This is a genomic window from Streptomyces sp. NPDC050528 (genome assembly GCF_044457795.1).
Taxonomy (GTDB): Bacteria; Actinomycetota; Actinomycetes; order Streptomycetales; family Streptomycetaceae; genus Streptomyces.
The window spans coordinates 286311-342658 of record NZ_JBITHH010000007.1 but is presented as its reverse complement, the minus strand read 5'-3'; the positions used below and the strand labels follow the sequence as shown (position 1 = coordinate 342658).

The 56348-nt window shown below is 69.9% G+C and carries 51 protein-coding genes and 3 pseudogenes (1 of these 54 only partly in view); 30 read left to right on the top strand and 24 right to left on the bottom strand.

Features of this window, described 5'->3' with window-relative positions; genetic code table 11:
* From ACIBK4_RS25545 to ACIBK4_RS25530, 4 genes are all read right to left on the bottom strand, one after another.
* Nucleotides 1-643: the start of an NADP-dependent succinic semialdehyde dehydrogenase gene (locus ACIBK4_RS25545; RefSeq protein ID WP_398997854.1), read on the bottom strand. Its footprint begins 743 nt before the window's first position; only the first 643 of its 1386 coding nucleotides appear in the window; it begins with the start codon at nucleotides 641-643; its stop codon lies beyond the left edge, outside the window.
* 74 nt (nucleotides 644-717) lie between these two features.
* Nucleotides 718-1194, bottom strand: coding sequence for an NUDIX domain-containing protein (locus ACIBK4_RS25540; protein ID WP_398997852.1), 477 nt, complete (start codon nucleotides 1192-1194; stop codon nucleotides 718-720).
* On the bottom strand, nucleotides 1191-2729 hold the full coding sequence (locus ACIBK4_RS25535; RefSeq protein ID WP_398997850.1) for an ATP-dependent DNA ligase: 1539 nt from the start codon (nucleotides 2727-2729) through the stop codon (nucleotides 1191-1193). The genes ACIBK4_RS25540 and ACIBK4_RS25535 overlap by 4 nt, the downstream gene beginning before the upstream one ends.
* A gap of 29 nt (nucleotides 2730-2758) precedes the next feature.
* Nucleotides 2759-3715, bottom strand: coding sequence for an NAD(P)/FAD-dependent oxidoreductase (locus ACIBK4_RS25530; protein WP_398998279.1), 957 nt, complete (start codon nucleotides 3713-3715; stop codon nucleotides 2759-2761).
* A gap of 69 nt (nucleotides 3716-3784) precedes the next feature.
* Between ACIBK4_RS25530 and ACIBK4_RS25525 the strand changes: the two genes are divergently transcribed.
* From ACIBK4_RS25525 to ACIBK4_RS25500, 6 genes are all read left to right on the top strand, one after another.
* Nucleotides 3785-4366, top strand: a complete 582-nt coding sequence (locus ACIBK4_RS25525) for a helix-turn-helix domain-containing protein (protein WP_398997848.1) — start codon at nucleotides 3785-3787, stop codon at nucleotides 4364-4366.
* Nucleotides 4367-4558: 192 nt separating this feature from the next.
* Complete coding sequence (locus tag ACIBK4_RS25520) at nucleotides 4559-5536, top strand: NADPH:quinone oxidoreductase family protein (RefSeq protein WP_398997846.1); 978 nt, start codon at nucleotides 4559-4561, stop codon at nucleotides 5534-5536.
* Nucleotides 5533-6738 carry an acyl-CoA dehydrogenase family protein gene (locus ACIBK4_RS25515; protein ID WP_398997844.1) on the top strand — a complete coding sequence of 402 codons (1206 nt, stop codon included), beginning with the start codon at nucleotides 5533-5535 and terminating at the stop codon, nucleotides 6736-6738. The genes ACIBK4_RS25520 and ACIBK4_RS25515 overlap by 4 nt, the downstream gene beginning before the upstream one ends.
* On the top strand, nucleotides 6735-7808 hold the full coding sequence (locus ACIBK4_RS25510; RefSeq protein WP_398997842.1) for an acyl-CoA dehydrogenase family protein: 1074 nt from the start codon (nucleotides 6735-6737) through the stop codon (nucleotides 7806-7808). Before ACIBK4_RS25515 ends, ACIBK4_RS25510 begins: the two co-directional genes overlap by 4 nt.
* 182 nt (nucleotides 7809-7990) lie before the next feature.
* The gene (locus ACIBK4_RS25505; RefSeq protein WP_398997839.1) at nucleotides 7991-8854 is read left to right on the top strand and encodes a phosphatidylinositol-specific phospholipase C/glycerophosphodiester phosphodiesterase family protein; all 864 of its coding nucleotides are present in this window, start codon (nucleotides 7991-7993) and stop codon (nucleotides 8852-8854) included.
* Nucleotides 8855-8979: 125 nt separating this feature from the next.
* The gene (locus ACIBK4_RS25500; RefSeq protein ID WP_026150825.1) at nucleotides 8980-9174 is read left to right on the top strand and encodes a hypothetical protein; all 195 of its coding nucleotides are present in this window, start codon (nucleotides 8980-8982) and stop codon (nucleotides 9172-9174) included.
* Nucleotides 9175-9216: 42 nt separating this feature from the next.
* Here the strand turns inward: ACIBK4_RS25500 and ACIBK4_RS25495 are convergent, their stop codons facing one another.
* Both ACIBK4_RS25495 and ACIBK4_RS25490 read right to left on the bottom strand, forming a co-directional pair.
* Nucleotides 9217-10455, bottom strand: a complete 1239-nt coding sequence (locus ACIBK4_RS25495; RefSeq protein WP_398997837.1) for a phosphodiester glycosidase family protein — start codon at nucleotides 10453-10455, stop codon at nucleotides 9217-9219.
* Nucleotides 10456-10530: 75 nt separating this feature from the next.
* Nucleotides 10531-10890 carry a DUF779 domain-containing protein gene (locus ACIBK4_RS25490; RefSeq protein ID WP_366428857.1) on the bottom strand — a complete coding sequence of 120 codons (360 nt, stop codon included), beginning with the start codon at nucleotides 10888-10890 and terminating at the stop codon, nucleotides 10531-10533.
* A gap of 935 nt (nucleotides 10891-11825) precedes the next feature.
* On the opposite strand from ACIBK4_RS25490, the gene ACIBK4_RS25485 reads away from it, so the two are divergent.
* From ACIBK4_RS25485 to ACIBK4_RS25455, 7 genes are all read left to right on the top strand, one after another.
* Nucleotides 11826-13115: a sensor histidine kinase gene (locus ACIBK4_RS25485; protein WP_398997835.1), complete on the top strand. Its 1290-nt coding sequence runs from the start codon at nucleotides 11826-11828 to the stop codon at nucleotides 13113-13115.
* A complete protein-coding gene (locus tag ACIBK4_RS25480; protein WP_398997833.1) occupies nucleotides 13112-13801 on the top strand; it encodes a response regulator in 690 nt (229 codons plus the stop codon). The genes ACIBK4_RS25485 and ACIBK4_RS25480 overlap by 4 nt, the downstream gene beginning before the upstream one ends.
* Nucleotides 13802-13906: 105 nt before the next feature.
* Complete coding sequence (locus ACIBK4_RS25475) at nucleotides 13907-14515, top strand: TetR/AcrR family transcriptional regulator (protein WP_398997831.1); 609 nt, start codon at nucleotides 13907-13909, stop codon at nucleotides 14513-14515.
* An 89-nt stretch (nucleotides 14516-14604) separates the two neighbouring features.
* Nucleotides 14605-15711 carry a hypothetical protein gene (locus ACIBK4_RS25470; protein ID WP_398997829.1) on the top strand — a complete coding sequence of 369 codons (1107 nt, stop codon included), beginning with the start codon at nucleotides 14605-14607 and terminating at the stop codon, nucleotides 15709-15711.
* Nucleotides 15712-15752: 41 nt separating this feature from the next.
* Nucleotides 15753-16931 carry a DUF5624 domain-containing protein gene (locus ACIBK4_RS25465; protein ID WP_398997827.1) on the top strand — a complete coding sequence of 393 codons (1179 nt, stop codon included), beginning with the start codon at nucleotides 15753-15755 and terminating at the stop codon, nucleotides 16929-16931.
* Nucleotides 16932-17030: 99 nt separating this feature from the next.
* Nucleotides 17031-17888, top strand: a complete 858-nt coding sequence (locus tag ACIBK4_RS25460; RefSeq protein ID WP_398997825.1) for an alpha/beta fold hydrolase — start codon at nucleotides 17031-17033, stop codon at nucleotides 17886-17888.
* Nucleotides 17889-17946: 58 nt separating this feature from the next.
* Nucleotides 17947-19011 carry an alpha/beta fold hydrolase gene (locus ACIBK4_RS25455; RefSeq protein WP_398997823.1) on the top strand — a complete coding sequence of 355 codons (1065 nt, stop codon included), beginning with the start codon at nucleotides 17947-17949 and terminating at the stop codon, nucleotides 19009-19011.
* A gap of 89 nt (nucleotides 19012-19100) precedes the next feature.
* Here the strand turns inward: ACIBK4_RS25455 and ACIBK4_RS25450 are convergent, their stop codons facing one another.
* Nucleotides 19101-19595: a peptidylprolyl isomerase gene (locus tag ACIBK4_RS25450; RefSeq protein ID WP_398997821.1), complete on the bottom strand. Its 495-nt coding sequence runs from the start codon at nucleotides 19593-19595 to the stop codon at nucleotides 19101-19103.
* A gap of 247 nt (nucleotides 19596-19842) precedes the next feature.
* On the opposite strand from ACIBK4_RS25450, the gene ACIBK4_RS25445 reads away from it, so the two are divergent.
* A complete protein-coding gene (locus ACIBK4_RS25445; RefSeq protein ID WP_398998277.1) occupies nucleotides 19843-20469 on the top strand; it encodes a GntR family transcriptional regulator in 627 nt (208 codons plus the stop codon).
* A gap of 56 nt (nucleotides 20470-20525) precedes the next feature.
* Here ACIBK4_RS25445 and ACIBK4_RS25440 read toward each other — a convergent pair whose 3' ends face one another.
* From ACIBK4_RS25440 to ACIBK4_RS25430, 3 genes are all read right to left on the bottom strand, one after another.
* Nucleotides 20526-20864, bottom strand: a complete 339-nt coding sequence (locus ACIBK4_RS25440; protein ID WP_398997818.1) for a cupin domain-containing protein — start codon at nucleotides 20862-20864, stop codon at nucleotides 20526-20528.
* Entirely contained in the window at nucleotides 20861-21652 is a 792-nt protein-coding gene (locus tag ACIBK4_RS25435) for a carbon-nitrogen hydrolase family protein (RefSeq protein ID WP_398997817.1), read from the bottom strand. The genes ACIBK4_RS25440 and ACIBK4_RS25435 overlap by 4 nt, the downstream gene beginning before the upstream one ends.
* A 72-nt stretch (nucleotides 21653-21724) precedes the next feature.
* Nucleotides 21725-23203 (bottom strand): MFS transporter, encoded by a 1479-nt coding sequence (locus ACIBK4_RS25430; protein ID WP_398997815.1) that lies wholly within the window; start codon nucleotides 23201-23203, stop codon nucleotides 21725-21727.
* A 198-nt stretch (nucleotides 23204-23401) separates the two neighbouring features.
* Here ACIBK4_RS25430 and ACIBK4_RS25425 point away from each other — a divergent pair, with 198 nt between their 5' ends.
* Complete coding sequence (locus ACIBK4_RS25425) at nucleotides 23402-24088, top strand: DUF2848 domain-containing protein (RefSeq protein WP_398997813.1); 687 nt, start codon at nucleotides 23402-23404, stop codon at nucleotides 24086-24088.
* Nucleotides 24089-24176: 88 nt separating this feature from the next.
* Here the strand turns inward: ACIBK4_RS25425 and ACIBK4_RS25420 are convergent, their stop codons facing one another.
* The 7 genes from ACIBK4_RS25420 to ACIBK4_RS25390 form a co-directional block, all read right to left on the bottom strand.
* Complete coding sequence (locus tag ACIBK4_RS25420) at nucleotides 24177-24704, bottom strand: hypothetical protein (protein WP_398997811.1); 528 nt, start codon at nucleotides 24702-24704, stop codon at nucleotides 24177-24179.
* A gap of 88 nt (nucleotides 24705-24792) precedes the next feature.
* The gene (locus tag ACIBK4_RS25415) at nucleotides 24793-26445 is read right to left on the bottom strand and encodes an HEXXH motif domain-containing protein (RefSeq protein ID WP_398997809.1); all 1653 of its coding nucleotides are present in this window, start codon (nucleotides 26443-26445) and stop codon (nucleotides 24793-24795) included.
* 353 nt (nucleotides 26446-26798) lie between these two features.
* Complete coding sequence (locus ACIBK4_RS25410) at nucleotides 26799-27845, bottom strand: caspase family protein (protein ID WP_398997807.1); 1047 nt, start codon at nucleotides 27843-27845, stop codon at nucleotides 26799-26801.
* Nucleotides 27846-27875: 30 nt separating this feature from the next.
* Complete coding sequence (locus tag ACIBK4_RS25405) at nucleotides 27876-29057, bottom strand: hypothetical protein (protein WP_398997805.1); 1182 nt, start codon at nucleotides 29055-29057, stop codon at nucleotides 27876-27878.
* 39 nt (nucleotides 29058-29096) lie between these two features.
* The gene (gene fxsT, locus ACIBK4_RS25400) at nucleotides 29097-33404 is read right to left on the bottom strand and encodes an FxSxx-COOH system tetratricopeptide repeat protein (protein WP_398997804.1); all 4308 of its coding nucleotides are present in this window, start codon (nucleotides 33402-33404) and stop codon (nucleotides 29097-29099) included.
* On the bottom strand, nucleotides 33404-34468 hold the full coding sequence (locus ACIBK4_RS25395; RefSeq protein ID WP_398997802.1) for an AAA family ATPase: 1065 nt from the start codon (nucleotides 34466-34468) through the stop codon (nucleotides 33404-33406). Before ACIBK4_RS25395 ends, fxsT begins: the two co-directional genes overlap by 1 nt.
* Entirely contained in the window at nucleotides 34440-36290 is a 1851-nt protein-coding gene (locus ACIBK4_RS25390; RefSeq protein ID WP_398997800.1) for a hypothetical protein, read from the bottom strand. Before ACIBK4_RS25390 ends, ACIBK4_RS25395 begins: the two co-directional genes overlap by 29 nt.
* Nucleotides 36291-36751: 461 nt before the next feature.
* Here ACIBK4_RS25390 and ACIBK4_RS25385 point away from each other — a divergent pair, with 461 nt between their 5' ends.
* The 3 genes from ACIBK4_RS25385 to ACIBK4_RS25375 all read left to right on the top strand — a co-directional run bounded on the left by ACIBK4_RS25385 (nucleotide 36752) and on the right by ACIBK4_RS25375 (nucleotide 38117).
* Nucleotides 36752-37078 (top strand): hypothetical protein, encoded by a 327-nt coding sequence (locus tag ACIBK4_RS25385; protein WP_398997798.1) that lies wholly within the window; start codon nucleotides 36752-36754, stop codon nucleotides 37076-37078.
* A 426-nt stretch (nucleotides 37079-37504) separates the two neighbouring features.
* Nucleotides 37505-37777 (top strand): hypothetical protein, encoded by a 273-nt coding sequence (locus ACIBK4_RS25380; protein WP_398997796.1) that lies wholly within the window; start codon nucleotides 37505-37507, stop codon nucleotides 37775-37777.
* Nucleotides 37778-37889: 112 nt separating this feature from the next.
* Entirely contained in the window at nucleotides 37890-38117 is a 228-nt protein-coding gene (locus tag ACIBK4_RS25375) for a LacI family transcriptional regulator (protein WP_398997794.1), read from the top strand.
* Nucleotides 38118-38312: 195 nt separating this feature from the next.
* Here the strand turns inward: ACIBK4_RS25375 and ACIBK4_RS25370 are convergent, their stop codons facing one another.
* A complete protein-coding gene (locus ACIBK4_RS25370) occupies nucleotides 38313-40331 on the bottom strand; it encodes a serine/threonine-protein kinase (RefSeq protein WP_398998275.1) in 2019 nt (672 codons plus the stop codon).
* A 455-nt stretch (nucleotides 40332-40786) separates the two neighbouring features.
* Between ACIBK4_RS25370 and ACIBK4_RS25365 the strand changes: the two are divergent.
* The 3 genes and pseudogenes from ACIBK4_RS25365 to ACIBK4_RS25355 form a co-directional block, all read left to right on the top strand.
* Nucleotides 40787-40849: pseudogene (locus ACIBK4_RS25365) on the top strand (hypothetical protein); the annotation flags it as partial.
* Nucleotides 40821-41747: pseudogene (locus ACIBK4_RS25360) on the top strand (transposase); the annotation flags it as partial. The pseudogenes ACIBK4_RS25365 and ACIBK4_RS25360, both read left to right, overlap by 29 nt.
* Nucleotides 41748-41774: 27 nt before the next feature.
* Nucleotides 41775-41948 carry a transposase gene (locus tag ACIBK4_RS25355; RefSeq protein ID WP_398997792.1) on the top strand — a complete coding sequence of 58 codons (174 nt, stop codon included), beginning with the start codon at nucleotides 41775-41777 and terminating at the stop codon, nucleotides 41946-41948.
* Between the two features lie 142 nt (nucleotides 41949-42090).
* On the opposite strand, the gene ACIBK4_RS25350 is transcribed toward ACIBK4_RS25355, so the two are convergent.
* Nucleotides 42091-42405 carry a hypothetical protein gene (locus ACIBK4_RS25350; RefSeq protein WP_398997790.1) on the bottom strand — a complete coding sequence of 105 codons (315 nt, stop codon included), beginning with the start codon at nucleotides 42403-42405 and terminating at the stop codon, nucleotides 42091-42093.
* 152 nt (nucleotides 42406-42557) lie between these two features.
* Nucleotides 42558-42761 (bottom strand): hypothetical protein, encoded by a 204-nt coding sequence (locus ACIBK4_RS25345; RefSeq protein ID WP_398997788.1) that lies wholly within the window; start codon nucleotides 42759-42761, stop codon nucleotides 42558-42560.
* Between the two features lie 641 nt (nucleotides 42762-43402).
* On the opposite strand from ACIBK4_RS25345, the gene ACIBK4_RS25340 reads away from it, so the two are divergent.
* From ACIBK4_RS25340 to ACIBK4_RS25325, 4 genes are all read left to right on the top strand, one after another.
* Complete coding sequence (locus tag ACIBK4_RS25340; protein ID WP_398997786.1) at nucleotides 43403-44050, top strand: (2Fe-2S)-binding protein; 648 nt, start codon at nucleotides 43403-43405, stop codon at nucleotides 44048-44050.
* A 5-nt stretch (nucleotides 44051-44055) separates the two neighbouring features.
* Nucleotides 44056-45036, top strand: a complete 981-nt coding sequence (locus tag ACIBK4_RS25335; RefSeq protein ID WP_398997784.1) for an FAD binding domain-containing protein — start codon at nucleotides 44056-44058, stop codon at nucleotides 45034-45036.
* Nucleotides 45033-47219: a xanthine dehydrogenase family protein molybdopterin-binding subunit gene (locus ACIBK4_RS25330; RefSeq protein ID WP_398997782.1), complete on the top strand. Its 2187-nt coding sequence runs from the start codon at nucleotides 45033-45035 to the stop codon at nucleotides 47217-47219. Before ACIBK4_RS25335 ends, ACIBK4_RS25330 begins: the two co-directional genes overlap by 4 nt.
* Nucleotides 47220-47341: 122 nt before the next feature.
* Nucleotides 47342-48610, top strand: a complete 1269-nt coding sequence (locus ACIBK4_RS25325) for an XdhC family protein (RefSeq protein ID WP_398997780.1) — start codon at nucleotides 47342-47344, stop codon at nucleotides 48608-48610.
* A gap of 138 nt (nucleotides 48611-48748) precedes the next feature.
* On the opposite strand, the gene ACIBK4_RS25320 is transcribed toward ACIBK4_RS25325, so the two are convergent.
* The gene (locus tag ACIBK4_RS25320) at nucleotides 48749-49204 is read right to left on the bottom strand and encodes a MarR family winged helix-turn-helix transcriptional regulator (RefSeq protein WP_398997778.1); all 456 of its coding nucleotides are present in this window, start codon (nucleotides 49202-49204) and stop codon (nucleotides 48749-48751) included.
* Between the two features lie 447 nt (nucleotides 49205-49651).
* On the opposite strand from ACIBK4_RS25320, the gene ACIBK4_RS25315 reads away from it, so the two are divergent.
* The 5 genes from ACIBK4_RS25315 to ACIBK4_RS25295 all read left to right on the top strand — a co-directional run bounded on the left by ACIBK4_RS25315 (nucleotide 49652) and on the right by ACIBK4_RS25295 (nucleotide 54663).
* The gene (locus ACIBK4_RS25315; RefSeq protein WP_398997776.1) at nucleotides 49652-50599 is read left to right on the top strand and encodes an ATP-binding cassette domain-containing protein; all 948 of its coding nucleotides are present in this window, start codon (nucleotides 49652-49654) and stop codon (nucleotides 50597-50599) included.
* On the top strand, nucleotides 50596-51435 hold the full coding sequence (locus tag ACIBK4_RS25310; protein WP_398997774.1) for an ABC transporter permease: 840 nt from the start codon (nucleotides 50596-50598) through the stop codon (nucleotides 51433-51435). The genes ACIBK4_RS25315 and ACIBK4_RS25310 overlap by 4 nt, the downstream gene beginning before the upstream one ends.
* A gap of 27 nt (nucleotides 51436-51462) precedes the next feature.
* A complete protein-coding gene (locus tag ACIBK4_RS25305; RefSeq protein WP_398997772.1) occupies nucleotides 51463-52743 on the top strand; it encodes a sensor histidine kinase in 1281 nt (426 codons plus the stop codon).
* Nucleotides 52740-53408, top strand: coding sequence for a response regulator (locus ACIBK4_RS25300; protein ID WP_398997770.1), 669 nt, complete (start codon nucleotides 52740-52742; stop codon nucleotides 53406-53408). The genes ACIBK4_RS25305 and ACIBK4_RS25300 overlap by 4 nt, the downstream gene beginning before the upstream one ends.
* Nucleotides 53409-54078: 670 nt before the next feature.
* On the top strand, nucleotides 54079-54663 hold the full coding sequence (locus tag ACIBK4_RS25295; RefSeq protein ID WP_398997768.1) for a TetR/AcrR family transcriptional regulator: 585 nt from the start codon (nucleotides 54079-54081) through the stop codon (nucleotides 54661-54663).
* Between the two features lie 10 nt (nucleotides 54664-54673).
* Here the strand turns inward: ACIBK4_RS25295 and ACIBK4_RS25290 are convergent, their stop codons facing one another.
* From ACIBK4_RS25290 to ACIBK4_RS25280, 3 genes and pseudogenes are all read right to left on the bottom strand, one after another.
* Complete coding sequence (locus ACIBK4_RS25290; RefSeq protein ID WP_398997766.1) at nucleotides 54674-55777, bottom strand: FAD-dependent monooxygenase; 1104 nt, start codon at nucleotides 55775-55777, stop codon at nucleotides 54674-54676.
* Nucleotides 55778-55821: 44 nt separating this feature from the next.
* A pseudogene (locus tag ACIBK4_RS25285) lies at nucleotides 55822-56043 on the bottom strand (FAD-dependent monooxygenase); the annotation flags it as partial.
* Nucleotides 56028-56225 (bottom strand): hypothetical protein, encoded by a 198-nt coding sequence (locus tag ACIBK4_RS25280; protein WP_398998273.1) that lies wholly within the window; start codon nucleotides 56223-56225, stop codon nucleotides 56028-56030. The pseudogene ACIBK4_RS25285 and the gene ACIBK4_RS25280, both read right to left, overlap by 16 nt.
* Nucleotides 56226-56348: the final 123 nt, after the last annotated feature.

Below are 56348 nucleotides of genomic sequence, written 5' to 3'. Positions count from 1 at the left end.
GCTCGCTGCCGGTGAGGGTGGCCGCCTTCACCCGCTCGTCGCGCAGGATCTCCTCGATCGCGCCGGAACCGACGAGGAGGGTCTGGAAGGCGCCCTCGGGAAAGCCCGCGCGGTGGAACAGGTCCTCCAGGTAGAGCGCGGTCTGCGGGACGTTCGACGCGTGCTTGAGCAGGCCGACGTTGCCCGCCATCAGCGCGGGCGCGGCGAAACGGATCACCTGCCAGAGCGGGAAGTTCCACGGCATCACCGCGAGGACGGGACCCAGTGGCCGGTAGCGGACCAATGCGCGTGCACCGCCCGAGTCCTTGACGTCCGCCGCGGCGGGCTGCTCGTCGGCGAGGAGTTCCTCGGCGTGGTCGGCGTACCAGCGCATCGACTTCGCGCACTTGGCGGCCTCCGCGCGGGCCTGCTTGACCGGCTTGCCCATCTCCGTGGTCATGATCCGGCCGATGTCCTGCTGGTCCTCGTCGAGCAGATCGGCGGCCCGGTGCATGAGCCGGGCGCGCTCGGCGAAGGAAGACGTCCGGTACGTACGGAACGTCGCCTCCGCGAGCTGGAGCCGCCGCTCGATCTCCTCGGCACCCATGGCCTCGTACGTCTTGAGCGTCTCGCCGTTCGCCGGGTTGACCGTCGCGATGGGCATGGCTGACCTCCTGGAGCGGGCTGTGCTTCGACCTTCCCGCGCGGCGCGGGGGACCGCAACGCGTACACGGCCCTTCAGCCCGAGTGCTCCACCAGCCGGTCGAGAAACGTGGCCTGCGCGGTGACGACGACCTCCCGCGCCCGTTCGAGCCCCAGCCACTCCACGCGATCCAGCTCCGGGAACTCCTGGACCTGCCCGGACTTCGGCGGCCACTCCATCCGGAAGGTGCCGGGAACCATGTCCGCCGGGTCCAGATCCGCCTCGATCGCCCACGCGGTGACGACCTTCCCGTTGCTCTGCCGCACCTCGCCCAGCTCGATCGCCTCCCCGTCCGGCGGCGCGATCCCCAGCTCCTCCTGGAACTCCCGCCGGGCCGCGTCCCAGGCGGGCTCGTCCGGCTCGTACTCGCCCTTGGGCACGCTCCACGCCCCCGCGTCCCGCCGCGCGAAGAACGGCCCGCCCATATGGCCGAGCAACACCTCCAGCCCACGCTCGGTACGCCGGAACAACAACAACCCGGCGCTCCGCTTCCCCCGCGCGTCCCCACTCACGGCTTCACCTCCGGATGCGCCGCCAACAACGTCTCCACCGAGTCCGCCTCCTCCGCCCGCTTGTCCTCCCGATACCGCACGACCCGCGCGAAGCGCAGCGTGACACCGGCCGGGTACCGCGTGGACTTCTGCAGTCCGTCATACGCGATTTCCACGACGAGTTCGGGCCGTACGGTCACCACGTGGCCGTCGCTCTCCACGGCCAGCGCCTGGAGGCGCTCGGTCTGCCAGGTCAGCAGGGCGTCGGTCATGCCCTTGAAGGTCTTGCCGAGCATGGCGAAGGAACCGTCCGAACTCCGGGCGCCCAGATGGAGGTTGGAGAGTTTGCCGGTACGCCGGCCGTGTCCCCACTCGGCGGCCAGGACGACCAGGTCGAGCGTGTGGACGGGCTTCACCTTCAGCCAAGAGGCGCCCCGGCGGCCCGCGTTGTACGGAGCGTCGAGCCCCTTGACTACGACCCCCTCGTGCCCGCGCTTCAAGGTTTCGGCGAGGAAGGCCTCCGCCGCCGGGACATCCTCCGGGCCGGACACGAGAGTTCGGCGGACACGCATCGGTTCCGGCACCAACTGGGCAAGTTCCGCGTGCCGTTCGGCGAACGACAGGTCCAGCAGATCGCGGCCGTCGACGGACAGCGCGTCGAAGAACACAGGGGAGACGGGGACGGTCTCGGCGGCCGTGGCCACGTCCACCCGCGAGCCGACCCGGCCCGCCGTCTCCTGGAAAGAACGCGGCCGCCCATCCGCGTCGAACGAGATGACCTCACCGTCCAGGATGAACCGCTCGCCTCTCAACTCCAGCGCGGCGGCGGTCAGTTCGGGCAGCCGGTCGGTGATGTCGTCGAGGGTGCGCGTGTAGAGCCGTACGACCTCGCCGTCGCGGTGGACCTGGACGCGGATGCCGTCGAGCTTCTCCTCGACCGCGCACTCGCCCAGCTTCTCGACCGCCTCCGCGACGGACGAGGCGCTGTGCGCGAGCATCGGCAGGACCGGGCGCCCCACGGTCAGCCGGAAGCGGTCGAGGGAGGCAGGCTCGTCCGCGAGCAGCGCCTCGGCCACCGTCTGGAGCGAACCGGCCAGCATCACGGCCCGCCGAACGTCCGTTGCGGGTACGTCAGTTGCCTGGGCCAGCCCCTCCACGGCGACCGCGTCCAGCGCACCCTGCCGGACCTCACCCGTGATCAGCCCGAACAGGAAGCGCTGCTCGTCGGCGGTGGCCGCACCCATCAACTCGCCCACCAGACGCGCCCGTTCGGCCTGCGAACCGGCGCCCGAGACTTTGCCGAGGGCGGTGAGCCGGGCGTCCACGTCGTGCACGGTGAGGGTGGGGTCGGCGGCCGGTTCGACGGACCGACTCAGCACCTTCCAGCCGATACCGAGCCGCCCCTGCGGCAGCCGCCCCGCCAGATACGGGATGACGATCGGGACGTCATCCGGCGCCGCGTCCCGGAAGAGCTCCGCGAGCAGAGCGATCTTCCGGGACCGCGCCGAGGTGGCGGCGACCTCCTGGGACACATGCGCGAGCCGGGTCAGCAGCATGCAGCCATCGTGCAACGGAGGCGGCCGGTCTACACCCGGACGGCCGCGTCGAGATCGCTCATGAGCAGCTCGCCGTTGATCGTGGCACCGGCCCGGTACCCGGCGGAGGCCGCGTTCACGACCTGCTCCGCGAAGCCCATCGCATTGCCCACGGCCCACACCCCGGGCACGGTCGTCAGGCCCGTCGCGTCGACCACGGGGTACGCGCCGAACGGGGTCTCCTGCAGCTCGGCACCCAGCTTCTCCAGCAGGCCGGTCTGTGGGATCGCCCGAGGCGCTACGAACAGGGCCTCGCGGGGATGCGTGCTGCCGTCCGTGAGCCGGACGCCGGTGAGCCGGTCGTCCTCGACGGCCAGTTCCGCGACCTCGCCGGGGACCACGGAGACCCCGGCGGCGGCCAGCCTGCGCAGGTCGTCGTCCGTCAGCTCGGACTCGGCGACCGTGTGCAGGAACAGGGTCACGTCCTTGGACCACTGCGAGACGATCAGCGCCTGGTGCACGCTCATCGGCGTCGTCGCGAGCACCCCGAAGGCCTGGTCACGGACCTCCCAGCCGTGGCAGTACGGGCAGTGGATCACGTCCCGCCCGAAGCGCTCGGCGACCCCGGGGACGCTGGGCAGCTCGTCCTTCAGCCCGGTGGCGACGACGATCCGCCGCGCGTGCACGGTCTCCCCACCGGCGAGCTCTACGGCGAAGCCGTCGCCCTCGCCCTTCGTGACGTCCACCGCGCGGTCGCGGACGAGATCGACGCCGTAGCGCGCGATCTCCTCGCGGCCCAGGGCGAGGAACTCGGCCGGAGACATCCCGTCCCGGGTCAGATAGCCCTGCATGTGCGCGGCGTGCGCGTTGCGCGGCTCGCCGGCGTCGACGACCAGCGTGCGACGCCGGGACCGGCCCAGGACCAGCGCGGCGGAGAGCCCCGCCGCTCCTCCGCCGATGACGACCACTTCGTAGGGCCCGGTGCGTGTCTCGGTCACGGTGACCACCTCCACCCCGAAGGTCGCCCCATCGCTGCCGTATTGACAAACACGTTTGCCGAAACTGCAATATCGCTCATGAACGACGACACGGACGACGTACTCGCGGAGGTCGGCCCAAGGCTGCGCCGCATCCGCAAGGAGAAGGGCGCAACCCTCGCCGGCCTCTCGGAGTCGACCGGCATCTCGGTCAGCACCCTGTCCCGCCTGGAGTCCGGGCTGCGCAAGCCCAGCCTGGAGTTGCTGCTGCCGATCGCTCGGGCCCACCAGGTGCCGTTGGACGAACTGGTCGGCGCACCGGCGGTCCGCGACCCGCGAGTACGGTCCGAGCCAATCGTCCGAGGCGGCCGCACCCACTGGCCCCTGACCCGCCAGCCAGGCGGCCTCCAGGCGTACAAGGTCCTGGAACCGCAGCGAAAGATCGAGCCGGACCTGCGCACACATGAGGGCTACGAGTGGCTGTACGTCATGTCCGGCCGCCTACGGCTGTTGCTGGGCGAGCACGACGTGGTGCTGGGCCCGGGCGAGGCCGCCGAATTCGACACCCGGGTACCGCACTGGTTCGGCTCGACGGGAGAGGGCCCGGTGGAATTCCTGAGCCTGTTCGGCCCACAGGGGGAGCGGATGCATGTGAGGGCCAGGCCGAAGCGCGGCCAGTGAAAAATGCCGCCCTGCTGGAGCGCCCCTTTTAGGGGCGCGGGGAACTGCGCGACCAGCCCCCACGGGCCCGCAGTCAAAGAACGACCGGCACCCACCCCCACCGTGACGAACCCGACTGTTCCCTGATCGGCAAGCGACCGCTTAGTATGCAACCGACCCCGGTCAGACAGAGCAGTCCCGTGGAGGCCCCGCATGCAGGCATGGCAAGTGCACGAGAACGGCGAGCCAAGTGAGGCAATGCGCCTGACGGAGGTGGAACAACCCACGCCGGGCGAAGGCCAGGTCCTGCTGAAGGTACGCGCCGCGAACATCAACTTCCCGGACGTCCTGATGTGCCGAGGCCACTACCAGGTAAGGCCCCCACTCCCGTTCACCCCCGGCGTGGAGATCTGCGGCGAGACCGAGGACGGCCGCCGAGTCATCGCCAACCCCGCACTGCCGTACGGCGGTTTCGCCGAGTACGCGATCGCGGACGCCGCCGCCCTGCTGCCCGCCCCCGACTCGCTGGACGACGCGGAGACCGCCGCACTCCACATCGGCTACCAGACAAGCTGGTTCGCCCTCCACCGCCGCGCCCACCTGGAGGCCGGCGAGACCCTCCTCGTGCACGCAGCCGCCGGCGGAGTCGGCAGCGCGGCCGTACAGCTCGGCAAGGCGGCCGGTGCCACCGTCATCGGTGTCGTCGGCGGAGCCGAAAAGGCCGCCGTGGCACGGGAGTTGGGCTGCGACGTCGTGATCGACCGCCGTACCGAGGACGTCGTCGCGGCCGTCAAGGAGGCCACCGGCGGGCGCGGTGCCGACGTGATCTACGACCCGGTCGGCGGCGACGCCTACACGCAGTCCACCAAGGTCGTCGCCTTCGAGGGCCGGATCGTCGTCGTGGGCTTCGCGAGCGGGACGATCCCCAGCCCCGGCCTCAACCACGCGCTGGTGAAGAACTACTCGATCCAGGGCCTGCACTGGGGCCTGTACGCCACCAAGAACCCCAAGCTGATCGCGCACTGCCACGAGCAGTTGACCGACCTGGCCGCTCGCGGCGTCATCAAGCCGCTGGTGAGCGAGCGCGTCCCGCTGGCCGGTGCGGCCGCCGCCGTGCAGCGGCTCGGTGACGGTGTCACCACCGGCCGGGTCGTCGTCGTACCGTCGTTGGAGAACGGAGCCGCCGTATGAGCGAGGAGACCACCGGAGCGGATGCGGCCGCGGCCGAACTGCGCCGCCGCGCCCAGGAGTTGCTGGCCGCGCACCCGCCGCTGGAGACCGACCAGCTCGACTTCCTCAAGGCCCGTTTCGACGCGGGGCTCGCCTGGGTGCACTACCCCGAGGGCCTCGGCGGGCTGGGCGCTCCGCGCGCTCTCCAGGCCGTCGTGGACGCCGAGTTGGAGGCGGCCGGGGCTCCCGACAACGACCCGCGCCGGATCGGTATCGGCCTCGGCATGGCCGCGCCGACCGTCCTCCGTTTCGGCACCGAGGAGCAGAAGAGCCGCTTCCTCAGGCCGCTTTGGGTCGGCGAGGAGGTCTGGTGCCAGCTCTTCAGCGAGCCGGGTGCCGGGTCCGACCTGGCCGCGCTCGGCACGCGCGCCGTCCGTGAGGGCGACGACTGGATCGTCAACGGGCAGAAGGTGTGGACCTCCAGCGCCCACCTCGCCCGCTGGGCCATCCTCATCGCGCGCACCGACCCGGACGTGCCCAAGCACGCGGGCATCACCTACTTCATCTGCGACATGACCGACCCCGGCGTCGAGGTCAGGCCGCTGCGCCAGATCACCGGCGAGGCCGAGTTCAACGAGGTCTTCCTCACCAACGTCCGTATCCCGGACGCCCATCGCCTCGGCGAGATCGGCGACGGCTGGCGGGTCGCGCAGACCACGCTGATGAACGAGCGCGTCTCCATCGGCGGCATGCGCATCCCGCGCGAGGGCGGCATGATCGGCCCGATCAGCCAAACCTGGCGCGAACGACCGGAGTTGCGCACGCACGACCTCCACCAGCGTCTCCTCAAGCTCTGGGTGGAGGCCGAGGTCGCCCGGCTCTCCGGCGAGCGGCTGCGCCAGCAGCTCGTCGCGGGCCAGCCCGGCCACGAGGGCTCCGGCATGAAGCTCGCCTTCGCCCGCCTCAACCAGGAGATCAGCGGCCTGGAGGTCGAACTCCGGGGCGAGGAAGGCCTGTTGTACGACGACTGGACCATGCGGCGCCCGGAACTGGTGGACTTCACCGGCCGCGACGCCGGTTACCGCTACCTCCGCTCCAAGGGCAACAGCATCGAGGGCGGGACCAGCGAGGTCCTGCTGAACATCGTCGCCGAGCGCGTCCTGGGCCTCCCGGCCGAGCCGCGCACCGACAAGGACGTCGCCTGGAAGGACCTCGCGCGATGACGGACCTGCTGTACTCGGAGGAGGAAGAGGCGCTCCGCGCCGCCGTCCGGGACCTGCTCACCGACCACTGCGACGCGGCGAGCGTGATCGCCCGCACCGAGTCGGACGCCCCGCACGACCTGTCCCTCTGGAAGTCCCTCGCCGACGGCATGGGCCTCGCCGGTCTCCTCGTCCCCGAGGAGCGGGGCGGCCAGGGCGCCACGCACCGTGAAGTCGCCGTCGTGCTGGAGGAGTTGGGCCGCGCGGTCGCCCCCGTCCCGTACCTCACGAGCGCGGTCGTCGCCACCGAGGCACTCCTCGCGAGCGATGCGGATGACCTGCTCGCGGACCTGGCCTCGGGCCGGAAGATCGGCGTCCTCGCCGTCTCCCTGAGCGTCGCCCCGGGCGGCGCGCACAAGGCCGTACGGCACGAAAACGGCTCCCTGTACGGGGAGTTGACCGGGATCGCGGACGCTGCCGCCGCCGATGTGCTGCTGGTGCCGGGGGAGGACGGCGGGCTGTACGCCGTCGACGCGGGCGCCGTGACCGTCGTACCGCAGGTGTCCCTGGACCTGACCCGGCCGCTTGCGCGCGTGGTGTTCGACGGGGCCGCCGGGCGGCGGATCGGGGACGCCGAACCCGCCGTACGGCGTGCTCTGCGGGCCGGGGCCGGGCTGCTCGCGTCCGAGCAACTCGGGCTCGCCGACTGGACGTTGACGGAGACGGTCCGGTATTTGAAGGAGCGCAAGCAGTTCAACCGGCCCGTCGGCGGGTTCCAGGCGCTCAAGCACCGGCTGGCGCAGTTGTGGCTGGAGGTCGTCAGTCTGCGGGCCGCCGCGCGCAACGCCGCCGATGCCCTCGCGACCGGTGAGGACACCGACGTGGCGGTGGCCGTCGCGCAGGCCTACGCGGCGTCCGTCGCCGTCCACGCGGCCGAGGAGGCCGTCCAGTTGCACGGCGGCATCGGGATGACGTGGGAGCACCCGGCCCACCTCTACCTGAAGCGGGCCAAGGCCGACTCGATCGCCTACGGCACGGCGGGTGCCCACCGTGAGGCGCTGGCCGAATTGGTCGACCTGCAAGCCCCCTGAGCGCCATGAGGTGAAGTCCGCGGAAAGCCCGTCCCACCTGGGGCGGGCTTTTCCGTGCGCCCCCGCCGAAGGAGTGAACACGCGAGGGCAGTCCGGCCAACTCCTGGCATGTACAGGTTCGTTGGAGTGCGCACAGCCTCATACTCCCTGTGGTTCTAACCCGCCCCACACGGAGGAACACCATGGCCCTCATCACCCGTCGCAGAGCGCTCACCGGGCTCGGCGCCACCGTCGCGGCCGTTCTCGCCCCGCCCGCGGGCAGCGCGTTCGCCGGCGAACAAGGGCACCGCAAGCGGCCGTTGTGGCGCGCCCACGCCCACAACGACTACGAGCACCCCCGCCCGCTCTTCGACGCCCTCGACCACCGTTTCGGCAGCGTCGAGGCCGACATCTTCCTCGTCGGCGACCAACTCCTCATCGGGCACGACGCGTCCGAACTCGACCCGAGCCGCACGCTCGAATCCCTGTACCTGGAACCGCTCTCGGCCCTCGTGAAGGCCAACCACGGTTCGGTGTACCGGGGTTGGCGTCACCCGCTGCAACTCCTGATCGACATCAAGACCGAGGGCTCCTCGACGTACCTCGAACTCGACCGCCATCTCCAGCGCTACAAGCACCTGTTCACGACCTACGCCCACGGACGCGTCCACCAGGGCGCCGTCACCAACGTCATCTCCGGCGACCGCGCGGCCCGTACCCCGATGGAGGCACAGACCGTACGACGCGCCTTCTACGACGGCCGGCTCGCCGACCTCGGCAGCTCGGCGCCCGCCTCCTTCATCTCGCTCATCAGCGACGACTGGCAGGCCAACTTCACCTGGCTCGGCGCCGGTGTCTTCCCGGACGCCGAGCGGCAGAAGCTGCGCTCGATCGTCGCGCAGGCGCACGCGCACGGGCAGACCGTACGGTTCTGGAACACCCCGGACGTGGCGGGCCCCGCCCGTGACGCGCTGTGGGACGAACTGTTCGCCGCCGGTGTGGACTTCCTCAACACCGACGACCTCGCCGGGCTGGAAGCGTTCCTGGACGCGCGTCGCGCCGCGTGACCCCACACGGACCGTCACCACACGTTCGGGGGACACGTCAGTAGCCCGGACGAACCCTCCGCTACGCCACACTTGCGGCCGAACGCCGCGAACCAGACACGGCGGCGTGGCGGAGGAGGGTGACGATGGCCATTTCCATCTCTGTGGTGCTGCTGCTCCTGATCCTTGCGGTGATCTTCATGCGCAGCGGCGGGCTGAAGCTCTCCCATGCGCTGGTCTGCGCACTGCTCGGGTTCTTCATGGCGAGCACCAGCATGGCGCCCACCATCCACAGCGGTCTGACGGCCACCGCGGATCTGGTGAGCGGCCTGCATCCGTGAGACCGGTTGACTGATCAGCCGGTCGATCGCTTGGTTGGTCGATCAGTTGGACGAGAAGATTCCGACGCCGTTCGGTACGGGGCGCTCGGCGCCGCCGCTGGGGTGGTTCCGTACCGTGACGGCGCTCGCGCCGGACGCGCGGGCGACCAGGGTCGTCGAGCCGCCGCCGTCCAGGCTGAAGGCGTCGACCGAGCCCAACTTCCGCATCTGGGTGGCGACTTCGGCGATCGTGAGACCGCTGCGGTACGCGACCGCGCCGTCCGTCGCGAACAGGATCAGACGGTGGCCCCGGTCGGCGATCCCCACGGCGGTGCGTACGGCCGAGGTCGCGTTGTCGAGACCGGCCAGCGGCTGACCGTTCCGCAGCACCGGGTAGCCGCCGAGGGCGAAGCGGTACGGGACCCCGGACCTGGACGCCACGAGGCGGTGCTGCACCTGGACCCGCTCGCCGGTGACCAGCTTCCGCAGCCGCTGCGCGCCCGCCTCGCGGCCGACGAGGACGGTGGTGCCGGTGGCGATGGCACCGGTGCCGGGGGTGTTGGACACCGACACGACACGGCCGCCGCGCACCGTCACCTCATAGGTGTCCGAGCTGCAGGCGCCGGCCCGGTCCGTGTCCGTGCCGCAGGTGGCACGCGCCCGGGAGACGCTGCCCCACCGCGCGGTGAACGCGCCGATGGAGTTCTCCGGGAGCGCGTACTGGTTGAACCCGCCGAGCCTGAACCGCCCTTGAGGGGTGCGGACGGACCCGGTGAGGGTGAGGCTGTCCAGCCGGGCGACCCGGTCGACGCCCACACCGAGCACGTTGCGGGTGTTCGTGCCGGGCGGCAGCGAGGGCCCGAAGCGCTGGCCGTCCGGCACCGCCGCCTTGAGTGCGACCCCGCTCGCGATCGCCGGGCCGTCGGTCGAGCCGGTGGCCTCGACGCCCGGGTGCTGGGTCTCGGTGATGTTGAAGAAGTCACCGTTGACGCCCGCGACGGCGCCCGCCGAGTCGGCCAGCCGAGAGACGGGCTCCCGGGCGGCGACCGCGCCCGGGTACAGCAGGTTGACGCGCACATGGGTGTTGCGCAGGTCCACGACGACCACATGGGCGTGGGTCACACCCTTGGCCGCCGTGATGTCGAACTGCTCGTAGGTGACACCCGGCGCGAGCCGCGTGCTGCCCGGCACGGCGCCGGCCGGTGCGGCCCCCACCAGGGCCGCACCGGCCAGCGCGCCGAGTGCCGTGAGTTGGGTGAGTACGAATCTGCCTGCTCTTAAACGACTTTGACGGTGCGTCACAGGATCCCCTGATGTCTCGTCAACTCTCTCAAGTCTCAGGGGAAGTGCAGCAGATGCCGGTGACCGGCGGGACCGCTAGGCGCCGACTACACGGGAACGAGTGAGAAAACGCACCCCCTCGGGTGCCTCCAACGAGAAACCGCTGCCGCGCCCTGCTACGACGTCCACGATCAGCCGGGTATGGCTCCACACCTCGTACTGGCTGCGCGAGATCCAGAAGCTCACCGGCTCCGCCACGCCCTCGACCTCCAGTTCGGCGAGCAGCACGTCCGAGCCGCCGGTGCGGAACTCCCCCTCCGGGTAGCACATGGGCGCGCTGCCGTCGCAGCAGCCGCCGGACTGGTGGAACATCAACGGGCCGTGCTGTGCGTGCAGTTGACGCAGCAGGTCGGCTGCGGCAGGGGTCAGTTCGACGCGCGGGGTGGTGTCGTCCATGTCAGCCGTCCAGGGAGCCGGATGGGGTGGAGCAGGTGGCCCAGCGCATCACGCGCAAGGTTGCGAGAGGGTTGCGCGTCGCCTGCGCTGGCACGGGGCCGCTGGCCGTTCGGCTGTCCGACCCGGAGCGCGGTCGCCACGCTGTGCACGGCCAGACCCACCGGGGTGCACCTCACCTCTTGATCATCGGGTGGCCGCCTGTTTTGCTTCGCGCATGATGACGGGCGTGGTTACAGGGCTCTCGGTCTTCGTCGGCTCGCAGATCGGGTGGATCCTCGTGGCACGGCGAGCGCGGCGGACAGCTGCTCGGGCCGAAGCAGGAGAAGCAGTCACCTTCCAGGTCGGGGCCAACTTGCCGGACGAGGGACGCCGCCGATACAGCCTTGGCCAGGTACCGGCCGGAAGTGAGTTCCGGTGGAAACCTCGCTGGTCGTGGACGCGACTGCGCGAACTCCCGGCCGATCTGCGCTACGTCTGCGTACGCGAAGCGACGTCTCGCGAAAGGCTGTGGCTCCCGAGCGACGCGCGGGTGATCGAGTGTGAATCGGCTGCGGGGTCCGTCCGACTATGGGTCCATGCGGAACATGCGGTGCACGTTGTGAAGATGATCCGGCGTACAGATAGCCCTGACTTGTCGCGGCCTTAGCCGGTACGGCCGTGGGGTGCTCGCGGAGGGTGGGAGGGGCCGCGCCTTTGAGGGAATGAGGGGGTATTTGTCGTGTTTGTCTCCTACGGCTGACACCTGCGCCTGACACCATCAGGCCCCTACAGCAGCGGTCGATGCCGAACCGCAGCAGCCGATCGGCCCAGGACAACGGCCAGTTGTCCCACGGCGCCGACGCCCCGCGATCGACCTGCGATGTAGCCGACGGATGTACACGAGCCCATCCGCCAGAGGGATTCCGGGCGCCACCGGCACCCGAGAGAATGGGCCGGTGACGGTGCGAGAGGAAGTCCCGGCCCGGACGGTGCCGGTGCGAACGCCCCGGGTCCGGCTGCGCCGAGCGGTCCGCGCGCTGGTGCGCCCCGGCGGTCAGTTGCCGCGGCCCACGGGTCAACAGCGGCTCGTCGACGCCGCGTTGGCGCTCGTCCTCACCTTCGTGTCGGTGCAGTACGCGTGGGGCGACGGCTACGACGAGGCCCACCGGTACCGCATGGCCGACCTGGTGATCCTGGTGTTCCTGGCCTCGGCCTCGCTGGCGTGGCGGCGCCGCTACCCCCTCGCCGTCCTGTGGATCGTGACGGTCGCGACCGCTCTGACCCCCGACGACGTCGCCCGGCTCACCTTCTACGCCTGCGTCATCGCCGCCTACAGCGCGGCGGCCTACAGCCCGCACCGCTTGCCGACCCTGGTGAGCCTCGCCGTGGCGGTAACCGTCATCAGCAGAACGGGCCAGGTCGGTCCGGTCAACCCGTACGTCTACGTCGCCCCGACCGTGCCCACCCAGTACGTCCCCCTGTTCATCTCGGTGCCGATCGTCGTGGCCGCCATCGGACTGCGCACCTGGAAACTCCGGGCCGCCGAGTCCCGCACCCGGCTCACCGCGGTGGAGAGCGCCCGGGCCGAGGAGCTGCATCGGGCCGTAGAACACGAACGCGCCCGGATCGCGCGGGAGTTGCACGACGTGGTCACGCACAACGTCAGCGTGATGGTCATCCAGGCCGGCGCCGCCCGTACGATCATGGACAAGTCCCCGGAGCTGGCGCGCGAGGCGCTCCTCGCCGTCGAGGCGGGCGGCCGGGCGGCGATGGGGGAGCTGCGGGACGTGATGGGCCTGCTCACCATGGAACTGGGCCGGGAATCCGCCGAGTTGGAGAGCCTGGAGCTGGATCCACAGCCAGGGCTCGACCGGCTGGAGTCGCTGGTCCGCCGGATGCGCAGCGCCGGCGTACCGGTCGAACTGACCGTCTCCGGAGCGCCCCGACCCCTCCCCGCCGGCATCGAACTCGCCGCCTACCGCGTCGTCCAGGAGGCCCTGACCAACACCGTCAAACACGCCTCCGGCGCCGACGCGAGCGTCCAAGTGTCGTACGGCGACGGTGAATTGCACGTCGAGGTCACCGACACCGGCGGCAGTCCCGGCCCCGCCGCCGGCACCGGAAACGGTCGCGGTCTCATCGGCCTGCGCGAACGCCTCGCCGTCTACGGCGGCACCCTGCGCACCGGCCCCCGCCCGCTCGGCGGCTACCGTGTCCGCGCCCTGATCCCCCTGGAGGACCTGTGAACCGCGCCCCGAGCGTCGTCGTCGCCGACGACCAGGCCCTCGTACGCACCGGATTCCGGCTGATCCTCGACGCCCACGGCATCGAAGTGGTCGCGGAGGCGACCGACGGCGCCGAAGCCGTCGACGCGGTCCGGCGCACCCGGCCCGACGTGGTGCTCATGGACATCCGGATGCCGGACATGGACGGTCTGGAGGCAACACGGCGCATTCTCAACGGTGTTGTCGATGCGGACGCGCCGCGCGTGGTCATGCTGACCACGTTCGACCTCGACCACTACGTCTACGCGGCGCTCGCCGCCGGGGCCAGCGGCTTCCTCCTCAAGGACGTCACGCCGGAACACCTCGTCTCCGCCGTCCGCACGGTCCGCGCCGGTGACGCGTTGCTCGCCCCCGCGATCACGCGGCGCCTGGTCGAGCGGTTCGCACGCCGGGCGCCGGAGACGGCCTCCCTCCACCGCGACCTGGCCGCCCTCACACCTCGCGAACTCGACGTCCTGCGCCTGCTCGCCCAGGGCCTGAGCAACACCGAGCTGGCCACCGGCCTCCACCTTTCCGAGGCCACGGTCAAGACCCACGTCTCGCACATCCTGGCCAAGCTCTCCCTGCGCGACCGGGCGCAGGCGGTCGTCGTCGCGTACGAGACGGGGCTGGTGGCTCCCGGGGGCTCCGAGGCCGTCGGCCGCTGATCACCGCCGTAGCACCGGCTTCTGGGCTGGTTGACAAGCACGGGTCCATAACTGAAACTGAATTCAGATTTACTTTTTTTAACTGACGCGATCGTCGGAGGACCCATGCCCGCAACCGGCACATCCAAGGGTGAGCGCTCCGCGGCCGAGCTGAAGGCCGCCGCCCTGCGGGTGATAGTGCGCCAGGGGTACCTGGCGACGAAGATCGGCGACATCACCGCCGAGGCGGGCAAGTCGGCCGGGATCTTCTACCGCTACTTCACCGACAAGGACGACCTGCTGCGCTCGATAGCGGACGACTTCGCCGCCGCCCTGCGCGAGCGCGTGGTCGAGCAGTCCGGGGAGGGGCACGTCCTCGACGGGATCGACGACATCCGCGGACACGTGCGCGCCTACTGGGACATCTACCGCGACCACCGCGCGGAGATGACCGCGATATACGAGGCCTCGCTGGTCAGCGCCGAGTTCGCCGAGCACTGGGAGCGGATGCGGGCACGGCACGTCACGATCTGGACCGCGCATGTGGCCGAGGCACGCCGGCTCGCGGCTCCGGACCAGGACGCGCGGCTCACCGCGCTCGCGGTCGTCTCCATGATCGAGCGGTTCTGCCAGGTCGTGGCGCCTCCGGAGAGCGAGGCGGAGGGTGACGCGGCGGTCGAGGCACTGACCCGGCTCGCGGCGCACGGTCTGCTCCGGCCCGACCCGCCTCGCTGACAGCGTCGCCTCCGGCCTCCGTCGCCGTAGACCGAATCGCTGCCGTACATCGAAACGAAGCGCTGCCGTACGTCGAATCGAGGAACCACATGTCCGCCACCCGCACTCCCCGCCTGACGGAGGTGGCCGCGCTGCCCACCTCCGGGGCGCGTGCCGTGGAGCCCTTCGAGCTCGACGGCATGCAGCTGCTGGCGATTCCCCAACTCGCCTACGACACCCCCGGGACCCCGGCCGGCATGAACGGCGGGGACAGCGACACCGAACTGCTCCTGCTGCGCCGGGCCGAGGGTGCCGACACCTACGAGCCGTTCCAGACCCTGCCGGCGCCCGGCGGTGAGGACGCGGAGTTCTTCCGGATCGGCGAGCGTGCCTTCCTGGCCGTGGCCGACATCCGCTCGGGCAAGGGGCCGTACGCATACACCACCGACTCCACGGTCTTCGAGTGGGACGGGACCCGGTTCACGCCCTTCCAGAGCTTCCGGGGTTTCGCGGCCAAGCAGTGGCGCCATTTCGCCATCGGCGAGCGGCACTTCCTCGCCCTGGCGCAGGGCGTGACCGTCCCGGGGCACGAGGACGAGAACCAGCCCTCCCGCATCCACACCTGGGACGGCACCCGCTTCGTCGCCCTCCAGGACGTCGACGCGCTCTGGGGCTACAACTGGCACGCCTTCGCACTCGACGGCGAGCACTTCCTCGCCTACGCCGACCAGGCGCGCCCCTCGGTGCTGCTGCGCTGGAACGGCGAGAAGTTCGAGCACGTCCAGGACCTCGCGCCCCAACACGGCCGCGCCTTCGCCCACTTCACCGACGCGGAGGGCGAGGCGTATCTGCTGGTGGCCTGTCTGGCGAGCCCCTCGCGGCTGCTGCGCTGGGACGGGGAGCGCTTCGTCGAACACCAGGTGCTCGACGGGCTCGGCGCACGCGAGTTCGCCGTCCTCGACACCGAGCACGGGCTGTACGTCGTCCGCGTCAACTTCATCCTCGGCACCCGGGACGAGCCCGTCACGGCGGTGGACTCCGAGCTCTACCGGTTCACGGACGGACGCCTCACCTCCGTGCAGTCCTTCCCGACCACGGGTGCCACCGACGCCGCCGTGCTCCCCGGCCACGACGGCGGGCTGCTGGTCGCCGTCAGCAACAGCCTCACCGCCGACATCCGCTTCGCCGCCCGGACCGTTCTGTACCGCTTCGAGTAGCACGGGCCCCGCTGCACCCCCTCCGGAGAAAGGAACCTCCGATGCCGTCCCACCAAAGCCCCGAACTCGTCGACCTGTTCACCACCTACACCGCCGGGCCCGACAGCATCGGATCACACCTGACCCGGACCGCCGTCGAGCACGGCAGCGCCGACCCGCTGATCGTGGCCACCAGCGCCGACTTCGCCCTCTATCCCGGCGACGGCCGACCGCCCACCGTCGAGGGCTTCCGCCTCTCCACCCGGGGTTTCAAGGAACTGGCCGGCGTCTCCCACCTCGGCCCCGCCGTGGCCACCCTCGTGCAACTCCGGGAGAAATACGCCGACTTCGGCTGGCGCGCGGAGGCCGAACGCCTGCTGAGCGAGGTCGAGCGCTCGCGTGCCGCCAACAGCGTCGAGTTGTGGCGGGACACCATCGCCGTGGAGGCCTACCGGGGCCGCGAGCAGGCGATCGCCGACATGGTCGACTACGCGTGCGCGGTCACCGCCCGCCATCTGCGCGCCGCGCTGGCCGACGAGTCGTACCTCAACTCCCGGACCCTGCGCGAGGATTACCTGGAAGGCGGAGGCGCGGGCGGCCAACTGCCCGTCCCCGTCAACCAGATGATGATCGCGACGTTCTTCCTCGCGGGCCTGGACGTCTCCCACCGCATCCTGCGCTGGTTCACCACCCAGAAGATCGACTGGACCCGCGCGATGGTCGTCATCGCCGGCCAGCAGGGCCGCCCCACTGCGGGCGTCACGTGGAACACCTCCAGCGTCGCCACCATGATCCTGGGCGCCTCCGAGTACCAACTGCCTCTGGAGCGGCTCTACATGGCCCCGCACGCCCCCACCTTCGCGACCCCCGTCGACGGCGACCTGACGGAAGTCGCCGCGCTGGAGGAGCCGTTGCGCCGGATCTGGTTCAACACCCGCGCCACCGTGGAACTGGGTGAGGTCATGTTCGAGGGCTATCCCCGTTACGCCCCGGGGCAGCTGACGGCACCCGACGTGTCGGACCCCGCCGTCATGGAGATCAGCGAGATGCCGGTGATCCACGGCCCCGACGACTGGCGCGCCTTGACCACCCGGCTGCGCACGGTGCTGGAGGACCCGCGCCAACTGCTCTCCGGCTGCGTCACCGACTTCGCCGTACGCCAACTCGTCGACGCCGGAAACGACCCCGCCAAGGTCGTCGTCCCCGGCCTGGACGGCGTCACGTATCCGACGGATTTGTAAGGCAGACAGGACCTGCAAGACCGGTAGGGCCGGAAAGGCCTGTCGACCACTTCATTCCACTCCGCTCCTGGCCCGCACACCTCCCGGGAGAGACCCGCCATGCCCACGACCCCCCTCGGCCTCGACCAGGCCCGCCGACTCGCCGTACCGGGCGGCCATATCGCCTACTACGAGACCGGTCGCACCGACCCCACCGCGCCGGTCGTCGTCTGGGTGCACGGCCTGCCCCTCGACTCCCGATCCTGGGCGGCCCAGCAGGAGTTCTTCGACACCCGCACCCGCAATGTCTTCCTCGACCTGCGCGGCTACGGCGCCTCCGGCGAACTCCCGCCCGACGCAACCGGCGTCACCGCCCTGTACGTCGCCGACCTCGCGGCGCTGATCCAACACCTGGGACTCACCGCCCCGTTGCTCGTCGGCTTCGCCTCGGCCGGACATGTCGTGCTGCGCTTCGCCGCCCAACACCCGGACCTCGTGGGCAAGTTGGCGGTCATCAACGGCTCACCCAAGTTCCGCCGCTCCGCCGACTGGCCCTACGGTTTCGACGACACGGGGATCGCCCGCTTCGTCGACGCGGCGGCCGAGGGAGGCATCGAGGGCCTCACCGACGCCGTGCTCGACCCCGAGGTCGTCTTCGCCGACGTCGACCCCGCCCGAGCGGCCCAACTGGGCTCCTGGTTCCGGGAGATGAGCCGTACCGCCGGCGTACGGACCCTGCTCGGATTCTTCGAGGACATCTCCCTGGACGACGACCGGGCCCTGCTCCCGGCCATCGAGGCCCCCACCCTCCTGATGACCAGCACGATCGGTCAGGAGGTGCCCGCCGCGGTCTCCCTGTACCTCCGCACCACCATCCCCCACGCCCGCCTGGCCGAGCTGCCCGGCGCGGACCACTTCGCGTTCGCCACCCGCCCCGACCTGGTCAACGCCCTCCTGGACTCCTTCCTGACCAGCTGACGGCCCCCACCTCAGCGAAGGCGACCGCCGCCTTCCCGACCCCAGAGGAAGCGACACCATGCCCGAACCCACCACCCCCAACCCCGAGTTCATCCCGGCCGACGGCACGCCCCAGGTCGACCTCGCCTTCGCCACCTCGGTGGCCGGGAGCGACACCAGCACCAGCATCGTCGTGGACCCCACGGGCGAGCCCCAGATCACCCTGGGCAAGCGGAAACTCGCCGAGCGGCACGACATCGTGTACGCGACTCCGGAGGACTCCGACGGCAACCCGTTCCCGCTCCGGCTGGACCTGCTGGTCCCCGACACGGACGAACCGGCGCCGCTCGTGCTCTTCGTCCCGGGCGGCGGTTTCATGATCGCCAGGAAGGAGTTGTCGCCGGACACCAAGGCCTATGTGGCGGAAGCGGGCTTCGCGGTCGCCAGCATCGAGTACCGCACCATCGTGCAGGGCGCCACCTTCCGCGAAGCGGTCGCCGATGTGCAGAGCGCGCTGCGTCATCTGCGGGCCCATGCCGAGGAGTTGGGCATCGACACGCGGCGCGTCGCGCTGTGGGGCGAGTCGGCCGGGGCGTATCTCGCCGCGCTGACCGGCGTGCTCGGCGGCCGGTCGCTGTCCGACCCAGCGACCACCGACCCAGCGACCACCGCTTCCGCGACCACCGACCCCGAGGCCGCGGTGACGGCCGTCGTGGACACCTTCGGCGCCTCGGACCTGACCCGGATCGCGGCCGACTTCGACCCGGCGACGCAGGCGGCGTACGCGGGGGCGGACAACATCGCCGCGATGTTCGTCAACGGCCGGACCAGCGGCAAGTCCCTGGCCGACGACCCGGAGGCCGCCGCCGAGTCGAACCCGGTCAGCCATCTCGACTCCACGCCGACGCTGCCCGCGTTCCTGCTTCTGCACGGCACCGCCGACCCGGTCATCTCGCCCAGTCAGACGCTGCTCCTGCACGAGGCCCTGCGCGCGCACGGCGCCGACTCGACCCGCGTCGTCCTCGTCGGCGCGGGCCACGGCGACCTGGCCGTCCTCGCCGACGCGGAGGTCGGGCAGCCCTGGTCGACCCGCCGCACGATGGACCTGATCACGGACTTCCTGCACCGCACCCTGCGGGGCTGAGGGCGGCAGCCGGCACCTGGACGTGCCGCGGGCCCCGGCGACGAAGCGTCGTCCCCGGGGCCCGCGGTCATGACCGAGTGAGGTCTGGTTCAGCCCTCGACGACGCCGGACGCGGCGATCTCGATCTTGGCCTTCGTGGCGCCCGACTGCGAGCCCAGGGACTCGATCTTGTCGATGACCTCGGTGCCCTCGACGGCCTCGCCGAAGACGACGTGCTTGCCGTCGAGCCACGAGGTGACGACGGTGGTGACGAAGAACTGCGAGCCGTTGGTGTTGCGGCCGGCGTTCGCCATCGACAGCAGGTACGGGCGGTCGTGCTTCAGGTTGAAGTTCTCGTCCTCGAACTTCTCGCCGTAGATGCTCTTGCCACCGGTGCCGTTGTGGTTGGTGAAGTCACCGCCCTGCAGCATGAACTGCGGGATGACGCGGTGGAAGCCGGAACCCGCGTAGCCGAAACCGTTCTGCCCGGTGGCCAGCTCGCGGAAGTTGCGGGCGGTCTTCGGGACGACATCGTCGAAGAGGTTGAAGACGATGCGGCCGGCGGGGGCGCCGTCGATGGTGATGTCGAAGTAGACGTTGCTCATGGTCAATTCTGTCACTTTCGGTGTGTTGCACCCTCTGCCTGGCGTGACCGTGTGCCGAACACCAGGCCGTTACGTCAAAGGGCTCTGATCGGAGTCCAGTCCGTCGAACTCTATCCACAGAGCGGCGCGCGTGCGTCGGCGCCGGCTTCCCCGGGCGGGCCGCAGGCCGCTGCCTTACTGCTCTGTCGGGCCGGAACGCACGTGGTAGCGTCGGTATACAAACTGTATGCGATGTCTGGGGGTTGCCGTGGCGTCCGGTCGGGAGAAGGCCTACGCGTATCTCAAGGACACGGTGCTGACGGACCCCGAGATGCAGGGGGCCTTCCTGTCGGAGCAGGAGCTGGCCGATCGTATCGGTGTTTCCCGCACCCCCATCCGCGAGGCGCTGCTGATGCTCGCCGCGGAGGACCTGGTCGAGCTCGTCCCCAAGCGCGGAGCCCGGGTGGCCTCCCTCACGGGGCGCGAGGTCCGCGAGCTGATGGAACTGCGCGGCATGGTCGAGCGATACGCGGCCGAGCGCCTCGTCGCCGCCGAGCGGGTGCCCCTGGAGGAACTCCGCTCCCTGCTCGAACAGCAGCGCGCGCTCACCGGCGCCGAGGAGACCCACGAGTTCATCGCCGTGGACCACCGCTTCCACGCGTCCCTCGTGTCGGCCGTGGGCAACACCCTCCTGGACCGGCACTACGACGGCTTGCGCAGCCGCCAGGTCCGCGCCGGAGTGGTCGCCGTCTTCAACCAGCAGGGCCGGCAGAAGGCGGTGCTCGACGAACACGAGGCCATCGTCGACGCCCTCGCCGCCGGCGACGCCCGGGCCGCGTGCGCGGCCATCGACCACCACCTCCAGTCGACCCTCAAGGTCCTCCTCGACGGCTGAAGCGACTCTCCGCCGGCGGTCAGGGGCAACGGTCTAACGGTCATCAGGGGCAACGCTCAGGGGTAGGTGATCACAAGCATCGTCACGCCGTCCGCCGTGGTCCACGGCCCGTGCGGCATCCCCGGCGGACGACAGGCGTACATGCCCGCCGTGAAGGTGCGGTCCAGCGTCAGATCGTGCATCGCCCCCTCGACGAGATAGACCTCCTCCCATACGTCGTGCAGGGCCACGCCCGCGGCCGAGGTGTCCGTGCCCGGCGCCCAGCGGACGAGCGCGGTGCGTCGGCCGTTTTCGGGGTCCTCGGCGAGGAGGCGTTCCTGGACACCGGGTCCGGCGCCGGTTGGGGTGTGCCAGGGTCCGTCGGGCAGGTGGAATTCCAGTTCGGGTCCGCTCATTGCCATACCTCGGGCCGCCGGTTGGCCAGTACGGATGTCTTCTCGCGGACCGCGGCGACCTCGTCGACGTCCAGGTCCGTCACGAGTAGCTCGGGGTCGGCGCCGAGGGAGGCCCGTACGGTTCCGTCGGGGCCGACCAGCAGGCTGTGGCCGATGCCGGTCGGTACCGGGCCCGGGCCGGTGCCGGGATCGGCCTGGCCTACGGCGGCGACCCAGACGGTGGCGTCCAACGCGCGGGCCCGCACCAGCAGTTGCCACTGGTCGAGCTTGCCGGGGCCGGCTCCCCAGGAGGCCGCGAGCAGGGTGCCCACCGCCCCCGCGTCGGCGTGCGCCCGGAACAGTTCGGGGAAGCGGACGTCGTAGCAGGTGGCCAGGCCCAGCCGGACACCGTCCACGTCGATCACGGCGGGGCGGGAACCCGGGGCAACGGTCTCCGACTCGCGGAAGCCGAACGCGTCGTAGAGATGGATCTTGTCGTACGACTCCTCGACGCCGGGGCCGGTGGCCAGCAGGGTGTTGGCGACGCGGCCCTCGTCGGCCGGGGTGAACATGCCGGTCACGATCACCGTGCCGGTCGTGCGGGCGATCTCGCGGATGCCGTCGGCCCAGGGGCCGTCGAGGGGCTGGGCGAGCGGGGCGAGTGGCGTGCCGAAGCAGGCCATCGATGCCTCGGGGAAGACCACGATGCGCGCTCCGGCGTCGGCCGCGCGGTGCGTCCATTCCTCGATGACGCGCAGGTTCTTTTCGGGATCGGGGCCGGTGGTGAGCTGGCTGAGGGCGATCCGCATGGGCGGTGCCTCCTTGTCTGGGGCGGGGCTGGGCTGGGCGCGGATGGGTTGGGGTGCGTTGCGTGGATGGGGTCAGCGGGGGAGGGGGAGGTGTGCTGTGGCCTGGGGTTTTGGTGCGGCGAGCTGTGCGTCCTCGTCCACTGCGGCCTCGGGGTTGCGGCCCAGGAGGACGCCGATCAGGGAGATCGCTGAGGCGAGGGCGATGTAGAGGGCCAGCGGGACCCAGCTGTCGTAGGCGCTGAGCAGGGTGGTGAAGAGGAGTGGGGCGATGGCGCCGCCGATGATGCCGGCCAGGGTGTAGGCGAGTGAGGAGCCGGTGTAGCGCAGGCGGGGGGAGAACTGTTCGGCGATGAACGCGGCCTGCGGGCCGTACAGGCAGCAGTGGATCACCAGGGCTACGAGGACTCCGGCGGCGAGTGGCAGCCAGGAGCCGCCGGCGGCCATCGGGAAGAACACGAACGGCCACACCGCGGCGGCGATCGCCGAAATGCCGTACAGCAGGCGGCGGTTGACGCGGTCGGAGAGGGCGCCGGCCAGGGGCATCAGGAAGACCTGGACCGAGGAGCCGATGAGGACGGCGGCGAGGGCGGAGCCGCGTGACATGTCGAGTTCCTGGGTGGCGTACGTCAGGACGAAGACGGTGAACATCGCGTAGAGGACGTCCGGTCCGACCCGGCACAGGATCGCGGCGGTCAGGGCGCGGGGCTGGGTGGTGAAGACCTCGCGGATCGGGGTCTGGGGGCGGGACTGTTCGGCCTCCATCGCCTTGAAGACCGGGGTCTCCTCCAGTTTGGCGCGGATCCACAGGCCGAAGCCGACGAGCACCCCGGAGAACAGGAACGCCACCCGCCAGCCCCATGACTCGAACTGCGCCTCGGTGAGTAGCGCGCCGAGGGCGGCGAGCACACCGTTGGCGAGCAGGTTGCCGGCGGGCGGGCCGACCTGGGCGGCGGAGGCGTAGAAACCCCGGCGGCGGGAGTCGCCGAACTCGCTGGACAGCAGCACGGCGCCGCCCCATTCGCCGCCCACGCCGACGCCCTGGGCGAAGCGCAGCACGACGAGGGCGATGGGCGCGGCGACGCCGATCGTGCCGTACGCCGGCAGCAGGCCGATCAGGAAAGTGGCCACCCCGATCAGGACGAGGGTGGCGATCAGCACCTTCTTGCGGCCGATCACGTCTCCGAGGCGGCCGAAGACGAAGCCGCCGAGGGGGCGGGAGACGTAGCCGACCGCGTAGGTGGAGAACGCGAGGAGTGTGCCGGTGAGCGGGTCCTCGGAGGGGAAGAAGAGGTCGCCGAAGACGAGGGCCGCGGCGGCGGAGTAGACGGCGAAGTCGTACCACTCCAGGGCGGTGCCGGTGAGGCTGGCGATGAAGGCGCGGCGGACGCCGGAGGCTTTTGCCGTGGCGGCCGTGGCGGCCGTGGAGTCGCTGCCGACGGTGCCGTCGGTGGGGCTTCGCGGGGTGTCGCCAGGCGCGGCGTCGGTGTCGCTTCGCGGGGCTTCGGGCCCGTGCCGCGGGGCGCCGGCGTCGCTCTTCGGGGTGTCGTGCATGGTGCCCATCCTTGCTCGGGGACATCGACCTTCCGGCATACTTCTTGTATACAGGTCGTATGCGCAAGCCCTGCGCCGGAAGTTAACCGTGGAGAAATCAGGTTCTGCGGGCCCGCTCTCGGCTCTCCGGTCTCTGTTCTCCATGTTGTCCGTTCTCCGTTGTCTGTTCCCTGATCCCCGATCCCTGGGAGTGCCCTCATGTCCGTGCTGAACTTCGAACTGCCCGACGGATCGACGCGCGAGGTCGATGTCGTCCAGGTCCTCAACGCCGGGTACGCCGGGCGGAGCCAGGACGATGTCGCCGCGCACGTCGCGGAACTCGCCGAGTTGGGCGTGCCGGGTCCGTCGGTGACGCCGGCGCTGTACCCCGTCTCGCCGTACCTCGCCCAGCAGACGGAGCGGGTCGCGGTCCAGCACGGGCGCACGTCCGGTGAGGCGGAGTGGGCGCTGGTCGTCGCGGAGGGCGGGGAGCTGTTGCTGACGGCCGCGTGCGATCACACCGACCGTGACCTGGAGGTGCACGGGGTGGCGTGGAGCAAGAACGCCGGTCCCGATGTCCTCGCGCGCCGCGCCTGGCGCCTGACCGACGTGGAGTCCCGGCTCGACGAACTCACCCTGCGCGCCTGGGTCAGCCACGCCGGCACGGAGAGCGAGATCCAGACCGGCACGCTGGCCGAACTGCTCACTCCGGCCTACTGGGTTGACGTCCTGCGCTCGCGCGGCGAGCTGATCCCCGGGACCGTCCTGATCTCCGGGACCATCCCCATGGCTCCGGGCGTCGACCAGTTCGCCGATGGCTGGCGCGTCGAACTGGCCGACCCGGCGAGCGGCGACGCGATCGGTCTCGCCTACGACGTCCGGCCGATGCCGGAGCCGATCGGCTGACGGTCAGTATGCGGGGCCGTCGACCTGGGGAGGTGGTGGCGTTGGCCGGGAGAAGCGATGGCCCTGGCCAGGGAAGCGGTGGCGTTGATCAGGGGAAGTACAGGGCCGCCTTCTCCAGGACGTGGCCTGTGAACATCCCGCCGTACATGCTCCTGCCCCGGTACATGGTGACCCGGGTGACTCCCGCACCCGACGTCTCCACCGTGATGGGCCGTCCTATCAGGGACGTTCCGAGGACCCGGGCGTCCTGGGCGGCCCACTTCCGCGCGGCGGGCTGGGCGGTGGCGGTCGCGAGCGCGGGCAGAATCATCGCTGCGTTACGGGCGCCGGACAGCCCGCTCCGCAGGTTCTTCGCGTAGTCCAGGGCCCACCTGGTGTACTCGGTCAGCAGGGCCTGGTCGACCTCGGGGACGGCGGCGGCGAGTACGAACAGCTCCGCCTTGGTACCGAACCAGCGCGCCTTACGATCCGACCGGCTCCCTATCGTCACCGGCCGGTCCTGCCAGGTGGTCCCGGTCACCACCGTCCCGTCTGCGGCGAGCCGTTCCCGCAGCCCGGCCAGGTAGGAGTCGGCCGCGCCGGTCGCCGGGGTCGGGTCGCTTTGATGTTGAGTCATGTGGGGATCTTCCGGCACAGCATGGTCGGGACACACGCGATTCCGCATTTTCCGTCGACTGTTGCTGCGAGCATCACCGACTGTCAGGTCACTGCTCACCAGGGTTGGGGACGTGAGCCGATTCGGGGCGGGCCAGTGCTGCGGCTGCCGCGCGACCGGGGAAGGCGAGAGCGGTCGAGACGATGACACCGGCGCGCGCGGAGGGGTCGTCCAGCGAGGCTCGGCGATACATCGGGAGGGCGGCAGCGGGGTCTCCCGCCGCGAGGAACTCGTCGGCCGTCGTCGGGTTCGCCGAGACATGAGCAAAGCCAGGGGTACGGGGGTCGGGCCAGGAGCTGTCCGGGGGCACGAGAGCATGGGGCAGCGGGCGGAGGTTGCGCAGGCGCCACTCCGTGCGGTGCAGCCGGGCGGCGGTGCGCGCTCGGTAGAGAACGCGCTCAGGTACCTCTTCGTGGAGCCAGTCCGTCAGCGTCCGGGCCAGACCGTCGACGATGGCGCTTCCGTGCGGAGTCAGCCGGCCCGACCGGCCCAGCGTCCGTACGACCAGACGAGCTTGGAGTCTGCGCAGGGCGAAGTGGTACGCGGCGAACTCCCGCGCGGCGGTGTCGCTCCACGGATCGCGCATGCGAAGCCGCCAGAAACCGGCGACTCCGGTGAAGGCATAGGCACCGTGCAGGAGCCCGGTGAGATGGCGGGGATCACTGCGCCAAGGGGCGTAGTAGCACTCGGTCCGGTCGTCGTCGAGCAGGGCGAAATGGTGGAGGAGAGCGGCAAGCTTGCTGTGCTGGAATTCGTGGACCAGGGTCTCGGCGAGCCGGACGGCGTCGGGCGGCCGTGAGATGACCATGGAGGCGTAGGCGTCACCAGTGGAGGCGGACAGTTGTGGGAGGTGCGTGCCGCTGTCGCCCGTATCCGTGGGCTGCCACGGGACGATCGTGCGGATTCGGTTCGGGTCCACAGTTCCGGCGACGAGGATGTCGGAGTCGGCCCGTGCGTCCGCGGTGAGGATGGCATGTGCTTCGGCGTACAGGCTCTGCCAGCCTGCCGCTTCGCCGGCGGACAGGGGCTGGGGGGCCACCGGTTCGTCGAGGTCCCGGTACGGGTCGAGGTCGTCGAGGGTGACGGTGCCGGGGGTGAGGATCCGCAAGGGGAGCCAGTGAGCGGCAGGCGGCGACGTCAGGAACGTGCGGGGCGTGGTTCCCTGGTCCGTGGCCAGGGTGAACATGCCCTGGCTGATGACCAGTCGACCCACGCTGTGCTCGGGGTGCTGTCCGGGTGCCGTCACGAGCCCGACGCTCGGGAGCGACAGACTGCCTTCACGCAAAGGCACCGGCAGATCCGCGTCGAGTCCGCAGCGCAGCGCGGCAGTTGCGGCGAGAGCGAAGAGGCGACCGGTGTCCGTCCACATGTCCGCCCACGTGTGTTGCCGGTGCAGGCGGCGCAGGGTGTGAGCCAGCCAGGTGCCGGTCTGCGGACTGGTGAGAAGCTCGTCGGCGATTGCGGGTGCGGTTCGAGCACCCAGCTCAAGGAGGTTCCAGGCGTGGGTCCACGGGCCGATGGGGGCCGTGAGTTCGGGGCGGCCGGCGAGAGCGTCGAGGAGTTGTCTGAGCAGCAGGAGCCGACGGGTTCGCTCGCCTTTCTCAAGAAAGGTCAGAGCTGTGGGGGTGGCCCCGCCGGACGCGAGAGCGTGCAGGTCTTCGCTTGACAGAGCCAGACTGGGGTACGAAGCGTCGGCATTCATGTCTGCTCCGATGATGCGCTGTTATTCGGCGCGGCCCGGATTCGATCCGCCCAGAGCATTCGCACGCGGGCGTCGAAGTTCGTCAAGGAGCCGCTCGTCGGGCCTCGGGAGTGCGGCGCTGAGCAGATTGTGCAGCGACACGGACGTCATGTCGGGCAGGTCCGATGCCCAGCGGCCCGCAGGTTCCGATGGCAGATGGGGCACTTCGGTAACTCACCTCGACTCTGGTCCTGAACCGCGGTCGAGACGCAGGGCATACGCTCGCGGTAAACGCCATCGGCCCCGCCATGGTGGCCAGGTCACGCGTGAGGCTAACAGAAAACAACGCCATGTCACGCAACGTCAGAGAAGTCTCAACCGGAGCCGTCGATGATCCTCATCGCCGTGCGCAGTGCGTCGAGGCCGCCGTCAACTCTGCTGAGATGGATCACGATGCCGACAAGATCAGAGCGAGACGTCCGCGAGCGCGGAACGTGCTCTCGGAGCTGACGCGGCAGGGCATCCACCAGGTTCTGGCGGATGTCCGGATCCGAGGCCCAAGGGCGTCCGCACAGTGCGTTGACGAGGGCGCTGATGGCGTGGTCCGTGCCGGGGGCAGGGCTCGGCCGTCCGGGACTCGCGAGTGAGCCGAACTCGACGTCCCGTCCAGGCTCTCGCAGACGCGTCCAGTGGGGCGCGTGCCCGTCCTCCGCTGCGCGCGCTTCGCGTTCGACAGCGTCTATGAAGGTGGTGTCGAGGGGCGTGATCGCGTCGTCCCGAAGGCTGAGGTGCCTCAGCACGAGGCTGGAGAAGCGGCCGGTGCGGTCCGCGGGCAGATTGGGGGCGCGTTGTCCTCGGCGGGCCGCGTGGAAGTGGATCTGGCGCGACCGGTCCGCCGGCTCGGCGTGCGGCAAGGTCTCGGTCGGCGGGGCGACGGTGAGCCGCATCTCCTGTTGAAATGTCGCGCAGGCGTCGACGATCCAGACCTGTTCCGGGTGGTGGGGAACCGTGGTGCTGTTGTAGTAGGCGAGGACATCGTCCAGATCGATGTTGACGGCGTCGCGTTCGGAGGCGTCGGCTGTGAGCAGACACAGGTGGCCCCGACTGTCGAGGTAGCCGTGGCCGCCCCAGAACACCCAGAGCACCCGCGAAGAGGTAGTGGGGAGGTCCTGGACGAGCGTGCGGCGCAGCGCCCAGCGATCGCATGAGCGGTAGGGCAGGTCCGGCGCGTAGCCCGGAACCGGGGCGAGATGGAGCCGGATGTTGCGATCGGGAACGCCACGGTCCAGCAGCCAGTCACGGAAGCGCAAGGCATCGTCGGCGGGTCCCGGAAGGGCCCAGCGTGGCCCGAAGGCGTAGGTCTCGATCCCCACGACCAGGGCGTGGACGTCGTCGGGGGACGCGGCCGGGTTGGTCATCATGCTCCTCGTACGCGGGTCAGCTGGGCGATCTCATGGCAGGCGTCCGCCTACCGCCTGGTACAGCGCGGGGTTGGTCCAGTAGGCGCTGTGCGCGTGGGGAAACGGCTGTCCGCTGGAGAGCGGGAGGTCGGTGGCGTGAGCGGGGAAGAGAGGCTGAGCGGCGAAGGCGAGCAGGTCGCGTGGGTCGTAGATGTTGAGCCACGTGGGGAACGAGGGCGGCAGCGGCTGCGGGTACCGGAGCGAGGGGAGGGCACCGGTCTCGTAGAGGAAAGGGGCCTGCGAACCGGCGGTCACCAGGAGGGTGACGTGGGGGAGGGAGCGCGTGACGAGGGTGTCGACGGCGATGATGCCGCCGAGGCTGTGGCACAGCAGGACGACGGGTGAGGGCTGCGCGCCGACCAGGTCGGCGAGATGGGCGCGATGGGCGTCGCCTCGGGCGAGGTAACGAAGGACGTCACCGGCCGCCGGGTGGGTCGCGCGGGTGATGGCTGATCGGCGGCGGACGGCCGCTCGGGATGCGAGTGGGGTCACCGCTCGGAGGAGGAGCCGGGCCGGCCCCCGCTCGGAGCCTGGGGGACGGCCGCCGAGGCGGGTGGTCAGGACGGCGATGGCGGCGTCCCGGTTCTCAGCGGTCGGACTCAGTGGATCCCCGGTGTCGGATGCGTCGGCCAGGAGGTGTGCGACCAGTGCGCGCGCAGTGAGTTCCGCCAGGGTGCCGGCTTCGGCTGCCTCCGCTGCTTCAGCGAGTTCGGGGGCGTCGAGGAGCGCGCGCACGGCCTGTTCGCCGTGCGGCGTGGCGGTGAGCCGGAGCATCGACTCCAGTTCGCCGGAGTCGGCGAGCAGATCGGTGAGCCTACGGCGGATCGCCGCATCCGCCGGACTCCGATGGGGTGGTACGGGGCCGGACGGGGCGGCTCCCGCGCCGATCAGGCGGAGTTCGGCGAATGGGTCGGTGTAAAGGAGTTCCCATTCGGCGGCGTCGGCCTCGGCAGCGGTGTTCGCCGGGGCGTCGCCCCCGCGGTGGCGGCCGTCGTCGGTCGGGATGCTGGCGCCGTTCGCCGCCAGGGTGGCGCCGTGTGCGGAGCCCCAGTCGCAGGCGACCAGCCGGGCGTGAGGTGCGGCCCGGTGCAGCCCGTCGTCGACACGGGAGATCAGCGCCGTCAGAGCGGGTTCGCGTACGCCGGTCCCATGGACGAAGACGACGGTGGTCAAGAGGTCCCTCCTTCGCCTGCTGCGGTGGCCGGTCGCCCGTCAGAGCGGCATGGGTGAGGTGTCGCATTCGATGCGCCGCTCGTCCCGGGCCGAGAGCAGCCAGTCGTGGCCGGAGCCCACCACATGGGCGAGGCCGTCGACGGCGATGCGCGTGTGGTCGTGGGCGGGCTCGGTCCGACCGAGGGCGGCCAGATCGGTGGCGAGATTGGCGTGGAGCGCCAGGGTCACCGGGTGGTCGGTGCCGCAGACCGTGGTGAGCTGCGGCAGCAACGCTTCCTGGACGGAGACCGCGTGTGCGTGTTCGCCGCCCAGGTGCAGGTCGGCCGCGTGTCCCATCGTCACGATCAGAGTGTTGAGATGGCCGGGGCCGACGGAGGAGTTGAGCCGGGCCAGCGCGATCTCGTCGAGGGCACGTGCGTGGTCGGTCTCACCGAGTGCGCGATGGGTGGCCGCGAGGTTGGCCAGGGTGATCAGCGTGTACATGTGGTCGGGGCCGAGGGCTTCCTGATAGCGGTCGACGGTGTCCTGGCCGATCTCGCGCGACCGGTGGAGTTCGCCACCGATGCGACGGTCCACCATGACGTTGACGGCTGCGGCGAGGGTGTCACTGTGATTCCGTCCGCACTTCTCTACGAAGAGCTGGAACACGTGCTCGCTCAGCTCCCAGCCGGCGTCCAGCGCCCCGTCCCTGCGGCGGCAGACCGCGAGGTCGCGTGCCGCCCGGATCGTTGCCGGATTCTCGGACCCGAACGCGGCCCGGTAGGCGGCATGGACGTCCTCCTGGAGCTGGCGAGCGCGTGGGTAGTCGCCGCACTCGCGGATGTCTATCGACAGTCCGTTTCTGGTGTTGAGGGTGAAACCGTCCGCGTGTCCGTAGACCAGTTCCCATTGGCGCGCGGTCTCCTCGTCGAGCGCGCGGGCGGTCTGGAACTCGCCGCACATCCGCAATGAGACGCCGTAACTGTGTGCCGCTTTGAGAGTGTCCGGGTCGTCGGGGCCGAACAGGTTGCGTGCGCGCTCGAAGGCTTCCTGGTCGAGGGAGCGAGCGGCGATGAAGTTGCCGCGGTAGCGGTGGGCGAAGGCCATCTGCCACATCGAGTCGATGAGCTCCTCCTCCGGCACGCTCGCGCTGCGCGATACGGCGAGCGCCCGCTCGTTGAGGGAGAACGCGTCCCGGTCGACGCCGATGATGCGCTGGCAGAACGCGTACAGCTTGGCCATCTGGATGACGAGTGTGTCCGGTTCACCTGTGTCCTCGTTCCAGTGCCCCCACGCCTGCCCGGCGAGGTCGACGGCCTGTTCGTGGTCACCCCAGTAGTAGAGGTAGTACACGAGGTTCGCGACGAGGTCGCGAACCCAGCCGTCGTGGCTCGCGGCCGCCTGCGACGACACGGCGTGGGGAAGAAGTGCCTGGTAGCCGTCCCAGTGGCCGGGTGACGAGGGGCTGCCCGCCGGCTTCGCGGCCGCGAGCAGGGAGTGCGCGGTGTGGAGCAGCCCCTCGCGCTCGCCGGGCTCGGTGGTCGTACGCAGGACGCTCTGCATGAGGCGGTGCATCTGGATGCTGTCGCGACGGTGGTCGACGCGTATGAGAGAGAACTTCGACAGCTCACGGATGGCGCGCGACAGCCGAATCGGGTCGCGCAGGATCGGGTCGAGTTCACGGCTGACGCTGATGCGCCCGCCGCTGCGGAAGATGCTCAACGGGACGGGCTCGGCGGCCAGGCAGCCGCATACTCCGAGGAGTTGGTACACGCCGGGGGATTCGGTCTGCAGGTAGGCGAGCGTGATACGCCAGGCGGCGGCGACCGAGGACGGGTAGTCGTGGACGAGCCCGCTCGCGTCGAGTTCGGTCCGGTGGCGCTCCAGGAGTGCGAGGTAGTGATCGACGGGGGTGTGCGAGGCAGCGTGCCAGGCGGCGGCCAGTTCGATGGCGAGTGGAAGATCGCCGAGAGCGGCCGCGAGCCGGTCCGCCTCGTCCACGCTCAGTGTGGGCGAGCGACGCATCAACAGGTCACGACTCTCCTCCCGGCGGAACACGTCGACCGTCAGAGAAGTCGCCACGCCCACCCAGGCCCGGTTGCGTGAGGTGACGATGACCTTCCCGTTGCCACTCGTGGGAATGAACGGGCGTACGCCGTCCACGTCTTCGGCGTTGTCGAAGATCAGCAGCCACCGTCCGTACCGGTCGCCGTCCCGGAGGGCCTCCAGGACCCGTGGTACGGCGGTGCCCGGCTGCGGTCCGACCGTGAGCCCCAACGCGCGAGCGAGACCCGCGAACGACGACAGCACCATCGACTGCTGCTCGGCGGGTATCCACCACACCACGTCGAATTCCTGCTGATGCCGGTAGACGTACTCAATGGCGATCTGCGACTTGCCGACACCGCCTGTGCCGTGCAGGGCGTGCGGCAGGACCGCCGCGAGCTCGCCGTGCTCCAACTGTTCGGCGACGGTCGCGAGCATGTCGTCGCGACCGATGAAGTGGGCATTGCGCGGTGGCATGGGGCCCTTGATGCCCGGTGGACCGTGGCGGCCGCCGGCGGGGCGGGGCAGTTCAGGAGCCATGGCGCTGCCACCTTTCGAGTCCGGCTGCCAGGGTGTCGAGGCAGGTGGGACAGGATGTTCCAGAGCCTCGCGGAGCCTGCGCGCGCGCCGGGCATGCGCCCCCGACAGGGCCTCCAGCACAGCGAGTTCGAGCCGCAACCAGGCCCGGTCGGTGCTGTTCGGATCCGGTAGGGGTGCCAGATCAGGGTCCGTCAGAGCGGCGCGCAACCGGATCGCCCGTGGGTCCGGTCGGCCGGGCGGGAGTTCGGCGAGACAGGAGACGATCGCGGCGAGTTCGGAGCGTGTCCCGCCGGCGAGCAGCGCCTCACGCACCCCGTCGGCGAAGTCGACGGTGACACCGTCCCGTCCGGGCCACTCCAGCAGCCCGCCCATCAGGATCTCCGCGAGGTGCTCCGGACCGGAAGCGGGCAGCATCAGACGTTGGACGGCCTGAATCGTGTCCAGCGCCAGTGGTACGGCTGCCAGTTGCGAAGCGAGTCGGCGAGCCGTGGGGGTGGCGAGTGAGGTGAAGGTGCGCACAGCCGCCTCGGCGCTGCCCGCGCAGTACCGCAGTCCCGGAGCGGGGGGCTCCTTCGCGAGCGTTCCCGCCAGGACCACCTGACATCGCTGCTCCGAGCCTGCGCCGCCGACCACCAGATCGGCCCAGCCCGTGAGGGACGCCGCCTTCAACGACAGCACCGGAACAACCACTTGGTCGTTTTCTTCACCCTGCGGCTGCGACCGCAGAGGGTCGTCCAGCTCCTCGTCCGCGACCTGCGTCAACGTCGTGTTCGCCCGCCCGAAACCGGTCGCCGCGACTGTCGCGGGGAACGGACGCAGCGCGGAGCGGTGGCGCAGGTGCGTCGGCAGCAGATGGACGATGGCACAGGGGCCGCTACCGGCCAGGCGGTGCAGCAGCCTGTCCGCGGACGCGGACGCCCACCCCTCGCCCAGTCCATCCGTGACCAGCAGGAACGCCCGTTCTCCTCGTGGGTCCAGCAGTTCGGCCGGCGATGCCCGGCGACCGCCCGGCCGTAGCAGCGAGGCCGCACCGTCCGAGGGCAGCGACAACGACACGGTGCGCACGTCCCGGAACGCACCGGACAGCGCGGCCTGCTCGTACAGCGCACGCGATTCCCGCTCCCACACCCGCATGGTGTCTCCGGCGTCCACCAGGACCACAAGATCCAGTGCTCGTTCCAGCACCGGACGCACCACGGGCAGCCAGGAAGCGCCGTCGAGCAAGCGATCCGCCGTCAGCTCTTCGTCCAGTTCCCACCGATGGGCCGAGGAACGGCGGCGGGCGAGTCGGCGCAGCGCGCGGGCGAGTGGCAGTGTCCCCGACGTGCCCTGTGCCCTGCGAGGTGACTGCGGGAGACGTGGTGGCGGCAGCGGAAGCTCTATGTCGCCGCCCGGATCGGGGCGGACTTGGGGCGGCACGTCAGAAGATCCGGCGCCGGCTGCCCGGTCGGCTGTGTCGGCACCCGGGTCCGCGCGCCCCGGCACGGCCTCCGTGGGCCGGGGGTTTTTCGAGAACGCGGCGGGAGGGTCGCCCCTGACGGGCTCGGCGGGTGAAACGGACGCGGGCAACGGGCGGTCTGCCGCGATCCAGAGTGCGCCCAGCCAGGCGGCATCGGCGAGTTCGGTCCACAGCACATCGGGCCCGGCATCACGCTCGGTGGGCACGGCGCCGCCGGTGTTCGCCTTCGCGTCGGACGAGGCCGGACGTGTTCCGGACGAGGCGTCCGGTGCGCCGGATGCCGCCTGCGGTCGGGTGGCGCCGGTCCCGTCAGGGGGTTCCACTAGTGCCCCTTGGACAGATCACGCAGCAGTGTCTCGATCAGCGTCTTGCCGCGTGACCCTGGAGGGAACCCCTTCTGCGTGATCAACTGCGCGGCGTTGAGGAGCTGATCGACGGAGTGTGTGCCGCCGTTGCCGAGCCGCAGTGCGAAGTCCTCCACGAGTTCCTCCAGCCCGTCCGGCCGGTGCCGCAGATGTCCCTCCACGATCGCCAGCAGCAGCTCCCGGCTCGGCGGCCGCATCTCCAGAGGGAGACAGCGCCGGCGGAAGGCGGCCGGAAACTCTCGCTCCCCGTTGCTGGTCATGACCACGATCGGGAACTCCGCGCATTCCACCCGCCCGCGCTGCACCACGGTTCGCCCCTGCGGATCGTCCGTGTGCACTTCGACGTGGTTCTCACCCGTCCGCACCAGCTCAGGAATGTCGAACGCGCCGTTTTCCAGGACGTGCAGCAGGTCGTTGGGCAGGTCGATGTCACCCTTGTCGAGCTCGTCGACAAGGAGGATGCGCGGTAGTCGGTACGGCAACAGCGCGGTGCCGAGCGGACCGAGGGTCAGGAACTCTCCGACCGACGGCCGTGGCGGCGTGACGTCCTCCGCCTGTCCGGTCGCCGTCGCCGTGGCGGCGGCGCTCGTGCGGGCCGCGAGCTCCGCCACCGTCTGGGCGCGCCCGATCGCGTCGTAGTCGTACAGTCCGCTTCGCAGCGTCGAACGGCTCACGATGGACCACTGAAGTACCCGCCCCAGCCCGAGTTCCCGGGCGATGAGATACGCCAGGGTCGACTTGCCGATGCCCGGTGGTCCCGTCACCAGCAGGGGACGCCGCAGCAGGATCGCGGCGTTCACCACGTCGATCTCGGCCTCGCCGAGCTGGGCGAGCTGGTTGCTCGCGCCGAGCCGTCGAGCGGATCCGGCATCCCACTGATCGGGCTGCGGAAGCGGCGGACCGCCTCGGAACTGGCGCCAAGGCGGCGCCTTCGGTAACGGTGCGGGCTCACGGTCGGGAGTCTGTCCGGTGGCGTGGAACACCCGCCATCCGTCACCGGGGCGGGCCGGGCCGGTGGTCATGGGGCGTCTCCTCGGCGGTCGACGAATGGGGCGTTCGGGAAGGACCTGGTGTTTCGGGCGGACTCTCGAAAGGGACAGGAACTTGTGAAGTGCCCGGTCCGGGTGGGCGGGTCAGCCCAGGTGGGCCGTTCGGCGCGGATTGTCCCGGCTGGCAGTCGACGATTCTGTCCGGGTCGTCCCACAGGCAGGCGACGTGCCGGCCGAGGAACACGTCTCCGTCCACGTCCGCCTCGGCGCGTGCCCGCATCTCCTGCACCCGCCGTGGCACGCCGTGGGCGGTCCGCGTGCCGTCCAGCAACTCCGCGATCGTCTCCCGGCTACGGGGTTCCAGCTTGCCGCGACGGTCCCACAGAGCCAGTCCGAATCCCTCGGCGATCGCCCGCTTCAGTACCGTCAGTGCTTGGCTTCCCTGCCTCGGCGCGTCCAGCGCCAGTGCCGTGTACGGTGCGGAACCTTGCTGCCGGTGGGTCAGTGACCGCGACCAGCGATCCAAGGGGACTTTGTCGCCGTGGGCCCAGTGGTGCAGCCGAGTGCCGTGCTGATGCAGTTCCTGCCACCGCTGTCGCCACCGGTTCGCGATGAACGGATCGTGGGGCACTCGCCGCAACCGGTCGAGACTTCGCAGGTGCACGCAGTACCGCGGTCCGATTGCCGCGGCTCCCGGTTCGTCCGCCCCGATCTCCAGCCGTGCGACGTCATGGTTGAGCAGCAGATAGGGCAGGATGAACTCGACGAACGGCGGCAACTGGTCCACGGGGTCCGCTCGCGAGGCCGCCCACAGCCGCTCTCCCTCCGCGAGTGCTCGTTCCACGGCTGCCCCGAGTCCGTCCATGTGTGTCTCGGTCGCCTCCCCCGCGCGAGGAGCCCAGTGGCCCGCCAAATCGTTGATCCAGTACCGGACCGTCACGTCGTCGCTACCGTCTCCCGCCGGCTCGACCATGATCAGCAGGGCTCGGGGAACGCGAGGGTCGGCCTGCCATTGATCCCGTGCCTGTCGTCGCCGCATCAGGGCCGGCAGACAGTCATGGTCGCGGGCCCATCGCTCCGCCCACTCATGACACCGGTGTGCCCCCGTCTTGTCGGCGGTCTGGACCCCTATCCATTCGAGGGCGACGACCGACGGCGGTATGCGATCGGAGGGAGCGTTGAAGTCCACGAGGGCATCGAAGAGTTCGAGCAGTGTCGATGGTTCACCGGGAACAGGGAAACCGAGCTCGAAGCCGATGCTGTCCCGCAGCGTGTGCATCTGCTGCGGTCCGGTCGGCTCGACCATCAGTAACTGCTGGACGCGGCGGTGTTCGTCGGCAGTGAACGGGCTGGGTAGTTGAGGGAACGCTGGTCCCGTCGCGGGAGGGGAGGCCGCCGGCGCGTTGCGTTCCGTGACGCCGGGGAGCTTTGGTCTGTCGGCGTGACCCGGCCCGCCGCGGGGGAGCCGGACAGGTCGTGTTCCATGGTCGGAGGCGTCACGGGGCAACGGGGATGCGGGCAAGGGGGGACGATGATTGGCCCTGTCGTCCGGCCGCGTCGCCAGAAACGGACTCAGTCGCAGCCAGAGCGACTCCCGTCGCGGTTCGTCGTACCAGCCGACCACGGTGCACAACGTGGACACCCGCCCGGTGGGATCCAGGCTGACATGACGGGCCACCTCCACCCTGAACGCGGGCAGGGTTCCCTCCCACAACTCGGGGGAGAGGCCCAGGTGTTCGCCTACTGTCCGTCGACTGGTGCTCTCGTCGAGGAAACGGCAGTGAAGCAACTCCTCGACGATGGCGCCGACGAACTCCTCACGCTCTGTGCCCTCAAGCCCCCGCGCGTCAGCCATCGGATCTCCCCCCGGACACAACAATCCGATCAGAGCGGCATTTCAAAATTAGCATGTGTTCTGACGCTGAGTAAGATTTGCATCCTGAGACGAGTTGATGCCCGTCCCACCAGGCGATGCCCGTCCTTCGGGCCGGGGCTTTGACTTCGTCGCGGTGGCCTTGACGTCGTCCTGCGCTGCGGTCCTGTGGGTCTCACCCGGAACAGCCGGGCTGCGTCTCGGCGACCGGTCCCGTCTCGATCAACTCGGCTGCGTCTGGAGGGACTTGCCCAAGCCCGCGCGTTGTGACCGAGAGGTCCTGGATGAGCTCGGTGACGAGGGCGAACTGGGCGGGAGCCGGTGCGCGATCGAGAATTCAGTACGACTGGGCTGGACCGCCGGGTAGTTGAGCGGTCCATTGCCTGGTCGGCAGGATGCCGCAGACTGCCCGCCGGTAGGAGCCCTGCACGATGATGAATCACATGAAGAGAACCACCGAGCCTGAGGCCGCCGTTGCCTGCTTGTGGCAGGAGCACCTGCGCGCACCGTACCCCGCCGCGCTCCGCGGTGCCGAACTGGCAGGCACCGACATGGTCCTGCTCGACGCTCACATCGCCGGGTGCGTGTCGACCTGGTTGGACAACGGTGGATCTCTCGACGCGAAGCGCCTAGGAATCCTCCGCGGCTGCATCGCGGATCTGGATCAAATCCTGCCGCTGCTCAACGAATCAGAGGATCGCCGCTACTACCAGCGCCTGCATCGGCTCGCTCTCGTCGTATCAACCGCCGACTCGGAATCCACCGAATGAAATGTCTCCTTCTCCGGGATCTGGTTTAGGGAGATATTTCGCCTCGTCGCCTGAGCGGCCACCACGAAGGGTGCCCGACGGGAGCTTTCCCACGTCAGGCACCCTTGCTGCGGTCCTAGAAGAAGCCCAGCTTCTTCGGCGAGTACGACACGAGGAGATTCTTGGTCTGCTGGTGGTACACGAGTCCAAAGGCTTCTGAGCTGCAGAAATGCGTGAATTTTCCTGACGGGAGGTGGAGTTGGTCCGCTCCTGGTCCGGATCTTGGTGGGTGGAGGACTTCCAGCACAGACAGAGGATCTGAGCCTCGGCGCGTCGGATGTCCCCGGCATTGGGACGATCCCTGTGGGTGCGTAGAGCAGGGCGGGGCGACCGTGTTCGGTGGGCCGGGCTGGGGACCGACCCCGCGGATGCGGGGAGCAGATCCGCTTGGTCATCCTGATGCGCACCCTCGTCGGCGCCCCCGGGAACTCCGTGATGGCCGCCGACCGGGACGGTGCCGAACTGGCCGTCCGTCATCTGCTCTACCTCGGGCACCGGAACAACGCCTTCATCGGCGGCACGCCGGCGTCGACTCCGGACGCGACCGCTACGCGGGGTTCGCCGCAGCCCTGGCCACCGCCGGGGTTCGAACTCGATTCCGCCCTCTGTGCGCGAGGTCCGTTCACCGTGCTGTTCGGCGCAGAGCGGCCATGCGGCTGATGGGCGTGGACAACAGACCCACGCGCTGTAGAGCGCAAGCCATGAAGCGACGTTCGTGGTGCTCGGTGCCCTGGTGCAGCTCGGGGTGCAGGTGCCGGAGTAGCTCTCCCTCGTGTGCCACGAGGAGGTGCCCTGGTTCCCGTACTGGCACCCGCCGATCACTGTCGTCGACAACGGTGCGCGCGACCTCGGGGCGCTAGCGGCTGAGCAGCTGCTGCGCCGCACCGACAGCCGTCCCGACCACGGCGATCCCGGTGAGGAGGGTGCCGGTCGGCTCATCCGTGTCGGCTCCCGGTTGGTGGTGCGCGACTCGACCACGTTTCCGTGTCGGTCGAGGTGACGGTGATGGTCGGCCGTTCGGGCGGCCGACCTGCTGGCTCCTTCGGTGATTCCGCCAACTCGGGGGTGGCGCGCCATGCTCAGACCTTCGGGTCCTGGATCCGGTAGCGAAGAGCCAGGCCTCTCGGGCTTCGGGGAATGGCGAGCGTGAGGTCGCAGCCATCCTTGTGGCGCGCGGCATACACCGATGAGGGAGTCAGGAGTGGGCTTTCGGGAGGCAGTCGCCGGAGGTGAAGAGTTGGGGTTGTGCGCTGTTGCCCTGGTAGGCGGCGATGGTCCAGTGGGTGTAGTTCCAGTGCTTGTTGGCGTTGTACTCGGCCAGCAGCCTCGGACAGGCGGTCTTGGTGACGACGTCCTCGAAGTGGGATTGCTGGGCCCGCCCGGCAAGGGCATCTGAGCCGTCCTGGGCCCACACGTACATCATTCTCTCGACGGGGTCGAAGCCGAGGGTGATGGCGTTGTCGTGATCGAAGGGTTCCAGGCCGTGGCCCTCGGCGACGCGCGTGTTCCAGGCGGCTGTGATCGCTTTCACCGTGCCGTTGGCGATGCTGATCTCGTCTTTGTCGCTGCTGGGGACCTCGGCGGTGACGATGCCTTCGTCCGTGCCCTGGGGCTGTCCGGCCTCTTCGGTGTAGCAGCCGTCGGTGGCATTGCCGAAGCCGAGGATGGTGGCCTCGTCCTGGCCGTCGTAGTCCTTCCAATAGACGGAGAAGCGGCCGTACGGCCAGGCGGTCGGTGCGTCCTTGAGACGGTGGGCCAGGGTGATACAGGAGGCCATTTGGCCCGCCCGGCGGAAGACTTCCTTGTAGTCGTCGGTCAGCGTCGAGATCGGGCCGCCGGTCACGATGACGGTCTGGGCCTGCCGGTTGAACGTCACCGTGGGTGTCATGAAGGCCATGCCCTTCGTGGCGAGCATGGCCGTCACCTGGTCACGGATGGCGGTCGCGGTCTCCTGTTCCGCCGTGTCGGCGGCGTTCTGGCTCCCGCTCCACTCACCGGGGACGGGCTGGGTCTCGTCGTTGGCGCGAGTAAAGGCGGGAGCCGCCACGCCTGCCAGTGGATCGGCGGGAACCGGGATCGTGCGCGGGTCGGCTGCTGCCTGACCGGTAACTCCCGCTCCGGCAGGGGACGTTCCGTCGGTCGCGGCACCGGAGGCTTTGCTGCCTACGGCGTCCTTCGCGTCCGTCGTGACACTGCTCCCGGCAGAAGCGGAGGTCTGAGAGTCGTCGTGGCGGAAGGCGAGCGCGCCGCCCACGCTCGCGCCGCCCACGATTGCCGTTACCAGGACGGCGACCATGGTCCGCCGTCGGAAGGAACTCTGCGGTCCGGAAACGGAGTCGGGCCAGGACGGGTCGTCCACAGTGGGCACGGACCACTGCGCCGTCACCAAATCCCCGATCTGCGTCGGGTCGTTGCCCGCCTCCACCGCTCGGTGGCCATCGAGTACCTGCGTGCACTCGTCGGACAGGAGCTGCACGCAACGGTCCACCGCCTCGGCTGCGGCCGGTCGTTCGGCGGGTTCCTTGGCCAAGGCCCGTTCTAGGAGTTCCTTCAGCGCCTCGGGGATGCCGTCCAGGTCCGGTGGGCCGGACATGACGCGGTAGGCCACTGCTTCGGGCGCACCGGTGCCGAAGGGCAGGCGGCCGGTGGCCGCGTACGCCACGAGCCCGCCCCAGGCGAACAGGTCACCCTCCGCCGCGGTGACACCGCTGCGGTAGTGCTCAGGGCTGATCCAGCCCGGAGTGCCGGTCAGTACGCCGGTGCGGGTGACGCTGGTGCCGTCGGCGGCATGCGCGATGCCGAAGTCCAGTACGCGAGGGCCGTCCGGTGTCAGCAGCACGTTCTGCGGTTTGACATCCCGGTGCACGACACCGGCCGCGTGGATCGCGGCGATGGCCTGCGCGGTGCCGGCGGCGAACGCGTACAGCAGGCCGTCGGCCAGTGGTCCATGGGTGGCCAGGTACTGCGCCAGGGTGGGGCCCGGGGCATAGGCGGTGGCCAGCCAGGGTGCGCCGGCATTGGGGTCCGCCGCGAGGAGCGGCAGCAGGAACGGTCCCTGCACCCGTGCGGAGAGGCGTACCTCACGGCGGAAGCGGGCCCGGAACTCCGGATCGCTGGCCTGCACGGGATGGATCACCTTCACGGCGACCCGTTCCCCGCCGTCACCAACTGCGGCGTACACGGTTCCCATCCCGCCCGCACCGAGTCGGCCCACCACACAATAGGGGCCGACACGGGAGGGATCACCGGGGAGGGAGGGCTGGATCCGCCCACCGGGACCAGCAGCGCTCACAGATTGTCCGATCGGTCAGTGTGGGGAAGGCGTGTGAGGCTGGATGCTATCTGCCGGGCGCATCAGCAAGTAGAGGCCTGCTTGTGGTGGCTACGGATGGATCGTGCCCGAGGAGAACCAGTTGCGCGGTGACTTCTGCGTCCTCGGGTAGATCTTCGAGGAAGACCACGGCCGGGCCATGTTGGGCTCGTGAGCAGCTGACGTAGAAGGGGTTGCGGGAGCGTAGTCACCGTCCCGTGCGGGTTCAGTGGCTAGTAGGGCTTGGTCAGCTGCGGCCCATGATGGCGTGTCTCCTTGATCGGTCGTGTCGTTGATCGGGTGTGCTGGGTGGGGAGTTGGCTGCGGTCCGGTGTGACCTGGAGGACTTTGCGGCGGAGATGTTCGAGCCGTTCGCGCGGGCAGATCAGCGACGGTGGGGCGAGGAGTATCTGCGGCGCCTGCTGCTGGACGGCGGGCGCAAGTCGGTGGAGCCGATGGCCGCACCGCCTGGGCGAAGACGGGAACCGGCAGGCCTTGGCCCACTTCGTCACGTCCAGCCCGTGGGATGCGGCACATGTTCGGGCCAGTTTGGCCTGGCGTATGCAGCCGGTCGTCAAGCCCACCGCGCTGATCATCGATGACACCGGGTTCCTCAAGGACGGTGACGCGTCCGCGTGCGTGACCCGGCAGTACACCGGCACCGCGGGCAAGGTTGCCAACTACCAGGCCGGGGTCTCGCTGCACCTGGCTTCCAACGGTGCCGCGTCTGTTCCTGCCCGAGAGCTGGGATCCCGACTCTCCGAAGGCCGATCCGGTCAAAGTGGTCCGCCGTGACAGGTGCGCCATCCCTGCCCTGGTGGGCCATGCCGAGAAGTGGCAGCTGGCCCTCGACATGATCGACGAGACGCGCTCCTGGGGCATCGAGGTGCCCCAGGTCATCGCCGACGGCGGCTACGGGAACACCGCTGCCTCCGGCTCGGCCTGGAAGAACGCGGTCTCGACTACGTGGTGGGCATCTCGACCACGACCACCGCGCAACCCGAGGACGCACAGCCGTGCACCCCGCCCTACCCCGGCCGGGGCCGACGGCCGGTTCCGGCCTACCCCGATCCGGCACAGAGGGTGAAGAGCCTGGTCATCGCGGCCGACAAATCTTCCGCATGGCCGGTGCAGTGGAGGGAGGGATCGCGGCCGGGCAGCGGCCTCAGCGGGCACAAGCGCATGTACTCGCACTTCGTGGCCCTGCGGATCCGGCCCGCCGGACGCGAGATCCGCAAAGCCACCCCCGGCGCCGAACTGCCGGTGCGCTCGCTGCTGGCCGAATGGCCCGCCACCGAGGCCGAGCCCGTGCAGTTCTAACTCTCCAACCTGCCCGAGAACACCCCGTTGCCCGTCCTCGTGCGCACCGCGAAGCTTCGCTGGCGCATCGAGAACGACTACCGCGAGATGAAACAGACCCTGGGCCTGGCCCACTTCGAAGGCCGAACCCGGCCAGGCTGGCACCACCACGTCACCCTTGTCTCGGTCGCCCACGCCTTCTGCACACTGCAGCGCGACTGAGCCGATCCCCAAAAGAGACGGCCCGGTCTGAGCCTCTACCAAGTCGTTCGCAAGCTGCAGTTACTCCTCGTGATCTGGACCGGCGCCTGCCCCACCTGTCACCGCGACATGCCAGACCTCACACCAACATGACCAAGCCCTACTAGTGGAGCGACTGGACACGGAGGCGCTCGCGGTCCTCGCCCCTGTCGAGCAGGCGGCAATTCATTCCTTGCTGCTCCGCGTGCTTGCCGAGCTCAATCCGGATGCCGTGCCGCCGTTGGATCTGCGTGGTGCGGACTCCGGAGTGGCGTGATCTGGGTGGGTCCAGCGCCGCCGACAGCGTCACGGCGGTGGCCGGGCGCTCCGCCCGTCGCGCGGTCCGGGGAATCGACACGAGTGGGGCGACCGTTTCCAGCAGGTCCCACAAACCGCTGGTGAGCGGGGCATACGCAGCCAGGCTCAGGGTCAGGGCCAAGGAAAGGAGCCCAGCGCGGCGGCGCCGGCCCGCCATTCGGGACCCGGCCGGCGCGTGGGAAGGGGCAGTGCAGCGGCGAGGGGTCCGGAAACCAGGGGCAGCCAGTTCGACCAGCGGTCCTGCGGGTCGTAATGGGGCGCCAGGTCGAACAGTCACGTCAGGGCCAGGCCGGCGCAGCGGGGGACCGTGATGGCGTGCCGGACGGCCGGGGAGAGCGGAGTGTCAGGTTCCACGCCGCAAAGGCGTACGTAGGTACGGCCGGGCAGCGGGGTGGCCTGCAGGCCGATGTCGGCCGCCTCGGACCGGCCTGGCGGCCGAGAGCGGGCGCGTATGTCCGGCGGGATCGTCGACGGCATGCAGATTCTCACCGCTCTCGAATGAGCCCTGGCGGCGCTCGCCGGGCTGTGCCTCGTCCTGTGCGCCGTCATCACCGTCGATTCCGCCCGATGAAGGCGTTCCATACGACCACCGCCGCCGTCCTGGTGTGTGCCGGTCGGAAGAAATCCTGCGGCCCACCTGGGCCCTGGACGGTGTCGACGTGTCCGTCCTGGCGGGCGAGTTGCCGGCGCTCGTAGGCCCGGCAAGGGCCGCGAAGCGGGAGGCGCCGCCCTGTGTCCTCGTCTGAGCGACTCCCATCCCGGACATGGTCGTCCGTCATCCACTCATGGAGTTATAAAGGTGGTTGATGCATCCACGCTTGTTTGATGTGGATCAGGAGGTTAATGCTTGGCATGTGTCCAGAAACCTGGCCTTGATCACTGGTGACTCCTCGGTCGGCGGTGTCGCCTGCGCCGTGCCCTTGGCCGCCGACCGCGGCCTCCTCCCAATGTTCCTGTTGACGGGGCGAACGTCGCGCCGGACCCGGCGCCACTCTTGTCCTGCCGTCCTGAGGGAACGACAGCCCGCCGGAGCAACACTCATGGCACAACTTCGCGGACGGCTCGACCACCAACATGCCCCCCACCCGCCACCCGCACCCCATCGAGGGAGAGTGGACATGTCCACCGAACTTCCCGCCGAAGCAGAGACTTCCTCCGTCGGGCCCCCGCCCGCGCCCACCCGGCGTACCTTCATCGCCACGACCACCGCCGCAGGAGGAGTCGCTGTGGTGGGCGGCCTGGTCGCGGGGCCGCCCGCGCTCGCCGCCGAGGAAGCCGTGGCCGACGAGGTGCCGCCCGGCAGCCGTGTCTCCTTGGCTGTCAACGGCGTCCGGCACACCGTCACGATCGACAACCGCACCTCGCTGCTGGACCTCCTGCGCGAGCATCTCGACCTGACCGGCTCGAAGAAGGGCTGCAACGCCGGTGCCTGCGGCGCCTGTACGGTCCTGGTCGACGGCCGCCGGGTCAACTCCTGTCTGACGCTGGTGGTGCGCCTGGAGGGCGCCGAGGTCACCACGATCGAGGGCCTGGCGAAGGGCGATCAACTTCACCCACTGCAGCAGGCGTTCATCGATCAGGACGCCTTCCAGTGCGGCTTCTGCACGTCGGGCCAGATCGTTTCGGGCGTCGGATGCATCCAGGAGGGTCACACCGGCTCCAGGGCGGAGATCCGGGAGTGGATGAGCGGCAACCTCTGCCGCTGCGGCTGCTACGTGAAGATCGAGCGCGCGGTCGAGCAGGCCGCCGCCGGCCGGAAGGGCTGATCGCCATGCATCCCTTCACCTACGCCAAGGCTGCGGACACGCGTGAGGCCCTCAGCGCCGGTTGGCGTGGCGGGCGTTACCTCGCCGGCGGCACCACGCTCGTCGACTTGATGCGGGAGACCGTGGAGCGCCCCGGCGTGCTGGTCGACATCAGCTCCCTGCCGCTGCGCGAGGTCACTGTCACCGGGCGCGGGGGCCTGCGCATCGGCGCTCTGGTCCGCATGGCCGAGGCGGCCGCCCACCCGAAGGTGCGTGTCCTGTACCCCGTCATCTCCGAGGCGCTGGAGTTGAGCGCGTCGGCCCAGCTGCGGAACATGGCGACCATCGGCGGCAACATCATGCAGCGCACCCGGTGCACCTACTTCCGGGACGTGACTGCCGCCTGCAACAAGCGTGAGCCCGGCTCCGGGTGCGGCGCGCTGCACGGCTACAACCGCAGCCACGCGATCCTCGGCACCTCCGATCACTGCGTGGCCACCCATCCCTCCGACGTCGCCGTGGCCTTCGCGGCGCTGGAGGCGACGGTGCACGTGCTGGGCCAGGACGGGGAACGGCGTATCGCCTTCGCCGACTTCCTGCTGCGGCCGGGCAGCACCCCGAACCGCGAACAGGCCCTGCGCAAGGGCGAGTTGATCACCGCTGTGGAGATCCCCGCCCTTCCGCGCCCACTGAAGTCCGGCTACCTGAAAGTGCGCGACCGCCAGTCCTACGAGTTCGCGCTCACGTCGGCCGCGGTCGCGCTGCACATCAGCGGCGGCGTCATCCGAGAGGCGAAGGTCGCCGCCGGCGGCGTGGGCACCGTGCCCTGGAAACTGCCCGCCGTCGAGCGCCACCTCATCGGCGAACGCCCCTCCGACCGGCTGTGGGCGGAGGCTGCCGAGCACGCGGCCGAGGGGGCGCGCCCCCTCACCCGCAACGGCTTCAAGGCCGAGCTGCTCAAACGTGCCGTCGAACGCCAGCTGCGCACCGTAGGAGGCACCAAGTGAGCCAGCCGCAGGCAGCCGTCGGTGCAGCTGTGCCCCGGGTCGACGCACGGTTGAGGGTGACCGGGGGAGCGAAGTACGCCGCCGACAACAGTCCCGACGGGGTCGTGCACGCGGTCATCGTGGAAAGCAGCGTCGGTCGGGGCCGGGTCACCGGCATCGACACCCGCGCGGCCGAAGCCCAGCCCGGCGTCCTGAAGGTGATCAGCCACCTCAACGCGCCCAAGCTGCCGCCAGTGGAAGGGCGGTTCCCACCGGGCAAACCGCTGCGTGCCTTTCAGGACGACCGGGTCCAGTTCTTCGGACAGCCCGTCGCGGTCGCGGTGGCGACCACACTGGAGACCGCTCAGCACGCCGCGAGCCTGGTGAAGGTCTCCTACGACGCGGAGAACTCCTCGACCGACATCAGCGTCGCCGACGCCGCCGGCGAAACCCAGACCTATGCACGCGGCGACGCCGACCGGGCCCTGGACTCCGCCCCTGTCCGGCTGGAGTCGACGTACCGGACGGCCCGCAATCACCACAACCCGATGGAACCGGCCGGCATCGTCGCCCACTGGGACGGCGACCGGCTGACCGTCTGGGAGAAGACCCAGTACGTGCAGGGCACCGTGTTCACCTTGTCCGGCGAGTTCGGCATCCCGCCGGACCACATCCGCGTCATCTCGCCGTTCGTCGGCGGCGCCTTCGGCAATGCCGCACGCGCCTGGGTGCACTCCGTCATCGCGGCCATGGCCGCACGCGAAGTGCAACGCCCCGTGAAACTCGTCCTCACCCGCAGGCAGATGTACTTCACCGTGGGATACCGGCCCGCATACGAGTACGGACTGCGACTGGGCGCCGACCGAGGGGGCCGCCTGACCGCGTCGACGCACGACGTCCGCGCCGAGTCCTCCCGCTACGAGACGTACAGCGAAAGCGTTCTCGTTCCGGGCCGGATGCTCTACAGCACACCCAACGTCCGCCAGGCCTACGACCACGTCCCGCTGGACGTGAGCACGCCGTGGTTCATGCGTGGCCCCGGCTACGCCAGCGGCGCCTACCCCGTCGAGTCGGCCATGGACGAACTCGCCCACGAGCTGGACCTCGACCCGATCGAGCTGCGGCTGCGCAACGAACCGGCCGACGACGAGTCCAGCGGACTGCCGTTCTCCACCCGCCATCTGCGCGAGTGCTATCGCGCGGGCGCCCGTGAATTCGGGTGGCACCGGCGCAAGACCGAGCCGCGCTCGACGCGTGACGGTGACTGGCTCATCGGGATGGGCATGGCCGCCGGTGTCTACGACACCATGCGCAGCGAGGCCCAGGCCTCGGTCCGGCTCGACGCCGACGGCACTGCCCTTGTGCAGTCCGCGACCAGTGACATGGGCCCGGGCACGGCCACGTCCATGTCCCAGGTCGCCGCCGACGCCCTCGGCCTGACGATGCGCCAGGTGACCTTCCGGCTCGGTGACTCCCTCATGCCGCCGGCCCCCGTCCACGCCGGTTCGCAGACCATGGCCAGCGTCGGATCCGCCGTCCAGGCCGGCTGCGACAAGCTGCGCAGGCAGGCCATCACGCTCGCGGTCGACGACGCGGGATCACCGCTGCACGGCGTCGACGCCGCCGACATCGTCGTACGCGGCGGTCGGTTGTACGCGAAGGACGAGCCCGCCCGCGGGGAGACGTACCAGCGGCTCCTGGCCCGCAACGACCTCACCCATCTCGAAGTACTCGGCTCGTACGCCGGGCCGTCGGGTCCGGAGAAGTTCTCCCTCTACGCCTATGCCGCGATCTTCGCCGAGGTGGCCGTCGACGCCCGCCTCGGCCTGGTACGGGTTCGGCGCATGCTCGGCGTGTACGACGCCGCCCGGATCGTCAACCCGAGACTCGCCGACAGCCAGGCCATCGGAGCCATGACCGGCGGGATCGGGCAAGCCCTCCTCGAGCACACGGTCACCGATCACCGCGATGGCCGGATCGTCAACGCCAACCTCGCCGACTACCTCGTGCCGACCCACGCCGACATGCCCGACCTGAAGGCGATCTTCATCGACGGGCAGGACTACGAAGCCGACCCCATCGGCGTCAAAGGACTCGGTGAGGTCGTCATCGTCGGAGTGGCGCCCGCCATCGCCAACGCGGTGTTCAACGCCACTGGCCGCCGCATCCGCGAACTGCCCATCACCGCGGAAGCACTGCTCTGAGCCCCCGGGCGGCCGGTGTACCCCACAACATGCGGCTACCCGGGTACCAGGGCCGTCGTCGCGGTGTTCTCCCCTCGGGCGCGGCGACGGCCCGTTAACCCACACCTCACGGAAAGCCCCCCATGCTGAACATCACGGACACACTGCACGACTGGTGCCACGAGGGCCGGCCGTTCGCCCTCGCCACCGTCATCGACGTCAGAGGCAGCGCACCTCTGCCGGTCGGCACCGCACTGGCGGTGGACGCCGACGGCAACGCGGTCGGTGGCGTCTCCGGCGGCTGCGTCGAAGCAGCGGTGTACGAACTGGCCCGTCAAGTGCTGGCAGACCGCGCTGCCCCCGCACGCGCTGCCTTCGGATACTCCGACTCGGATGCCTTCGCCGCCGGGCTGACCTGCGGCGGGGAGATCGGTGTCCTGGTACAGCGCGTGGAGCCCGGCGCCCAACAGCATCTCGCCGTCGCCCTCGATGCCGTGATCGCGGGGCGTCCGTCGGCAGTCGCCCACGTCGTCGACGGTCCCGGTGAACTTGTCGGCCGTATGCTCCACATCCCCGCCGAGGGCGTCCACGACGGCACACTTGGGGTCGAGAGCGAGGACCGGGCGGTCCTGGCGCACGCGCGTGCGCTCCTGCGGGCGGGCCGTACCGCCTCGATCGAGGTCGGTGCCGGTGAGGGAGAAGGGAACCCGGACGACGGCAACTGCCCGCGCAAGCTCACCGTCCTCGTCCACGTGCACGCTTCCCGCCCCCGTATGTTGATCTTCGGCGCCGTCGACTTCGCCGCCGCTCTCAGCGGGGCGGGGAGCTTCCTCGGCTACCGGGTGACCGTCTGCGACGCCCGCCCGGTCTTCGCCACCCCGGCCCGCTTCCCGCACGCCGACGAGGTCGTCACCGACTGGCCCCACCGCTACCTCGCGGCCACGGAGACCGACGCGCGCACCGCCGTCTGCGTCCTCACCCACGACGCCAAGTTCGACATCCCCCTGCTGTGTCTGGCACTGACGCTGCCCGTCGGCTACGTCGGCGCCATGGGCTCGCGACGCACCCACGAGCGTCGCATCGACCTGCTCAGGGAAGCCGGCGTCTCCCAGGACCAACTGGCGCGTCTGCACTCACCGATCGGCCTGGACATCGGAGCCCTTACGCCCGAGGAGACAGCGATCTCCATCACGTCGGAGATCATCGCTCACACCAACCGCGGCACGGGACGGCCGCTTTCACACGGCACCGGCCCCATACACGTTCCCCGCGCAGCCTCCGCCCGGCCTGGTGACGGCGCCGTAACCTCCGCACAAGCGCTTCCGGCAGCCGCAGGGCCCCGGGTGCACCGAGTGGTCAGCGGTCGGTCACGCACCGGGGTGGACGCGGCCGACGACGCTCCCGCCGCGTAGCGGTGCACCGGCCCGCCCGGCGATGGCGGTATGGGAATGCGCCGCATGACCGCCGGCCGACAGGCGACTCACGAGGCACCTACCACCCGTGAAGCCACGCCGATCTCCAGGGGAGCAGGGGTCGGCAAGCCCTCCGTCTCACGCCTCCCGGACCACGTCGGCCACCTCGTCCAGCAGTGCCCTCAGCTGTGCGGCCTTCTTCGCACCGAGCTTCTCGGCGATCCGCCCTTCGATGTCCACCATCACGGCCTCGGCATCCCGCAGGGAGTCGCGGCCGGCGTCGGTGAGGTGCAACTCCTGCACGTGGCGGTGGCGCGGGTGCGGTCGCCGTTCCAGTTGACCCCGCTCCTCCAGACGGGCCACCTGGGAGGCCACTGCTTGCGGAGTGACGTTCAGGCGGCGGGCCAGCTCCGCGCCGGTCAGGCCGGGATCGGAGTGGACGGAGATCAGCAGGGTGTACTGCGCGGCCGCGATGCCCAGCGGTCGCAGCCGTTGGTCTTTCCGGGCCTGCACGGCCCACTCCGCCCGCCGCAGAGCCCAGGTCACCCGGGTCAGGTGCTCGGCAGGGATCGACCGTTCATCATCCTTTGTCACCCGGTGAGAATACGGCACCTGGTGCTTGTCAAGTACTTTATTTCCATCAAGCATGTGAATTACTCTTGATTTGAGCGGGCCACATGGTGTCAGTCCTCCCCACGGGCCACCTGGGAGGCCATTGCTTGGGGGACGCTCGATCGACGGGACCGTGGGCCGAGACCTCGCGAACCGCATCGGTCACTTGGTCGGGCAGCGCTCGTGCGGAACCTATGGGCTGACGGTGCGGCGTGGGTGGGTCGCGCTCCGCGGTGGCCGGATGCCTGCGCCGACCACTGCGGAGCCCACGAACACGGAAAGCACCGCAGGTGGGTGCGTAGTACCGCGGTACGACGAGTACGGCGCAGCTCAGCCTCCCGGTACCACTGGACCGTGGTGATTCGGCACCTAGCGTTGCCGGTGCGGCGTCGAAGGGACGGACGCCGGACCCCGAGAGAAAGAACGCGCATGATCGATGCACGGCAGTTGACCAAGAAATACGGCGAGAAGACGGCTGTCGACGAGCTGGACTTCGTCGTGAAGCCGGGCACGGTGACCGGCTTCCTGGGGCCCAATGGCGCGGGAAAGTCCACGACCATGCGCATGATCGTCGGCCTGGACGCACCGTCGAGCGGCTCCGTCACGGTGAACGGCCACCCCTACGCCCGCCACCAGGCGCCGCTCCAGGAGGTCGGCGCGCTTCTGGAGGCGAAGTCGATCCATCCGGGCCGTTCGGCGTACAACCACCTCAAGGCACTCGCGCTGACCCATGGCATTCCGGGCAGCCGGGTCGACGAGGTCATCGGCCTCGCCGGACTGGACAGTGTGGCGAAGAAGCGGGCCGGCGCCTTTTCTCTCGGGATGGGCCAGCGGCTCGGCATCGCGGCGGCGCTGCTGGGGGACCCGCAGACGGTGATGCTGGACGAGCCGGTCAACGGGCTGGACCCGGAAGGCGTGCTCTGGATCCGCAACCTGCTCAAGGGGCTCGCCGACGAGGGCCGGACGGTGTTCGTGTCCTCGCACCTGATGAGCGAGATGGCCCTGGTGGCGGACCACCTGATCATCGTGGGGCGCGGCCGGCTGCTGGCCGACACGACCGTGGCGGACCTGATCCGCGAGGCGGGCGGCGACACCGTGAAGGTGACGACCCAGGAACCGGCGCGGCTGCGGGACGTGATGGCCGGACCGGGCGTCGACGTCACCGGCCGGATCGGCTCCGAGGAACTCCAGGTGACCGGGCTGACCGCCCGCGAGATCGGACTAAAGGCCGCCGAACACGGGATCGCGCTGTTCGAGCTGAGCGCGCGAACCGTGTCACTGGAGGAGGCGTTCATGGACCTGACCAGGGATGCAGTGGAGTACCACGGCACCACGACCGGGATCGAGACCATCGAGGCCGCCGGGAGGCCCGCGTGAGCACCCTCACCGCAACCGCCGAGAAACCGCGCAGTACCCCCGCCCGACCCGTCTACCGGGTAACCGGACGGCGCGTGCTGGCCTCCGAGTGGGCCAAGCTGTGGTCCCTGCGCTCGACCTGGATCACCCTGGGCCTCGGCCTCCTGTTCCTGGTGGCCTTCGGCCTCATCGCCGCGAGCCGCTACAAGTCGGGGATCGACTCCGGCAACCTGGATTCGGACTTCGCCGATTCGACGACCGTCAGCCTGTCCCTGTTCGGCACGAACTTCGCCCAGCTGGCCCTGGGCGTGCTCGGCGTGCTGGTCACGGCGGGGGAGTACTCGACCGGCATGATCCGCTCGACGCTCGCGGCGGTGCCCCGCCGACTGCCCGTGCTGTGGTCCAAGGCTGCCGTGTTCGGGCTGGTCGCCCTGGCGGTGGGGACGCTGGGTGCGTTCGTCACCTTCCTGATCGGGAGCGGCATCGTCTCGGGCACGCCCGCGGCCATGAGCTTCTCCGACGCAGGTGTCCTGCGGAGTCTGCTGGGCGCAGGGTTGTACCTCGGCCTGGTCGGGGTGATCGGCGCAGCCCTTGGCGCACTGCTGCGGTCGGTGGCCGGCGGGATCTCGGTCCTGGTGGCTTCCCTGATGCTGATCCCCGGACTGATCTCACTACTGCCGAGCTCCTGGCAGAACGACATCAGCCCCTACCTGCCGTCTAACGCGGGTGAGGCGATGTTCGCCCTGACTCACGACTCCACGACCCTGTCGCCGGGCGCGGGACTTCTGGTGTTCCTCTGCTGGACGATGGCGGTGCTGGGCGGCGCGGCGTACCGGCTCGTACGCAGTGACGTCTGACATCCGCACCATGAACAGGTGACGTCCGTGACCACCGATGACATCAGCGGGATGGGACCGCTGATCGCCCGACTGTCCCGGGGCGCCCAGCGGCTGCGGCAGACCGATCGGGCCCATCCTTGGGTGCTGGACACCGCGGTCGTCGTCCTCGTCTTCCTGATGTTCTGCCTGCCTGACCTGATCCACGGCGGCGCGGACGACGGAGACAGCCCGCGCCGGTTTCGGCTCGCTTTCACCCACCTTCCCGTCGCGGGCATGCTGGTCCTGCAGGCGGGCCTGGTACTGCCGCTGCTGTGGCGGCGGCGCAAGCCCGCGGTGGCCTTCGGCGTCATCGCCGCGGTGTTCGTCCTGCAGTGGTCCCTGGGCGCCGCGCTGCGCGCGGACATCGCCCTCTTCGTCGCGCTGTACAGCCTGGCCCTGCACGGGCGGCTGCGGCAGCTGCCGTGCGCCTGTGCGGCCATGGCGTTCGCCATGGCACTGGTCGCGGTCCGAGCGTCCTCGGCCGTGTCCGTCTGGGACGCACTGTTCTTCCTGCTGAGCACGGCGACCGCGGCCCTGGCGCTCGGCATGATGGTCCGGATCCGCCGCGCCCAGCTCGCCGGACTGCGCGAGAGGGCCGCCCAGTTGGAGATCGAGCGCGACCAGCGCAGCAGGCTGGCCACGGCCACCGAACGCACCCGTGTCGCCCGCGAGATGCACGACATCGTCGGCCACAACCTGTCCGTCATCATCACGCTTGCTGACGCAGGCGCCTACGCCACGGATATCCAACCCGCGCGAGGCAAGGAGGCCCTGCTGCTCATCGGCGACACCGGCCGACAAGCCCTCAGTGAACTGCGGCGTGTGCTCGGCGTGCTGCGCGAGGCCGGTGGCGGTCCAACCGGTGGGCCCGAGCTCAGCCCGCAGCCCGGCATCCTGGACCTCGGCGCCTTGTGTGCCACGGTGCGCACTGCAGGACTGGAGGTCGTCTACCGGACCTCCGGCGACGTCGACGCCCTGGACAGCGGGGTGCAGTTGACGGTGTACCGCATCGTTCAGGAAGCCCTCACCAACACCCTGAAGCACGCCGCACCCGACACCCGGGTACACCTGGCGATCCTCGTCGAGGACAGTCGGCTGACCGTTCGGGTCCAGGACACCGGCCCGGACACGCCCGGACCGCCGAACGAGGAAGGACATGGCCTGGTGGGCATGCGGGAGAGAGCGGCCTTGTACGGCGGCGACGTCAGCGCGGGACCGACGGCCGGCGGGGGATGGAGCGTCGAGGCCGTCCTCGACCTCACGCCGGGAAGCGGCGGTGACCGATGACCACCGTGCTCATCGTGGACGACCAGCCGCTGCAACGCTACGGCTTCCACCTGCTCCTGGACTCCGTCCCCGAGACCGACGTCGTCGGTGAGGCCGCCCATGGAGCCGAGGCCGTCCGCAAGGCCGCCGAACTCCGCCCGGACGTCGTCCTGATGGACGTCCGCATGCCCGGCATGGACGGCATCGAGGCCACCCGCCGCATCGTCGCCGCCGGCGGCCGCTCACACGTACTCGTGCTCACGACGTTCGACCTCGACGAGTACGTCCACGCCGCCCTGCGGGCCGGCGCGAGCGGGTTCCTGCTCAAGGACGCGCGTCCCGAGGAACTCCTCGCCGGGATCCGCGCGGTCGCCGTCGGCGACGCGGTCATCGCGCCCGCGCTCACCCGCCGCCTCCTTGAGGAATACGCCCAGTACGTCCCCTCCCACAGAACCGACTCGGCCGAAGACCCGAGGCTCACCTCCCTGACCGACCGTGAACGCGAAATCCTCGTGGCCGTCGGCAAAGGCTGGACCAACAGGGAGATCGCCACGCGGTTCGTGCTGTCCGAGTCCACGGTCAAGACACATGTCGGCCGTGTCCTGGCCAAGATCGGAGCCCGCGACCGCATCCAGGCCGTGATCTTCGCCTACGACCACGGCCTCGCCCGGCCCACCGCGGACTGAACCGACGAGCGGCGGCCTGGAGGAACGCCGTCGGCCTGGGAACCGGGCGCCGACGAGTAGGTCCGAATGCGGGGTTCTCAGGCGGAGGCAGAGGTCCCCCCAAGCGGCCTGCCTGCAACAAAGCGTCTACCGACCGCGCCGGGCTTGGTCAATCGGGCCATCCGACCTTGACGGCGGACACCTCCATACGCCCACTCGCGAGAGACCGTCAAATGCTCCGACCTGGCCGGCGGTGCGGTCTGCCAGTGTCCGGGGGCCTGACGACTTCAGGATCGACGATGACCCGCACCTGGCATCCCATCGGCCAGGCCTGCGCATCCTGGCTGGCAAGGGCCGCGCCGCCACCGAACTCGACCACATCCGGTGCAGGAACCGTTCGCGGGCCTCCCGTACGGCCGACGAGTGGTCGAGTCGCTCGTACGACGCCCGATGCGGCGAGTCCATCACCGCGACGAGTAGTACCCGTGGACATTGTGTCGGGCGACCCCTGCTGCCGCGCTGATGTCCGCCGTCGCAGTGCGTGGAACGTGCCACCACTTCCGCGGCGAAGGATTTCCAGGGACTCCTCGCCGGGGCCCGGTGGGCACAGCACTCCTTCCTCCCGCTCAGGGGCGGCCTGCCGGGTGTCTACACTCACGGGAGACGGGGTGAACTCACGGGAGGAGTCGGGATGCCGCGGAACCGCCAGCAGATCCCCCGGGAGGAGCGCACGGGTGATCTGCTAGCCGCGGCCACCGAGCTCTTCCTGGCGAAGGGCTACGACAAGACGACGATGGCGGACATCAGTGCCGCCGCCGGCGTGGCCCGGGGCAACGTCTATTGGTACTTCGACTCCAAGGACCACATCTTCGCCGCCGTCATCAACCGCATGCTCAGTCGCGAGATCCGCATCCTGAACGAGGAGCAGGCCGGTGCCGACCCACTGAGCCGCCTGGTGCGCGGGCTGTCAGACATGCGCTACTCCCGGCCACTGCACCAGGCCATGCACGACCGGCTTCCCCATTCGGAGGCAGTTCGGGAGGCCCACAACACCTTCCTGAATTGGATCGTCGGACTGGTCGACGAGTTCATGGCCGAGCGCGGCCTCGACGACTCCCCTGGCATCGATGCCGAGCTCGTCCGTGATGTCGCGGTCGCCGTCTTCGAAGGGGCGCACGTGCCCAATGACTGGAACAGACCGGCCCACGAGATGATCCGGTTTCTGTTGGAGTCGGTCGTGGCCAGGAGTTCAGCGGCCAAGGGGCGGAAGCGCTGAACGCAGTACCTCAGACGAGGTGAGGCCCGACTCCCGCTGACACCGCCCTCCCCGCGCCGGCCTCTTCCGCGTTCCGGGGCGGAAGCGTCGCTCCGCGCAGCATGTCGAGCACGGCGGCGGGATCCGCGGGAGCCTGCCTGCCCCGCCAGCCGACGTGACCGTCCGGGCGGACGAGCACCAGCGGCCGCTCGTACAGCTCCTTGGCAGCCGGGTCGGCGAGGCGCAGCACCGTCAACGGCACATCACGTCGGCGGTCGGCCTTCACCAGAGGCGTCGGGGCCGCGGAACCCGAGACCACGAGCGTGAACCCGCGGCCGAAGTGGTCGAGCACCGAACTGCCGTCGGGCATCCAGGCGTGCGGTGCCCGGCAGCCGGGCCAGGTGGACGGGATGTAGTCGTCCGGCTCGTCGGGTGGCTCCGGGGTGCCGTCCGGTACGCAGACCGGGGAGCCGCTGTAGCGGTATCCGAGCTGGACTCCTGTGCAGCGGAACTCCTTGGCCCGGGACCGGCGGATCTCCTCGCCCGTCTCACGTCGGAGCCGATCGCCTTCAGCGTCCATGCGTTCGAGCACTGGATCAGGGACGAGCTGCGCATCGGCCTTCCAGTTGCTGAAGGCTTCCGTGACGTTGCGGACGGCGATCGGCCGCCGCTCCTTTTCGTAGCTGTCCAGGAGCGCCGGGCCTCCCCAGCCCTGGAGTGTCGCGGCGAGCTTCCAGCCGAGGTCCACGGCGTCACCGATCCCGGTGTTGGCGCCGAATCCCCCCTTGGGCCACAGCAGATGTGCCGCGTCGCCCGCGAGGAGCACCCGCCCCTCACGGTAGGTGCGGGCCACGACGCGGTGTCCGCTCCAGGGCTGTGCTGCGAGAATCTCCACGTCGATCGGAGCACCGACGGCCTCGTATATCCAGGCCACTGCGTCGTCGAGGCCGGGCTCCTCGTCCAGGTAGACCGAGAGCCGCCACTCGTCCACGCCGTTGACGATCGTGATGTACGGCCTGAGCGCCGACGACAAGGTGTGGATCTGCACCGCGGGGCCACCCAGATTCTCCCGCAGCAGGTCCAGCAGCTGCGGCGCACGGAAGTGCACAGCGAAGTTGTGCCCCTGCGCGAACATGCCCTCGAACTCGATGCCGAACGCCCGACAGATACCTGGTGGCCTCCGTCGCAGGCCACCAGGCACGTGCCGGCCAGCGTCTCGGTGGCGCCGCTCGCCACGTCTCGCACCAGGGCCACACCGTCGGAGTCCTGCTCCATCGTCTCCAGGCAGGTGCCGTACCTGATCTCGACTCCTGGCAGTTCACTGGCTGTGCGTGCGAGCAACGGCACGAAGGAGAACTTGGACAGGAACGCGGGACCCTCCGGGGTCAGCGAGCTGTACACGCCCGAAGACCGGTTGCTGACCCCGAAACCGAAGTCGGTGAGGACGCGCCCCGTGGCCGAGGTGGGATCGCTTCACCTGCTGGAAAGGGCGCCTGGCCGTCGCCCTGATCGATCACGGTGACCGGTATACCACGCCACCCGAACGCGGTCGCGAGGGCGAGGCCCACAGGCCCTGCTCCCATGACCAGGACACGCCGGGATGCGGCTCTCTCGTGCTGGTCAGACATTGAAGTTCTGCCTTCCTGAGCAAGGGTCGGACCGCTCATGATCCCGTCTCTTGAACCAGGGTCAGAATTACACGCGCA

What these genes read in the sequence shown, in the direction of transcription:
- ACIBK4_RS25425 (WP_398997813.1), top strand. Translation starts at nt 23,402, where the DNA reads ATGTCCGTGCTGAACTTCGAACTGCCCGACGGATCGACGCGCGAGGTC.
- ACIBK4_RS25295 (WP_398997768.1), top strand. Translation starts at nt 54,079, where the DNA reads ATGCCGCGGAACCGCCAGCAGATCCCCCGGGAGGAGCGCACGGGTGAT.
- ACIBK4_RS25455 (WP_398997823.1), top strand. Translation starts at nt 17,947, where the DNA reads ATGCCCGAACCCACCACCCCCAACCCCGAGTTCATCCCGGCCGACGGC.
- ACIBK4_RS25290 (WP_398997766.1), bottom strand. Translation starts at nt 55,777, where the DNA reads ATGTTCGCGCAGGGGCACAACTTCGCTGTGCACTTCCGTGCGCCGCAG.
- ACIBK4_RS25475 (WP_398997831.1), top strand. Translation starts at nt 13,907, where the DNA reads ATGCCCGCAACCGGCACATCCAAGGGTGAGCGCTCCGCGGCCGAGCTG.
- ACIBK4_RS25390 (WP_398997800.1), bottom strand. Translation starts at nt 36,290, where the DNA reads ATGGCTGACGCGCGGGGGCTTGAGGGCACAGAGCGTGAGGAGTTCGTC.
- ACIBK4_RS25505 (WP_398997839.1), top strand. Translation starts at nt 7,991, where the DNA reads ATGGCCCTCATCACCCGTCGCAGAGCGCTCACCGGGCTCGGCGCCACC.
- ACIBK4_RS25510 (WP_398997842.1), top strand. Translation starts at nt 6,735, where the DNA reads ATGACGGACCTGCTGTACTCGGAGGAGGAAGAGGCGCTCCGCGCCGCC.
- ACIBK4_RS25515 (WP_398997844.1), top strand. Translation starts at nt 5,533, where the DNA reads ATGAGCGAGGAGACCACCGGAGCGGATGCGGCCGCGGCCGAACTGCGC.
- ACIBK4_RS25470 (WP_398997829.1), top strand. Translation starts at nt 14,605, where the DNA reads ATGTCCGCCACCCGCACTCCCCGCCTGACGGAGGTGGCCGCGCTGCCC.
- ACIBK4_RS25520 (WP_398997846.1), top strand. Translation starts at nt 4,559, where the DNA reads ATGCAGGCATGGCAAGTGCACGAGAACGGCGAGCCAAGTGAGGCAATG.
- ACIBK4_RS25450 (WP_398997821.1), bottom strand. Translation starts at nt 19,595, where the DNA reads ATGAGCAACGTCTACTTCGACATCACCATCGACGGCGCCCCCGCCGGC.
- ACIBK4_RS25435 (WP_398997817.1), bottom strand. Translation starts at nt 21,652, where the DNA reads ATGCGGATCGCCCTCAGCCAGCTCACCACCGGCCCCGATCCCGAAAAG.
- ACIBK4_RS25535 (WP_398997850.1), bottom strand. Translation starts at nt 2,729, where the DNA reads ATGCTGCTGACCCGGCTCGCGCATGTGTCCCAGGAGGTCGCCGCCACC.
- ACIBK4_RS25335 (WP_398997784.1), top strand. Translation starts at nt 44,056, where the DNA reads ATGCATCCCTTCACCTACGCCAAGGCTGCGGACACGCGTGAGGCCCTC.
- ACIBK4_RS25325 (WP_398997780.1), top strand. Translation starts at nt 47,342, where the DNA reads ATGCTGAACATCACGGACACACTGCACGACTGGTGCCACGAGGGCCGG.
- ACIBK4_RS25340 (WP_398997786.1), top strand. Translation starts at nt 43,403, where the DNA reads ATGTCCACCGAACTTCCCGCCGAAGCAGAGACTTCCTCCGTCGGGCCC.
- ACIBK4_RS25490 (WP_366428857.1), bottom strand. Translation starts at nt 10,890, where the DNA reads ATGGACGACACCACCCCGCGCGTCGAACTGACCCCTGCCGCAGCCGAC.
- ACIBK4_RS25410 (WP_398997807.1), bottom strand. Translation starts at nt 27,845, where the DNA reads ATGATGACCAACCCGGCCGCGTCCCCCGACGACGTCCACGCCCTGGTC.
- ACIBK4_RS25465 (WP_398997827.1), top strand. Translation starts at nt 15,753, where the DNA reads ATGCCGTCCCACCAAAGCCCCGAACTCGTCGACCTGTTCACCACCTAC.
- ACIBK4_RS25525 (WP_398997848.1), top strand. Translation starts at nt 3,785, where the DNA reads ATGAACGACGACACGGACGACGTACTCGCGGAGGTCGGCCCAAGGCTG.
- ACIBK4_RS25415 (WP_398997809.1), bottom strand. Translation starts at nt 26,445, where the DNA reads ATGAATGCCGACGCTTCGTACCCCAGTCTGGCTCTGTCAAGCGAAGAC.
- ACIBK4_RS25315 (WP_398997776.1), top strand. Translation starts at nt 49,652, where the DNA reads ATGATCGATGCACGGCAGTTGACCAAGAAATACGGCGAGAAGACGGCT.
- ACIBK4_RS25440 (WP_398997818.1), bottom strand. Translation starts at nt 20,864, where the DNA reads ATGAGCGGACCCGAACTGGAATTCCACCTGCCCGACGGACCCTGGCAC.
- ACIBK4_RS25460 (WP_398997825.1), top strand. Translation starts at nt 17,031, where the DNA reads ATGCCCACGACCCCCCTCGGCCTCGACCAGGCCCGCCGACTCGCCGTA.
- ACIBK4_RS25300 (WP_398997770.1), top strand. Translation starts at nt 52,740, where the DNA reads ATGACCACCGTGCTCATCGTGGACGACCAGCCGCTGCAACGCTACGGC.
- ACIBK4_RS25385 (WP_398997798.1), top strand. Translation starts at nt 36,752, where the DNA reads ATGAAGAGAACCACCGAGCCTGAGGCCGCCGTTGCCTGCTTGTGGCAG.
- ACIBK4_RS25500 (WP_026150825.1), top strand. Translation starts at nt 8,980, where the DNA reads ATGGCCATTTCCATCTCTGTGGTGCTGCTGCTCCTGATCCTTGCGGTG.
- ACIBK4_RS25280 (WP_398998273.1), bottom strand. Translation starts at nt 56,225, where the DNA reads ATGGGAGCAGGGCCTGTGGGCCTCGCCCTCGCGACCGCGTTCGGGTGG.
- ACIBK4_RS25430 (WP_398997815.1), bottom strand. Translation starts at nt 23,203, where the DNA reads ATGCACGACACCCCGAAGAGCGACGCCGGCGCCCCGCGGCACGGGCCC.
- ACIBK4_RS25345 (WP_398997788.1), bottom strand. Translation starts at nt 42,761, where the DNA reads ATGCCGTCGACGATCCCGCCGGACATACGCGCCCGCTCTCGGCCGCCA.
- ACIBK4_RS25420 (WP_398997811.1), bottom strand. Translation starts at nt 24,704, where the DNA reads ATGACTCAACATCAAAGCGACCCGACCCCGGCGACCGGCGCGGCCGAC.
- ACIBK4_RS25395 (WP_398997802.1), bottom strand. Translation starts at nt 34,468, where the DNA reads ATGACCACCGGCCCGGCCCGCCCCGGTGACGGATGGCGGGTGTTCCAC.